This is a genomic window from Shewanella sp. (genome assembly GCF_013214165.1).
Classification (GTDB): Bacteria; Pseudomonadota; Gammaproteobacteria; order Enterobacterales; family Shewanellaceae; genus Shewanella.
In genome coordinates this window covers 1-57671 of sequence record NZ_JABSSM010000027.1, presented here as the reverse complement: position 1 = coordinate 57671, position 57671 = coordinate 1, and the positions used below count along the sequence as shown (strand labels likewise).

Genomic DNA, 57671 nt, shown 5'->3' with positions numbered 1-57671 from the left:
TGGATTATCATTTAACCACAGCCGTGGTAGGTTCCCTCGACGGACAGGGTGGAGGAGATAAAGACCTACTCTATGGTATTGAAATTCCATTTTTAATCACCGGCACCATGTCGGACCCACAATTTTCTTTAGACACAGAGGAGCTGTTTGACGCTAAATTGAAACAAGAGGTAGAGAAGGTGCAAGATAAACTCAAAGATAGTCTGTTAAAGAAACTAGGTGGTTTTTAATGAATAAATCATTCTTTGTTTCTCTTGGGATTATCGCCTTATCTGCTTGCTCTCAAGAAATATCGCAAGTGGTTGCACCAACTCAAGTTAAACAGCAAGCCGTTGTTCAAGTGGAGTCGGCTAGAATCGATGGCTCTTCATTAACGTCTTCTGAGTCATATACACTGGCTAAGGAGTCTGAAATAAAGGCGGCCAAGATGGATAAAGGATTATTATCCGGACAGTTACAAGTCTCATTGAAAACGGCTTTTACTGTGACACTCATCATCACCAACAATCAGAGTTTCGCCGTGCCGATTCAGTATCGCTCGGGCATGACGGCTGATCTTCACTTATTGGACCCGCAAGGAAATAAAATCTGGGCTTGGTCTGATACCATGATGTTTACTCAGGCAATACGTGATGTGGTGATAGCCGCAGGTAAAGTGATTCCAGTGAAATTTACTCTGCCTAAAGATGCGTTAACTCAAGTTAAGGGAAAAGGGTATAGCTTAGTGGCGGTTTACGCTGGACATGCAACAGAATCGACGACAGTGGCGATGGGGGAAGTGCGTTTGTCTCTAGATGAATACGTAAACTCATTGGCAATATAGTATTGGGAAAATGCCAAGTCTTGTTACAGACTTGGCATTTTTTTATCGGTTGATTGCTTAGTATCAGGCTCTGACGTTCGTCATATCGACATATAGCTTTAGTTTTTGGCCTGGCTGAATGTACTTGGTTTTTTCTAATGCATTCCAACGAACCAGATCATTGATGCTGACTTTAAATTTTGAAGCGATACGGGCCAGAGAATCTCCGCTGCGAACCGTATAATTCACCTTGCGAGTGACGGAAGATGCATTGTTACTGCCTGTCCATATCGCTAACTTTTGTCCAATTTTCAATGTGTCTTTTGGCGCCATATTGTTCCATCGGGCTAATTGCGCCGTTTGTACTTTATGCGCTTTTGCTATTTTCCAAAATGAATCACCTGACTTAACGGTGTAATCGATTTTTTCGCTACCACGACTGATATTTTGTTTTGACTTTACTCTTTGAGTTAGGCTAAGAGCGTATTGTTCAGGATCGTTTGCCGCAACGGGGATGAGCAGATGACGTCCTGCTATGATGGTATTGCCTTTAATGTCATTGACAGCACGAAGCGCCGCAGGTGTGGTGCGATAACGCTGGGCTATCAGGCCCAAACTATCACCCGATTTAATCTGGTAGCGTTCCCAGTTCAACCTGTCATCAGCATTTGTATCTGCCATAGCCAATTTGAAATTTGCCACCTTGTCTACAGGCAATACTAAATTGTGAGGGCCATTGGGCGCCGTTGCCCAACGATTATATCCAGGATTGAGCTTATGTAATGCGGATGTGGTCATATCGGCAAATCCGGCAGCGAGAGCAAGATCTATCTGACTCCCCACATCGATCACTTGGATATTGGCTTGATTGTCTATCGGGTAGAGTTCTATGCCATACTTGTCTGCGTGCTTGATGACATCGGCTAATGCGAGCAGTTGAGGGACATAACGCTGTGTTTCTGTCGGTAGCGCTAATGACCAAAAGTCGCTAGGCTTTCCGTTACGTTTATTGTTTTTAACGGCATTTATCACTCGCCCCTCACCCGTGTTGTATGCCGCGATGGCATAAAGCCAGTTACCATCCGTCTTCTTATACAAGTATTCGAGCATATCTAAGGCGGCAATGGTTGCTGCGGGTACGTCTCTGCGACCGTCATACCACCAATTCATCTGCAAACCGAAATGTCTCGCCATGGGGGAGGTGAACTGCCACAAGCCTGATGCGGCGCCATGTGAATAGGCGAAAGGATCGAAGGAACTCTCCACTATGGGAAGCAGGGCCAGTTCGATAGGCAGATCACGCTTCTCAATTTCTTCGACGATCAAATAGAGGAAAGGGGTCGCACGTTCCGATACTGTCTTGAGGTGTTGTGGGTGCTTGATGTACCAGTCACGATATTGCTTGACTAGCTTTTGGTCTGGCACATCGAATGATAAACCCTGGCGGATCCTTTGCCAAACATCGGTGACTTCTGCAACTTCAATTTTTTCTGCAATGACTTCTTTAGGTAAGCTCACTGGTAGAACGGGTATGGCTTGAGTATGGTGTTCTTCAGAGACTGACGGGCCGAATGACTGACAGCCTGAGAGCAGAAAAATACTCCCTGCTAGGACAATTTTTTGTATGCGCATCGAAAAATAATTCCTTAATTCTCTGTCCCTCTATGTTGAAAAACTCGAAAAGGGGACTTATTTAGCGCTGCATTGTAAGCTGTTTTTTAGAAATTGTCTTTCCATTGCCTTAGAAGGGCGAAGGTGTCCACAGGATTTGACACATTTTGCATGAAATGTTGATTAACTGAGGCCTTAATCGTATTGACATTGCAACGCAGAAAAGGGTTGATGTTACGTTCTGTGGCTATGCTGGTTGGAATTGTTGCTACTTGCCTACTGCGTTTGTTTTGACAAAGCTTATGGTATTGGATTAGCTCTGGGTTAGTCGGTTCAACCGAGAGAGCAAAATCCAGATTGGCTAAAGTATATTCATGGGCGCAATAGACTCGGGTCTCTGCTGGAAGCCGGGATAATGTCATTAAAGAGTCGTGCATCTGCGAAGGAGTACCTTCGAAGAGTCTGCCACAGCCGCCACTGAACAGGGTATCGCCACAAAAAAGCTCACCCGCCATCAAATAGCTTATATGGCCTAATGTATGTCCGGGCAAAGGAATAATATCTACCCTTAACTTGAATTGTTTGAGTGTGATATGGCGCTGAATCTGACTATTGGTGCTGATAGGATTATTGAGATTGGCAATGTTCTCACTATCGGGCCCATATACTTCAATCTGATGCCCTGCATATGCTAATAGTTTAGCGATGCCGCCAGTGTGATCATGGTGGTGATGTGTTATTAAGATCCCTGCCAGTTGTAATTGCTCTGTGTGCAGATAATCTATGACGACTTGGGCATCGCCTGGGTCGACCACGTACACTGACCGATCACCATCTTGGGCAATAATCCAGATATAATTATCATTGAATGCGGCTAATGGGGTGATTTTTAATTTTGAAGATTCAATTGCTTGCATATGTATCTCATCTTATCTGGTGTTAATTTACACACTGAGGGCATAGCTTCAGTTAACCAAGTAATTTATTGCGAAGTTTACAGATTCACGTTTTAATGGGGTATAGCATATAATTATACCACTGCCGTTTAGCCAGGTATATTAAGTCGCTGCATCAATTAAGGGAGTACTGCTTGTTTAATGACATGAAAGTATTGGTACCTCGAACGTGGTCGCAATTGCCTAATGGAGAAAAAATCAAGGCAAGTGTAGAGCGAGAGCTTGAATCATGGTGGCCAAGAGTGTTTGGCTATCATATGTTAAGCCTCGGTCCCTTAAGCGCCGAATTAAAAATGCCTGGTTTGCCTGTCGGTCGCCAGTTTTCTCTGTTCGATGGCGATGGTGCATCTTTGCGCGCGGAGTTTAGTGCGCTGCCCATACAGAACGGGGTCATCGATGCCGTCGTCATGAACATGTTGCTCGAGTTTGAACATGATCCTTATAAGCTACTGCGTGAAACAGACAGGGTACTAATATCCGGTGGATATCTGTTTATTGTGGGGTTTAATCCCTTGAGTCCGGCTTTTATTGGTAAAGTTTTGCCTAAGTACCAAGATAAACTCCCCTGGTGTGGTCGGTTCTTTACACCATCTAGGGTCAAAGATTGGCTGGGATTATTGGGTTACCAAGTGGTGGCCGATGAGCGCATCATTCACCATCACCTGCTGAGTGAAATACGCCAACAAAGCATCTGGCAAAACGCACTCAAGGCCTGGTTGCCCGGAACCGGTAGCGTTTATCTGATCGTCGCTCGTAAGTTAGAGACGCCATTGACACGGATACATGCAAGGCAGAAAGTCCGTCAGCCTAATTGGACCGCGGCGCCCACGGCGGGGAGAACCTCTTTAAAAAATGACACAGTTAAACAGAAGTAATAGAGTTTAAATGCGAATAACACTGAAGCAATTATCAATATTTGAAGCCGTCGCCCGCAGTGGTCAAGTTGCCCGAGCCGCCGATATGATGAACTTATCGGCCCCGGCAACCTCCATGGCCCTGTCGGAATTAGAGAAGCAACTCGATGCTAAATTGTTTGAGCGGGTCGGTAACCGATTAAGGTTGAACTCTCAGGGGAGCCTCTTGCTACCATTGGCTACCGAGGCGTTACAGAAGCTAGAACAGATAGAGCATCTGTTCTCCTCTGCGGAAGCCGAACTCAGTGGCACGCTAAATGTTAGCGCTAGCTCCACAATCGGTAATTACTTGATGGCAAAAAGTACGGTGGCCTTCTGCCAGCAACATACCAGCGCCTACATAAATCTCGATATTGATAATACTCAAGCCGTCATAAAGTCGGTGTTGGAGTGCAGAGTTGAAGTCGGTTTTATTGAGGGACAGTGCCTCGACAGCCGCATTAACGTCGAGGCTTGGCATAGGGATAACTTGCTCGTTTTCTGTCACCCGGCGCATCCTCTTGCGGGAAAGCGGGTTAACCCCATGGCATTACGCGGGCAACCTTGGGTGATGAGGGAAGAGGGCTCAGGTACCCGAGATTATTTTATCGGTGCGGCCAATGCACTGGATATGCAGCCCATAGAAAGATTCAGCTTCAGTACGCCCGATGCGATAAAGCAAGCGGTCAAGCAAGGAGCTGGCCTGGCCGTGCTGTCTGAATTGACCCTTGAAAAAGAGCTGAGTCGCAAGGAGCTGGCTGTTATCGAGGTTGAAGGACTCGAATTAACCAGACAGTTTTATCGTATCCATCATAAGAGCCGAAACTTTACCCCATTATGCGATGCGTTTATCGCCTTCTGTACCAATTTTAATAACTTGTCGGCTTAGCAATAAGGTCTGGCTTAAACTGGGTAACCTATGTCTTCTTGAGTCGGCTTGGCTTCGGCAGCCACTCTGGCTAAGGTGTCGCAGCGTTCATTTTCTACATGACCTGTATGACCCTTAACCCAGCGCCACTCTATCTCATGGGAGGCTGTGGCGACATCTAAACGTTTCCAGAGATCCACATTCTTTACCGGTTGTTTCGCGGCCGTTAGCCAGCCTTTTTTTTTCCAGCCGTGGATCCATTGAGTGATGCCTTGCCGCATGTATTGACTGTCACTGGTGAGCACGATTTTGCAGGGCACTTTCAAGGCTTCCAATGCGATGATAGGCGCCAGTAACTCCATTCTGTTGTTGGTGGTTAACAGGAAACCGTCGGAGAGTTCTTTGACTTGTGACTTGTACTTCATCACCACCCCATACCCTCCGGGGCCAGGATTTCCTAAACAGGATCCATCGGTAAATATAGAGAGCGGTTTTAACATCAAGTTGTTACCATAGACATATTATCGGGCGAGTATACCCAAAAACTTAGGAAGTGTTAGAAAATTTATGAACATAGTGTCTAGTGCAAAACGTCAGATCATTCTCGATACCGAAACCACAGGTATGAACCAGGGCGTGGGTGCTATTTTTCTAGGACATAGAATCATAGAAATTGGTTGCGTTGAAGTGATTGACCGGCGCTTGACCGGTCGCCATTATCATGAATACATCAATCCACAACAGCTCATCGATGAAGAAGCCATCGGAGTTCACGGTATTTCCAACGAATATGTGGCTAAAAAGCCAAAATTTGCCGAGATAGCACAGAGCTTTATCGAGTTTATTGATGGCGCCGAAGTCGTGGCCCATAACGCGTCGTTCGATATCAGCTTCATGGATCATGAGTTTGGCTTATTGCAGCCCAAAGGGCCTAAGACTGCCGATATCTGCGGCATCTTGGATACTTTAGCGATAGCGAAATATCTGCATCCGGGTCAGAAAAACAATCTCGATGCCTTGTGTAAGCGTTATGGCATAGATAACTCACGGCGTGAACTCCACGGCGCATTATTAGATGCGGAGATCTTAGCCGATGTCTATCTGCTGATGACAGGTGGGCAGACCAAGTTTAATCTTTCAGGCGACAGCGGGGCCGAAGGTGCCAGTGACATAATACGATTAAGTCAAGAACGCACAAAACTTAAAGTGATCGCGGCATCGGCCGATGAACTAGCTAAGCACGAAGCGCGACTCGATATCGTGGCTAAAGGCGGACTCTGTGCCTGGCGTGATTGAGTCACTGGCACTGTGTGATATCAAATAAGGGCGTTTTCTTATCGGCGCCCTATAAATAGCATCTAGAGCATAGTATCCGACACTGTATATTTCAATTGCTAACTTCTTCGACGAGGACAGACGTCATCTTTATGAGCGCTAAACATTTTGTTTCGAGCAAAAAATCATTCGCTGCGTTAGTCATTATGCTAAGCACTGTGTTTTCTACATGGGTATTGGCCGATGTTGTGCCTTCGAGTGAAGCCAGTGTATTGAAGAATCGCTTCAGGATCGATCATATGGTCGATAGTCTCACCCTTTTCATTCAACGTGAATATGGTAGTGCACCTGTGGTCATCGTCTTACCCGATGGCAGTAAATGGTATGCGAGTCGACATCCCAAAGAGGTGCAATGGGTCGATGGCTTGAGTGGTGATATCGTGACCATACATAAGCCTATGCCTGGTCCATGGCAGCTCATAGGCAGAGTCGTAGAAGGCTCTAAGATTCAAAAGTTCTCAAAACTGGGCATCAAGGTCGACGCATTACCCCAACCCTTATTTCAAGGCGAACGCTTAAAAGTGACGGCTCAGCTATTGGGAGATGAACAGCGTTTAAGAATGCCTGGGCTGGATTACTTAGTCGAATGGACCGCTCGTTTCATCAGTGAGCACCTGCCTAGTGATGAAAATTTCGCTGCGGGTTCTCTGGTCGTTGGCTCATATAAAGATCATGGCGAAGGTTTAGATGAACGGCCAGATGACGGTATTTTTACCGGGGAAATCAACTTAAATCAGCCGTGGGGCCACTATACCTTTCAAGTCGAGGTGAGGAACAATGTGTTTTCTCGTGAAAAACAGTTTAAGTTCATGTTATCGCCTATCCCGATTGAAATAGATGTGCTTGAACCCGAAGACCCTTTAGAAGGACGCTGGAAGCTATATGTAAGAGTCGATGAAACTGAGGTGCAGTTATCCGAGACACATTTAGATTTTGAATTAGTCGGTCCAGCTGGACTTCAATTACCCATTTCATTAAGCGGATTAGTAGCATCACAGAGTGAGATCATTCTTCCGGAAGTATCAGATTTTGGTAGCTATAGAATTAAAGGGATGGCTGCAACGACAACATTAGGCGGACGAGAGATCGTATTAGCCTTACCTGAACGCTTCTTTAATTTGATCGAGCCTCCTAAGCCACCACCAACAAAGGAAGAGTTAGCGGCCAGAGCGGCAAAGCAAGCGGCCATCGAAGAAACGAAGGCCAAAGATGAAGCTATTTTCTGGATCATAACGGTTAATGTCACGATATTGGTCTTAGGTACACTGGGATTACTGATCTGGCGTAAGAGACGTAACTTGCAAGAGGCGTTAGCCGTGACTCAAAAAAGACTTGATGAAGAGAAAGGTAAAGAGAAAGAGCCAGACTTGGGTTCGACATTAGATGAAATTGATCTGACCATGCCTGAAGACCCTGCAGAAGAGGGAAAAGGCTAGTGAGTCGTTTTTCTACGCAGAAAAGCAGTAATTGATGCTTAATCGCTGCTTTTTTAACTGATCGGTTTGTCTGTTTAAAATAACTATTGACGCGCCATGCTCGCCTAAGTATTATCACCGCAACTTGATGTGGAGCGGTAGTTCAGTTGGTTAGAATACCGGCCTGTCACGCCGGGGGTCGCGGGTTCGAGTCCCGTCCGCTCCGCCAATCAAGTGACTAAGTTTAGCTTAGTTGTTAGTGACATAGCAGCTCAGCATAGTAAGACAGAAGAGTTTAGGAGCGGTAGTTCAGTTGGTTAGAATACCGGCCTGTCACGCCGGGGGTCGCGGGTTCGAGTCCCGTCCGCTCCGCCAAACAACGAAGCCCTTGTCGAAAGACGAGGGCTTTTTTGTGCCTGATCGCTTAGAGACCTCCCCATTTTTTAATATTAAATAATACCAAAAAATGCACGCATGTGTTGTTGGTATGCTCAGTACAATTCTTGAGTGTCAGAATAGAGTCCCGTCCGCTTAGCATAGTTAGACAGAAAAATTTAGGAGCGGTAGTTCAGTTGGTTAGGACTATTTGTAAACATGGGCGGCCTGTCACGCCGGGGGTCGCGGGTTCGTCTCCTGGTAAGAGCTAGTCCGCTCCGCCAAACAACGAAGCCCTTGTCGAAAGACGAGGGCTTTTTTGTGCCTGATACTAAAATGACTTTGGCCATAAACAGAAAAGCAGAGCCTTGGTGCACTGGTGTCAATAATGTTCCAGACATTGTTTGGGCGTAATCCTTGTGGCTAAATCGAAGACATAAAGAAGGAGGCTCACGCCTCCTTCTGTTATTGGTTCAATCTAAATCTTGTGACGCTAGGCGGCCTTTTCATGGCTTTGTTTGCCTATTACCATGGCTTTCAATTCATCGGGATCGAAGTCATCAACATTGATGGATTTCATCCGGCCAATCTCGGCACGTTCAAGCAGGGCAACTTCTTCATCTGTGAGTACACCTAAGGCCTTCCCCTGTGCGGCGATTTTATCTAGCCACATAAATGGAATACGCTTACCCGCAGCCTTAGAGACTTTGGCATGCAGTGGTTCACAGGCGATAATATCGATGAAGGTCTGCTCTTGTACTCCAACAGGGTTATTTGCACATGGGGTCCAAAATTGACCTTTACCTAAGCGATCACGACTGGCGCAAGGTGTCTGCATGATCTGGGCAACCTTATGATCTAACACATCGCTAGGTCGCTTGAGTGGGCGACCGAATGGGAAGATTATGCCTCGAAGGATAAAGCCCAATCCCATAGGGAAGTTGTTGAGTAGATCGTCGAGTGAGTCCTGTAATTTATACAATGAATCTTCGACCGCCCACTGAACTAGCGGTAAATCTTCAGTCTGACGCCCCTCATCTTGATAACGCTTCAGGGTGGCAGAGGTGAGATAAAGCTGGCTGAGTAGGTCGCCTAATCTTGCCGATATGCGTTCCTTACGTTTCAGTTCACCGCCTAATGTCGCCATCGCCAGATCCGAGAGCAGGGCTAGGTTAGCGCTGAAGCGGTTCATCTGTTGATAATAACGTTTGGTTTTATCTGAATAGGGCGCATTGGAGAACCTTGAAGATGTCACTCCGAGCCAGAAACTGCGCACCAGATTACTGATGGCAAAACCGATATGACCAAACAAGGCTGAATCGAAGGTATTGAGGCCGCGGTTAGCATCGGTATCGAATGCTGATTCCATCTCGGTGATCACATAAGGGTGACAACGAATAGCCCCTTGACCATAGATGATCATAGAGCGGGTGAGAATGTTTGCCCCTTCCACCGTAATGGCGATAGGGGCTGCCTGATAGCCTCGACCTAGGTAGTTATTCGGGCCTAAACAAACCCCTTTACCGCCGTGGATGTCCATGGCATCAATCACACACTTCTGCATTCTGTCGGTCAGGTGGAATTTCACGATGGCAGAAATAACCGAGGGCTTTTCACCTAAGTCTATGCCCGTTGTGGTTAGACTGGTCACAGCATCCATCAGGTAGGCGTTACCGCCAATACGTGCCATGGGCTCTTCGATGCCTTCAAGCTTGCCGATAGGCAGTTTAAACTGACGACGAATACGCGCATAAGCGCCCGTTGCCACCGCCGCAGTCTTGATGCCCCCCGCTGAGTTAGAAGGCAAGGTGATGCCGCGTCCCACAGACAGACATTCGACTAACATGCGCCAGCCTTGTCCAGCCATTTCCGGGCCGCCTATGATAAAGCTCAGAGGCACAAAGATTTCATTGCCTCTGGTGGGACCATTTTGGAACATACAGTTAAGCGGGAAGTGGCGACGCCCGGTTTCTACACCTTCCATATCGGTAGGGATCAGGGCGCAGGTTATTCCTAGCTCAGCCTTGTCACCCAGTAGTTGATCCGGGTCGCGTAACTTAAATGCCAGACCCAGTACGGTTGCGACTGGGGCTAGCGTAATGTAGCGCTTGTTCCAGGTTAACTTCATCCCTAGAATTTCTTCGCCTTGCCACTGGCCTTTACACACGATGCCAAAGTCAGGGATGGCACCTGCATCACTACCGGCTTCGGGACTGGTCAGGGCAAAACAGGGGACTTCCAGACCTTGAGCGAGTCTGGGTAAATAATGGTCTTTCTGCTCTGTGGTGCCATAGTGTTGTAACAGCTCGCCCGGGCCTAAGGAGTTAGGCACGCCGACGGTTGAGGCCAGTTCACTGCTGAGACCGGCAAGCTTTTGTAGCACGCGTGATTGTGCATAGGCTGAATACTCGAGGCCGCCATATTTTTTCTTGATGATCATGGCGAAGAAGCCATTATCTTTCAGGTATTGCCAGATCTCGACGGGAAGATCACCCAGTTGGTGTGAGACCTGATGCTGATTGAGCATCTTACAGACTTCTTCAACGGGGCCGTCTAAGAAGGCTTGCTCATCGGCACTCAATCTGGCTACCGGGTAGTTGTGGAGTTTCTTCCAATCTGGATTTCCGGCAAATAGATCGGCTTCCCACCAAGTGGTTCCGGCTTCAATCGCTTCTTTTTCGGTAGAAGACATCTCAGGCATGATGCCACGATAGATCTTTAATAATGGTTTAGTGAGGAAGTTTTTACGAAATGCACTGATGTTCAGTGGCAAGGCGATGGCTAAGAAGATGATCCACGATAGGGGACTCACGACTTCAGTTGCTGAACCGACAGCCATAACGGCTGCGGCAATGATGCTAGATGTTAGCAATGAAACTCTTAGGTAGGCGAGTGTGCCTAACACAAAAAGAAACGCGAGGATCCATAGTAAGCTTGTCACTGTTATTCTCCTTAAGGTGCGACCTGAATTTTGAACTTAGGTCAGAATTTTCTCTGATCATTATCACAATTATAGGTTGTGGTCTGACCTGTGTCGCATAAAATTTAAACCTATGTGTAATTTAATACAAGGTTTTTTTCAAACAAACGTTTAAATAATTTGTGAAAGTCGAGATTCCACTTTCTACTTCAAATCGTTAGAATGCGTTAGAATTGAAATATTATAGCTGTATTAAAGGGTTGAATTAATGTGTGAACTCCTTGCCATGAGCGCTAATGTGCCGACGGATATTGTATTTAGCTTTACCGGCCTAGCTCAGAGAGGTGGTGTCACCGGTCCCCATGTGGATGGCTGGGGGATCACCTTCTATGAAGGAAAAGGTAGCCGTACCTTTAAAGATGCTCGTCCAAGTAGTGAGTCCCACATCGCCGAGCTCATTCAGAGCTATCCTATCAAGAGTGAAGTCGTTGTCAGTCATATTCGTCAGGCTAATCGGGGCTGTGTGTCGTTAGAGAACACCCATCCTTTCACCCGTGAGCTTTGGGGGCGCTATTGGACCTATGCTCATAATGGCCAATTGAGCGATTATCAGGACAAGTTTACTGTCTCAAGGTTTCAGCCTGTGGGTGATACAGACAGTGAATTGGCATTTTGCTGGCTGTTAGAGAAGGTGGTCGACAAATTTGGTGAGCAAGAGCCTGAAGATATCAGCCTAGTGTATCGATTTATCGCTCAGCTAGCCGATGAGATTCGTTGCTTGGGGGTATTTAATATGATCTTGACCGATGGCGCACACCTGATGAGCTATTGTAGCAATAACCTGTGTTATATCACCCGCAAAGCGCCTTTCGGTAAGGCTAAGCTTATCGATACCGATGTGGTCATAGACTTTGATAAAGAGACAACTGCTGACGACATAGTCACAGTGATCGCCACCCGGCCTCTGACTAAGAACGAAGAGTGGCATGTTTTAGCGCCTGGTGATTGGAAGTTATTTCGTCAAGGTGTATTGATTATTGATTATTGATGAGACTGCTAAGGCATGAAATAATGTATATCGTTTTTCGCCGCTTGTTTATGGCTTTAGCGTTAACTCAGTATCAAGCTCGTCTGGTTTGACGGTTTGCTCAGGATAAAAATAATAGCTGAGCAATTTGATATCTAACTGCTTACTGCCTTTTTCGAAGTGAGTTAGACGCACGGGCAGGTAGCCTAGATCTGGTGCCATCCAGAAGAAGGTCTGACGTTTCTTACTGTCCCTGACAACTTCAATCTTGATGGTTTCGTAGCTGCCACTCTCGATATTCATTCTCTCTTTACCTATGACTCGAAAGTTATACTCATCGATCTCTCCCTCTTTGACCATGGCATAGTGGAGCGTTTTCTTTCCTTGGGCCATGTCGAGTCGAAATTGCAGCTGAACCATGAGGGGATCGTACAAGATATCGGTATAATCTAGCTTAGATCTTTCATCTTTATAGCGAGTGTGAACGACTTCTTGCTCTCTGGCAAAGGCGGCTTGTTCTTGAAAGCTAGGGCCTGTGCCTTTCCTGTTATGGGTATATCGCATGGGGGTGAGCTGGTCGCCTTCGCGGATGAAATCACTGCGGACATGACGCCTATCTGATAACACCAGTAAGCTGACGTCGCTGTCAAAACGGTAGTGGTAGAGATTGCCTTCGGGTTTAGGGAGCTGAAAGCGGGCCTTTCCGAGTTCGATACTGCCATAATTCACTTGATATTCTGCGGTTTGTGGGGATAGCGGGCTCGGGGCCGCAGCCACGTAGAGGCTCAAGAGGAACAAATTTGTTGCTAACACGATACGCTGACCCATCGACAATGACGTCTCCTTAAATTTTTCTATGGTAAGTTTTTACCTGGCTTGCAGGGTCCTGGCCCTTTATAGCGATTTCTTACTGGTTGTGACCTAGCCTTAAACTTTGCTGATTGTCCCGATGATCGTTTTTTCGTTAAAACGGCAGCTGTAACACCAAGGTCGCCATATCCGGTCGCCACTCAAATTTGGTTAAAGATATTCTCCCTCGGTTTACCTCTATGCCCTCTAACCTGAGTAACTGCATTTGAGTGCGGAATGCTTCAGTATCTGGTTTGAAAGAGATTTTTTCCATGGGGGATTTAGCCGCAGCGCAGGGCGTCGAAAAAGCGTCTGGTTTAGGAGGAAGTCCTGTCATATTAGCTCATGTCATCACTTACCATATACTGCATCATATCCTCTTCGTCCTTAACTCGCCAGTTCAAAGCGGGCTAAACCGAGATCTTGATTTGTGACTGCAATGTCTAAGCTTAATTTGTCATGGTTTATTTAACTCGCTGTAATCATTTGTTAAATAATTATAATGAGAGGTTATTCTTAATGACATTTTAGGTTTGCCAGAGGTGAGGTTTCTATAAGAGGCTTAGGATTTCAATCATAAAAAATCCCATAACACATGAATGAATTATGGGCTTTTTTGCTTACCATTATGTGGCCATTAACCAAGTGATAGGCGGGTTAAGCCACCTCGGCTTCACTCGTCAAAGGCTTATTCTCTGGCTGTATCATGACGCCAAACTTGTGGAACAAGACAAGACCTAGGGCTGTGATTAACCCGAAGGCACCTATGATGTACCACATCAGATCCGGTCTCTGTGCTTGTTTTGCCACTTCCGAATAGAGATAGCCTGACAAGGGACCCGCCAGTAAAAACCCAATGGCTGATGAGACGAAGTAGTAACCCATAAACATGGCTTTCTTGTCGTGTGGGGCAAAGCTGGCAACATATTCTTGACTCTTAGGTGAGGCGACCATCTCTCCAATAGAGAATACCAAGATAGATGTCAGCACCATGACGCCACCCATGATGGCGCCGTGGGCCACACCGCCTAACGCTGTGCCGAAGGCGATGATCACCGTTCCGGCGACCAGCACGGGTAAAGCCTGGAATTTCTCTGCAACACGGCTGACTAATAACTGCAAGACAACAATAGAGAGAAAGTTAAGGCCTATCATGTATTCAGGGTTTATCTGACGATACTCTGCTGACCAAGCATTAGCATAGCCTTCGGCTTGAGCAGGATCTGCTGCTATCGCATTTAACCCTAAGCTAATTTCAGACACAGGCACCATGACTTTATAATGAACCAGATCGAAGTAAGCAGCCTGAGCCGTGAGGTCCTGGTTAGCCAAGGCGGCAGACAGTCTGGTGAGCTCAGTTTGTAAGCTAGAAATATCGACCGGGGCCAGGAAGCTGAGAAGACCTGGATAAGATGCCATCATGGCGATAAGATCTGAGGTATCGACAAAATCACGGATATAGATAGGTAGCGTGATGAATATTTGCTGATAGACCATCCAAAAACCAGACAAGATCAACAGATAGATCACGAAAGGTTTATTGCCGATAGTGATTTTTTGCTTGTACCAGGGCGCGGTGAGATCGGACTTGCCTTGTAAGTTCCACAGGTAGTGTCCTAAGAACCAGGCTAGATAGACCAAGAGTGTAGTTTGTCCCGACAGCCACTTAGCACCATAAGACATGAGGATGATCAGCGTTCCGAAGAACAGCAGCGCGAAACGTAAGTTACCCAACACCTCCTGTATATCGGCGAAGACGGCCTTGAGTGGTTTGCCTTTCTGCGCTGTTTGATCTGTGGGCTCTTTATAGAATAACAGGGCCGGAATAAAATTAACCGCAATCCAGAATGACGACATGATAAACACCCAGTCCCAGCTTATTGCTCGGACATAGCCAGCGATGAAGGGGCCGAGAAAACCACCTATGTTGACCATCATGTAGAAAATGCCGAAACCTAGGCCGCGATTGGTATCATCGGTCGTTCGGGCGACAGTGCCTGTCACTACAGGTTTGAAACAGGCTGCACCGAGCGCCACACCCATGAAAGCAATGAAGAAACCTGCAAAAGAGTCCACTTGTCCCAGAATGAAGTAACTGGGACACATGATGGCATAGGATATCAGAAACATCTTACGGTAACCGTATCGGTCAGCCAATGCGCCTGTGATAACAGGAAATAAGTAGAGGAAGAAAGGGATCATGCCTTGGAGTAAGCCACGCTCCTGATCGCTGAACCCTAAGCCACCTTGCTGAGAAGGCGAGGTCATGTAGAGGGATGACAGGGTAAAAAAACCATACCAGGCAAGGCGTTCGAAGATCTCCATGGTGTTGGCAACGAAGAAAGTCTTGGGCAAGGGGGTTCGAGTCACTTGTGTCATACTGCTTCCTGTATATTTTATACGATTCGCCCATGCTATCCACATATATGCAGGAATTCAAGTTATGTGACAATAAGGTTAAAAATGAAAAGGTGACTGATGCAATTTTGACCTTTATTGAGTTGCCTTTAGCATTGATTGGGTCATAATGGCGCCAAATTTTTACTTTATGTGATTTCTCTATGGCCGTACTCGATATTTTAACCATTCCCGATGAACGTCTTAAACGCAAAGCCCGCGTAGTTGAAGATATAGACTCGGTTCAAGGCTTTATAGATGATCTGCTCGAGACCATGTATGACGCCGAAGATGGTATAGGACTGGCGGCGACACAAGTGGGTAGTCAGCACGCGATCTTAGTCATAGACCTGTCAGAGGAAAGAGATCAGCCACAGGTGTTGATCAATCCGGAAATTGTGGCGACTCAGGGTGACTTTATAGGCGAGGAGGGCTGTTTATCGATTCCCGGCTATCGAGCTAAGGTGGCCAGAAGTGAGCAGGTAACAGTTAAAGCGCTGGATCGTACCGGTAAACCCTTTGAAATCGAGACTGATACATTCTTGGCCATAGTACTACAGCACGAAATGGATCATCTACAAGGCATAGTATTTACCGACCACCTGTCGAAACTTAAACAACAAATAGCGCTAAAAAAAGTGAAAAAATACGGCTAAGCTGCTTTCATGGGGGGCAATGGTAAGCTAAAGCTGATACATAGCCCACCTCTAAGATGGTTTCTGGCACTCACTTCCCCTCCCAGCAATTTAAGGCTCTGTTTAACGATTGCGAGTCCCAGTCCGTATCCCCCCTGACTCGAGTGCCTGGCCTCATCCATTCGGGTGAAAGGGTTGAAGAGATTTTCTAATTTATCTTCCGGGATCCCTGGACCGTCGTCTTCGATATTAATGACCAGATTGCCGCCATCGATATGTGAACTAATGATGATGTTACAGTGTTCACCCGCATATTTAAGCGCATTTCTCAGCACATTATCCATGGCGCGAATGAGATAATTGGCGTCAGTCTGGATAATCAGGTCGTGGGTAAACTCAGTCCAGGTGATGGTTTGAGTGTCTTGTGCTTCAAATTGGATATCGGACAAGACTCTCGAACGGATATGGCTTAGGGCAACTGCAGCATAGGTCAATTCCACATAGGCATTATTGAGTCGACTGTAATTTAAGATGCTATTGATAAGTGATGCCATCTGCTGATTTTCTTGGCCTAAGCGTTGGATAAACTTATGTTGCTCTTTACTGGCCTTCTTTGCCAACAGGTGTAGTGCGAGCTCCTGCCTGGCTAGGGGAGTCCTGAGTTCATGGGACACATCCCTCAATAAGCGCTTCTGATTTTGCATCGATTGCTGTACTTGCTCCGCCATATGATCGAATTCTGTGGCGAGGTGGTAAAATTCAGGTTCTTTAACGGAGAAATGCTGGGCGATTCTGGTGTCTAATTTACCACTGGCCAGGGCTTGTGTGCCTAATTTCAAGTGCTTAAGCGGCGTGATTAAGTATCGGCTTAAAATGGAAGTGAATACCAGTAATACAGATATACCTACCAGCACGCGAATAATCCACAGGCTTTGGCTGAGCCTTTGAGCCGGGTGGAGCTCGGACTTTAATTGCACCACTAAGGTTAATGGGCCATTGATATAGTGGGCATTAGGCAGAGGAATACCTATCAGAGGTTTTCTGACACTGTTACCCATGGGGAGATGCAGTTGGCGCATGTATTGTAACTTGAAGATGAAATGGGGATGCAATTGTGCTTGTGTGATGGACTTTAGGTCTTTGTCTAACACATAAACACGGAATGCCTGATTCTGTTCCCATCTTGCCAACGCTGTTAGCGCCTCTTGGTTAATTAATTCACTCGCCTGATTTGCCAGGTGATTAATCTGATCCTGAGTAGATTGAGGTAGAGTTAATAATCGGTTGATCACCACCCTTTCAATCCCTGTAGCGATAAGTAAAATAGCCAATAAAGACAAGGCAAAATAACTGAAAAGTTTAATTTGCAGACCTGAAAATAGACCCGTTTTTGGTATGGACATATGAACCGCGGCTTATGGTGTGGGAATGAGAATCGTTATCGACGAATGTTATCCCACAGCGGGCTTTTTACCAAGCAGAAAATGGCTGACTTGTCTGGTTAAATGAAAACTTTGGATGAATGACGCTTATGTCTATTTCTTTGCATAAATAAGAGTTTAATAAGAGAGTAAACAGAGATGAAGCTGGTGTTGTTAACCCATGAACGAGAAGTATTGCGCCCGACCAATACCGGCGCGCTTGCTTTACACGCATTTCCACAGTGGTGCCGGAGGATCGTCTGGTCTAGGGTAAAACCGGATCCAGACCTGCTAGCATTAATTAGCAGCCATAAGGCCGCAGTGCTGTTTCCTAGGCTCATGGAGCCATCTGGCTCCGATAACGCGTGTGACTCTGATGCCGGCAAGGAGCTAGATGAAAACCATGAGCTGGCTGGTTTGAACAATCACCTTGAGCACATCTATCTCGAGTGTCTGCCTGAGACGCTCATTATATTAGATGCGACCTGGCAAGAGGCCCGAAAGATGATGCGGCAGAGCCCTTACCTCAAGGCTGCTGATAAGTTTGCCTTCACTGAGCAGGCGGATTCAGGTTTTACGCTCAGACGTAATCAAATAGAGGGGGGCTTATGCACCTTAGAGTGCATTATCGGTTTACTCGAGTTAAAGAATCGTCATCAAGAGGCCGAGCTGTTAACACACGCCTTCATTGATTTTCAAGCCGGCTGACAATCTAGATAAATTTAAATCCTTGGGCTTATATCAGGGTTAAATATACACAGAGGAAGTGACTTACCGCACCGGCGAGCACAAATAAATGCCATATCGCGTGGTTAAAGGGAATGCGTTTACCGACATAAAATATCACCCCGAAGGTGTAAAACAACCCGCCCAAAATCAATAACTGAAAACCTAGCGCTGTCATCGAATCGATCAGTTCACTCATCACGGTAGCGCATAGCCAGCCCATCACTAGATATAGGGTAAGACTCAGCTTCTTGAATCGATTAATGAACAGGGTTTCGAATAATACTCCACCGAATGCCAGCGACCAGATGGCGATGAGAATAATATTAGCCTTGCTACCTTCCAGGGCGATGAGCATCAGAGGAGTATAGGTGCCAGCAATTAAAAAATAGATGGCGCAATGATCGGCAATCTTGAGTCTGTGCTTCCAAACTGGAGAGGAGATCGAATGATATAAGGTCGAGCAGGAGAAGAGTAAGATGATGCTGGCACAGTAGATAACCAGCCCGAATAATTGCACGCTATCGAGTGTTTGCTGGCCCTTTCCCAGAGAGAGTACCAGCCCGAAAATCCCCGCCACTATACCCAGACCATGGCTTATGCTGTTTGCCATCTCTTCTTTAGGGCTATAGCCACTGCTATCGACTGAGGCAATCGATGCTTGCTGGCCTAATGATTCTTCTAGTGGCATAATTTTCTCTTAAATCGTTTCGGTGGAGTCTAACAGTAAATTCAGCATAAAACCATACTTGAGCGTACACGTGTAAGCTAGGTTTTGACGCATCAAAATGAACTTTCTACCGCATTGATAATCAGAGTTTTATCGGTATGAGTTTCAGGCTGATATCTTGGTACTGGCTCAGTCACCGCACATGAAGTGATGAGAACTGAACTGACTATGATAAACCACAGGGATGATGTTATTGAAAGCGTTTCGCGTAGAGGAAGTTCTACTTAGTGAAAACAAGGAAGAACTGAAGGGGATAAAGGCGGATAGGTGTGCCGTTTATCTCGATATTCAGTTTGATACCTCCTTCGAGCGGCAAGAGCTGAACCATGAGCTTAGACCCTTTCTCTCATCTGCTCATGAGCATGTTAAGCCTGCTGCCAATAAGCGCAGAATCTCTTGGCTATTGGTGAGCGCTCTGGCTATTAGTTGTCATCTGGCCCTGGTGTTTACCTTAGATATCCTCTGGAGCTCCGCTCCCTTGTTATACCCGCAAGCTAAGAACGATGGCGCGAAATCTGAAGCCCCTCCAATAAAAGGCCCTCAATTAAAAGCCTATATGTATTATCAAGCCCCCGTGATAGAGAAAGGTAAGTCTGAATTAATCGACAATCTAGGGCTGGAGCCTAAGCTTACAGCGGCTGATTTGACTGAGAGTGACGTGTCTAAAGTTTTGCTTAAGCCGAAATAAAAGCAGGAGCTCCTTCTAGATCCCGTGGTAATAGAAGCTAAACAATCTCTGGCTAAGCAAGAAGATTTTTCCAAGTCAAAGAACGCTTCATCTATGAGTCAATCTTCCTATTTCTTCTCCCCAGAACAAGAGAACAATGACGGGAGCGACAGGCTTAATATGTCAAATTTCAGTGCCTCAACCCAAAAATACCTTTCCCGTCAGAGAGAGGCGGCTCTGGGTGAGCTTTTTGTCGCACAAGCTAATTAATACACCCGAACTAAAACGCTCATGGCGACTCAGTTGCGGCGGCGTTAACGCGAGCGATAGCAAAAGAGTGCGTAAAAGACCCATTAAGTCATAACACTTATGATGAAATAATTTAATGGTAAATAAGGTTAGTTCTATTTTTGTTATGTTTAATTTATCATTTCAGCTCTTATTCAATGGCTTATGGTTTTCCGTCCTGTGATATTTTTTGATTTTATATCTTTACAAAAGCCTTGTTAACTTTGATGTTTTAAGATTATACTGCTCGCATCTTGTCGGAGTGCCTAATTGGCTGAGACCGTTTATTCGGGATCCGTTGAACCTGATCAGGTTAAAACCTGCGAAGGAAACAAGCATGATAATGTTCATAAATCGTGTGAATTTCTGTATTCGTTGAATCATGATATCTTGATTTAATGATGGATAATTATTTTAGTGTCTGCGCCTCAAGTTGTTGCGCCGAAGACCTAGAGTGTTAGTCCGAATATATTCATTTATCGTCATTATCTGTGACATCGAGACGTGTTCTCGTGTCTGCTATTCAACTCTCCAGGCAAGCAACTTCATTTCAATTAAAGTGAGATTGCTTATGTCAAACCGCCGCGAAACCCGAGCTAAAGCTCAAGAGTTCATCGATACCCTCAAGCCGCTACAGCACCCTAATTCTGAGAAAATCTATCTAACCGGTAGTCGCGAAGATCTTCGTGTGGGTATGCGCCAAATTCTGCTGTCTGGTACCATGGTGGGTGGAACAGAAAAGGACCCCATCTTGGAGCCCAATGCGCCGCTAAGAGTCTATGACTGCGCCGGCCCCTATTCAGATCCCGACGCCGACATCAATGTCCGCAGGGGCCTGGATAAATTCAGAAACAATTGGATTGTAGAGCGCGATGATACCGAGCAACTTATCGGTGCCAGTTCAGGTTTTACCCAGAAAAGACTCGCCGATGATGGCTTAGATCACCTGAGGTTCGATTCTTTGCTTCCTCCCAGAAAGGCGAAGCCAGGTAAGTGTGTTACTCAGTTACATTATGCCAGACAAGGGATTATTACTCCTGAAATGGAATATATCGCCATTCGCGAGAACATGGCCCAGTCTGAGATCACCGACGAGGTATTGACCCGCAAGGCCGCGGGTGAAAGCTTCGGTGCCTCGATTTCAGAGCCTATCACCCCAGAGTTTGTCAGGAGTGAAATTGCTCGAGGCCGTGCGATTATTCCGTTGAATATCAACCATCCAGAAGCCGAGCCCATGATCATAGGCCGTAATTTTTTGGTCAAGGTCAATGCCAACATCGGTAATTCGGCGGTGACTTCATCTATCGAAGAGGAAGTCGAAAAGCTGGTCTGGTCTACTCGTTGGGGCGCGGATACCGTGATGGACTTGTCCACCGGCCGTTATATTCATGAAACCCGCGAGTGGATCATTCGTAACTCTCCGGTGCCTATCGGAACTGTGCCTATCTATCAGGCCTTAGAGAAGGTGAACGGTGTCGCCGAAGATCTGACCTGGGATGTGTTTAAGGATACCTTGATTGAACAGGCTGAGCAGGGCGTCGACTACTTCACCATTCATGCCGGGGTATTACTGCGTTACGTGCCAATGACGGCAAATCGTCTGACGGGGATCGTCTCTCGTGGCGGCGCCATCATGGCAAAGTGGTGTCTGTCCCATCATCAAGAAAATTTCCTCTATGAGCACTTCAGAGATATTTGTCAGCTTTGCGCCGCCTATGATGTGTCACTCTCTCTGGGTGACGGTATGCGTCCAGGTTCTATCGCCGATGCCAACGATGAGGCCCAGTTCGCCGAGCTCGAAACCTTGGGCGAGCTGGTCAAGATAGCCTGGGAGTACGATGTGCAGACCATCATCGAAGGTCCTGGTCACATTCCCATGAATCTTATCAAAGAGAACATGGAAAAACAGTTAGCCGTGTGTGATGAAGCCCCTTTCTATACCTTAGGCCCACAAACGACAGATATTGCACCTGGATATGATCACTTTACCTCAGGCATAGGCGCGGCGATGATCGCCTGGTTTGGTTGCTCCATGCTCTGTTATGTGACGCCTAAAGAGCACCTTGGATTGCCAAACAAGGAAGATGTGAAGCAAGGATTAATCGCCTATAAAATTGCGGCTCATGCCGGTGATGTGGCTAAAGGACATCCGACGGCGCAAATTCGCGATAATGCCTTATCCAAGGCGCGTTTCGAGTTCCGCTGGGAAGATCAATATAACCTGGGACTGGATCCACAAACCGCCAAAGCCTACCACGATGAATCTCTGCCGCAGGAATCGGCCAAGGTGGCGCATTTCTGCTCCATGTGTGGCCCCAAGTTCTGTTCGATGAAGATCAGTCAGGAGGTGCGAGAGTATGCCGCGGCCCAGAAGCTTGAAATGCAGACCAATGATGAGTTTAAGGCGAGAAGTACGGCAGATTTAAGCTCAAATGTGGACAGAGAGAAGGGGATGGCCATGATGTCGGCTGAGTTTAAGGCTAAGGGCGCCGCCCTCTATCATGTAGCCGGTGCGGCGAAACCTGTTCTCGATGAAGTTGAGGGCTGATCAAATGGCAAATGTAGAGCCGACTTTGTCGGCTTTAAAGCCTGTTGTTTGGTCAATAGCAGGCTCTGACAGCGGCGGCGGTGCAGGCATTCAGGCGGATCTCGCCACCATGAATGATCTCACCTGTCATGCTTGCACTGTGATAACTACGTTAACGGCTCAGAGCTCAGCTGCAGTCAATCTGGTTGAGCCGGTATCCGATGAGATGCTGCTGGCTCAATTGGGTACCTTGCTGCAAGACTTGCCACCCAAGGCGATAAAAATAGGTTTGTTGGCAAATCAGCAACAGATAGATATTCTGAGTCGCTGGCTTGCCCAGGACCTTGATGAACACCAGCAGCGCTGTGGTACTGAGGTCGCGGTTATCTTAGATCCTGTCATGATAGCCAGTTGCGGTGACAGGTTAGGTGGACTGGGAAATCGGCTCGATTTCACGCCATTTAAAGGTTTGCTCACCCTGATCACCCCCAATGCCCTTGAGCTGGGTGAGCTGGTGGGTCAACGCTTAGCTGACATGTCCCAGTATCATCTTGCGGCCCAAGACTTGGCGCAATCACTCGACACCAATGTACTGGCTACAGGCGGGGATGAAGGTCCTGCCTGGCACATGGACTCGGCCCAAGATATCTTCGTCTGTACTCACGCCGACGCTTGCTCTGAAATGCATCAAGGACGTAGTTTCTTATTATCGAGCCCGCGCATCGCATCAAATAATAATCATGGCAGCGGCTGCACCTTAAGCTCAGCCATCGCCAGTGTGATGGCCACAGGTTTTGTGCTCCATGATGCTATTGTCGTGGCTAAGGCCTATGTGTCTGCCGGAATTAAACACAGTTATCGTGTGGGTGAGGGACCCGGACCTTTGGCGCGCACCGCATGGCCTAGAGAACTGAGTCATTTTCCGACGATCAGTAGCTTAGACGAGGGGCCCTCTCTTCCCGTTGGCATCAAGTTTAAGACCATAGATGAGAGGTTAGGCCTCTATCCTGTGGTGTCTGACTTACCCCTGTTAGCCAGCTTACTCAGAGCCGGCGCGAAAACGATTCAACTTAGGATAAAGGACGAGAATGATCCTCAGCTTGAGGATAAAATAGCCCAGGCCATCGCCCTAGGCCGGGATTATCAGGCTAAGGTATTTATCAATGATTATTGGCAATTGGCAATCAAACATGATGCCTATGGCGTGCATCTAGGTCAGGAAGATCTCTATGATGCCGATCTTAACCGCATTGCTGACGCACAACTTGCCCTTGGCATATCGAGCCACAGCTATTTTGAGCTCCTACTCGCATCACAAATCACGCCTTCCTATATCGCACTGGGTCATATCTTTCCAACAACCACTAAGGTGATGCCGTCGGCGCCCCAGGGCCTGATGAAATTGCAACACTATGTGGACTTGTTTAAGGGGCATTATCCCTTGCTGGCCATTGGTGGCATAGATGCCAGCCGTATCGAAACTGTTAAGCGAACCGGGGTAGATGATGTTGCCATCGTCAGAGCCGTGACCGAATCACAGCACCCAGACGTCGCCTACCTAGCCTTATCCTCTGCCTGGGAGCAAGCCAATGTCGCTGAATAATGCCGATTTTTTGCGTTACTCCCGGCAAATTTTATTAGCCGATGTGGGTGAAGCAGGGCAGATTAGCTTGTCACAGGCCTGTGTGGCCATTGTCGGTGTTGGCGGTCTGGGGAATCTGCTCGCTCAATATCTGGCGGCTGGTGGTGTGGGCAAGCTAACACTGATAGATGATGACAAGGTGGAATTATCAAACTTGCCCAGGCAGCTGCTTTTTAGTGATAAGGATATAGGCGAGTATAAATCAGCGACTGCGGTCCATAAGCTCTCGAACGCTTACCCTGACTGTAACTTACAAGCCGTTACCGATAAATTAGCCGAGCACAATAGTCAGACATTACTGGCACACATGGATCTTGTGTTCGATTGCACCGATGATTTTTCCACGCGTCACTTGATTAACCTAACTTGTCTGCAAGTCAAGCTGCCATTAATAACGGCCGCGGTGGCTAATTTTAGTGGGCAGCTTTTTATGGTCGACATGGAGTCCGCTCCCGAATCGGGCTGTTATGCATGCCTGTTTCCTCAAGACTCTCATCTCAGTCAGACCTGCCAGAGTGTTGGGGTTTTAGGACCTATGGTTGGCGTGATGGCATCCATGCAGGCCCTGCTTGGGATGAATTTACTCTTGGGACTCCCGGTGCCGACGGGGACGTTACTCAGGTTCGATGGCCGAGCGATGCGGTGGCGTGAGGCGAGCTTGAGTCGCGATCTTGAATGTCATGTGTGTGGTGGACGAGTGGAGCCGCTCAGGAATCAATCCCGGCGCCCTGATCCAAGCTTACTGAGGGAAGGAGGTTATCAATGAACCACAAAATATCCGTGAGTAATACCAGCGAAACGTCAATCAAAGCCACGCTCAACGATGAGCAGATTTTCTTATCGAGTGGCTCGAACGTAGCTCAATTACTCCAGCTGCAAGATATTGCCGCCAGTTCTGTTGCACTGGTACGTAACGGGCAAGTATTGCCTAAGTCACGCTGGAAAGAGACCTTGTGCCGTGATGGCGATCAATTTGAAGTATTTGCCCTAGTGGCGGGAGGCTAAGATGTTAACCATTGCTGAGCATCAATTTTCATCTCGACTGTTTACCGGTACGGGAAAATTTTCAACATCTGCCCTCATGTTAGAGGCGATCACGTGCTCGGGCTCTGAACTTGTGACCCTAGCAATGAAGCGACTGGATCTTAAAACAGGCAGCGATGATATCTTGCAGCCCTTGTTAAGCAGTGGAGTTAAACTCCTGCCCAATACATCCGGGGCCAGAAATGCAAAGGAGGCGGTGTTTGCGGCCGAGCTCGCCAGAGAACTTTTGGCTACGAGCTGGATAAAACTTGAGATCCACCCCGATCCTAAGTATCTGATGCCGGATCCTATCGAAACCTTGGCAGCGGCTAAGATCCTCTGTGATAAAGGCTTCATTGTCTTGCCCTATGTCCATGCCGATCCGGTTTTGTGCCGTCGACTCGAAGAGGTGGGCTGCGCCGCTGTGATGCCATTAGCTAGCCCTATCGGCTCTAATCAAGGCTTAGTGACGGAGGCTTTTCTGAAAATGATCATCGAGCAAGCCAGGGTGCCGGTGATCGTGGATGCCGGAATAGGTGCGCCTTCTCAGGCGACACGAGCCATGGAGCTGGGCGCCGATGCTGTACTGGTCAATACTGCCATCGCCAGTAGCCGGGATCCTGTCGCCATGGGCCGATGTTTCGCCGCGGCGGTACGGACAGGCAGAAAGGCTTATCTCGCCGGCTTAGGTCATGTGAACTCGGTCGCGAGTGAAACCAGTCCATTGACGGGGTTTCTCAATGACACCATGTGAATTTATCGGGGGATGCCCATGAGTTTCCTATCCTATCTTCAGGGGCTCTCCCGGGAAAAATTGAAATTAGCCCTCTATTCGGCCACCAGTAGTGATGTCGAACGTGCGCTCAATTCGGCCGAGGGGGATCTCAATGGGCTACTCGCACTGTTATCGCCCGCCGCAGAACCTTATATCGAACAGATGGCTCAGCAGTCGGTTCGGCTGACAAGGCAGAGATTCGGGGCCAATATCGGCATGTTTTTACCCCTGTATCTATCCAATTTATGTGCCAATGAGTGTGATTACTGTGGTTTTAGCATGAGTAATAAGCTGAAACGCAAGACATTAAATCGCCCGGAACTCGAAGCCGAGATGGCGGTGATTAAAAAGCTGGGTTATGACTCCATCTTGTTAGTCTCGGGAGAACATGAGACCAAGGTCGGCATCGATTACTTTAAACAGGTATTGCCCCAGGTCAAGGAGCAGTTCAGTTATTTGGCCATGGAAGTGCAGCCATTGGCCGAGCATGAGTACAGTGAGCTGGTGGGTCTGGGTCTCGATGCCGTGATGATATATCAAGAGACTTATAATCCGCAGACCTATGCCAAGCACCACACCCGAGGTAAGAAAAAGGATTTTGCCTATCGCTTAGACACGCCTGAGCGTGTTGCCAAAGCCGGGGTGGATAAGGTTGGACTCGGGGTGTTGTTAGGCCTGGATGACTGGCGCTTGGATGCACTCTTGTTAGGCCACCACCTTGCTTATCTTGAGTCTAAGTACTGGCGTACCCGTTACAGTGTCTCATTGCCTAGATTGAGGCCTTGTACCGGTGGGATAACCCCTAAGGTTGAGCTGACCGATAAGGGCTTAGTGCAACTTATCTGTGCGTTCAGGCTGTTTAATCAGCAGCTGGACATTAGTTTGTCGACCCGCGAAGCGCCGCAACTCAGAGATAATCTGTTTTCACTGGGGATCACCAACTTAAGTGCCGGTAGCTCGACTCAACCCGGCGGTTATGTCAATCCTGATACCCAGTTAGATCAGTTTGAGATCAGTGATGATAGAAGCCCGGCTCAGGTGAGCCATGCAATGAAGCAAAGGGGATTAAATCCGGTGTGGAAAGATTGGGAGTCGGCCTGGATCGCGGATTAGAGATACCTTTAACTGTACTTTCATCTGATGCTGATTGATAATCGAGCTAACACCAAGTGAATGTTGGAGCTACAGATATGCAAATTCCTCCAAGTAATGTATCGGGTCTGAGCGGTTTACAAAGCGCTCAGTCCGGACTGACTCAAGCGACTATCGATGTCGCTACGCCTGCCACTGCAGATGTTAACACAGTCGACACTAGGCCTGTTGAAGCCGTCGAGCAAACACAAGCCCTAATCTCAGCTATAGAAGCAGAGCTGCAAGGCGAAGCCGCCGTGGAAGTGATAGAAACCTCATCGGAGACCTTAGGGACTATTATCAACCTAGAGGTGTAGTTGGCAGCGAGGGGGAGGTTTTCACCTGATGCAGCTGTCGCAGCGAGCCACGTCGATATCCCCATCGGTGAACTTGGCTGACGCAGGTGCCAATTCAAGCCATTGGATACTCCTGTTACCAAGGCACAGCTCGCAGATGTGTTTACTGTGCCCCCCTGTGTTGAAGATGTGTATCGATGATGATTTTCTCTAACAGTTCAGCAGCCGGGCCCTGAACATCTCGGTTAGGTATAACCAGACTCATCATCACTCTTTTGTGACTATTACCCTTTAAACTTAGCTGGCACAGCAGCCCTTGAGACAGCAAGGAATCGACTAAGTGTCTGGGGATCCAGCAAAAACCTATATTTCTATTTAAAATGACTAATGCTTCGTGAAATATGCATTGAATTAACGATGGCCTGAGTGTATTCAGGCCATGGGCCATGGTCATCACTTCTTAACCGATACTTGCTTGGGCATATACTTCTTGGTGGCCTTGAGCTCCGTAAAATATGGCCCTTTATGCAGCTTCTGTGGCCAATTAAGTAGCATCATGGCCAAGACATTTCTGTGCTCACCGAGCGCTAAATCAGGGTTGCCCATGGGTGAACGAATAAACTGCACACTTTCATCGAAGGCGCTGACAATATGAGCCTGAGTCTTGGCAACAACCGGATTATCAGACAGTCCCGCCAGGTGAAAGCTTATGCCCACTTCGGCAATGATATCGTCGGTGGCATCTGCTAATATTCGCTCGATATTGTCTGCAAAATAATCCAAAATCCAGGCGAATTCTTTAGGTGAGACATCGTGCTGGTAGTATTCACTCGCTGCAAAGATGAAGTGCGTCAGGCCATATAACTTGTTCTGATACTGTTTCTTATCGAGTTCACTGTCTTTGTCGTTTGGATACACGTCAATGAAGGCCTGTTTGTATTCATCGACATAGTCTCCAACTCCTAACTGTTTAGCCCAGTAGGCGTAATTGATTAATTGCGCCGCCCAGGACGTGATCATGGCCTTATCGGTTAGCCCAGTCTTTAAGTCGGTCTTCTTCAGCGCCGTGATCAATTTATCATGACAGGGGCCCGTTAAACCAAACTCATCGATACGGCTCGAAAATCTGAGTAATACATCGGTGTAAAATAGAAACTCAGGAAAGGGTTCTAAGGCCTTCTTTCTGGCCTTAGCCCTAGGACCTTTACCTAGCACAGAAATGGCTTTTTCAGCCTCAGTGGTGATAAATCCCGGTTTTTCGAGAGAGCAGGCATAGAAGGCTTGCGATTCGGTGACGGCGTAGAGGTCGACGAGTGCGGCATTGGCATACTTTTCATCACCCGTCATGCGGTAGAGACGGATGCCATAATGGCCCTGTACGCGAGGAGGCAGTTGGTACAGGTGCAGTTCGAGATTATTTTTTATGCCTTGATACACCTTGTCATTTGGTGTCTGGCTTGGCTCAATGACTGTGCTAGCCGCAGTTAGGCTAAATAGGGCAAGTGAAAGTGTACTGATCTTGAGGAGATTTTTCTGGAAAAGAAAAGCCATCTTGTATCCTTTTAATGAGAGATAGTGCATCGACAGGTTCACCGAGTAATATTCTTAGCCTTTGATTTATTGTTTTGGAATCTTCATTGACCACCAGGGTATTGTACACACTGGCTTGATTTTCACAGTGTTTTGTAAATTGGTAGAGGTATTGAGATAACGAGGCTTGCCAAAGCTTCTGATAGTACAGAGGACCGGAAGTGGCGATAGCGTAAAAATTATATGGATAATCTTCAGGGCGTGCCCATTCACCTGTGAATGACTCGATAAATTCAAGGTCGAGTCTCTGATAGGGTTTTAGGCTAGCATGGGAATAAAAATTTAACGCGACTTTAGCCCTGAACACCTTTAGCTGTCGGGCGAAGCGGGAAACGGTACTTTCGCGGCTTAGTGCGGTATAAGCTTCGATGATCCCTTCACCTAGATATAAGGCTAACCAAAGCTCACCAATATTACTGCTATCGAGCGTCTCACCTTTGGTGTTGACCAGGTAGTAATGACTGCTGGGGGACAGAGCCGCAAGGGCTGAGGCGTATGCCTTAACTAGGCCTTGCTGGTCTCTGATGCGACTCAGATCTTGCTTGATTGACAGTTGAACTTGACCAAACTGACGTCCTAGTACCGGCGATCTTAAGATATGTACCTTGCTTCGCTTGGCGGGTTCCATAAATATATCCCCTAGCAATCGACCTTGATACCAGACTCGCTGGATATTTTCAGTCACTGTCTCGACACTAAAACCTAATGTTTCGGCTCTTACCTGTATTTTCTCCATCAGCTCTGCGACTGCTATGTTTGCCGTGTGCATGCTTTTAGATTGGGACAAATGCTGACCTAGACCCCAGGGCGTAGTGGGGGCAAGTTCAGTTTGGCTGTCTAAAAATGTTTTGACTAATTCAGGTGTGGCAAGAAACTGCTTCGACACAGAGAAACGGGCATAGTCAGTAAATCCTTTATCATGTGCCTGCTGGGTCTTTAGTTGCAAAATGCGCTCGAGAGCCTGCTGGTTTTTCTGTTTTGCCCGTCCTTGGTAGGCTTGCCAAACACGCTGTTGACAGACAGGATCATCCTGTTTGATTAAATAGGCCGCAATGCTGAGGTTAAAAGCATTGCTCGATTGGCGATGCGCCCAATGAGTATTTTCACTATGACTGGTAACGTCATTTGTCAGCCCAGACTCGTTGTGAACTGGGTGTAATTGACAATCTGGCTGGATAAATTGCAATGTCAGTTGCTGGGTTCTTAATCCCTTTTTAATGCTGGCTTGAGCCGTGTGTAGCTGAGATTTCTGTGCCAGAGACAGGTAATTTCCCTCCAGTGCATCGAGTCTGTTTAACAGTTGGCTGAGCTCCTGATTATAGGCCACTCCTGCTAACTGCTTGGTCATTTGTGTCAACCAGGGTGAGTTGAGCGTTTGAGCCATCATATCGGCCAAGTGCAACTGACATTGCAGCAGACTTTCCTGATAGAGGGGAGGTTGCGGCACGCTACGATAATATTGCAACCTGTCTTTGATGTTAAACAGGCTTAGTAGCGAGGCTTCGAGGGCGTGACTCTGCTGGATAAGCGCTTCATCGGGTTGGCTTATTGTGGCTCGATTGATGTGTGAGAACTGTGAGTGTGAGAACTGCGAATCACCTGTAAACGAATCACCAGCGAACGAAGCGCTAGGCGACTGCAGTTGCAAGCATCGCTCTACGAGTAAAGGCAGAGGAGAAACGGCGGCCTTGGCCGCCGTAGTGACGATAAGACTAGAGCTGAGCGCTATGACAAAAATGCTTCTTAGCATATTCAACTCGTTCATCTACTGTCATATTATGCTTACCGAGTTTGTCCACATTATCCAAATAGGGCAAGATCCCGCGGTTATTGGCTATTTGTATGGCGAGACCTGGACGGGCATTGAGCTCAAGCAGCAAGGGTCCCTTGTCTCTATCGAGTACCATATCTGTGCCTAAATAGCCCATCTCACTCATCTCATAAGTTTTAGAAGCCGTGTGCAGCAAGAAGTCCCAATGAGGTACCTTGATATCGATAAGTTTCTTATTAGTATCGGGATGAAAATCGATGGGCTTATCAAACTGTACCGCATGCAGTCCCTTACCCGTGCCGATATCGACGCCAACTCCTACCGCTCCCTGATGCAAGTTCGCCTTGCCATCGGATGCCGCAGTCGACAGGCGCAACATGCCCATCACGGGGAAGCCTTTGTAAACGATGAGGCGAATGTCCGGCACCCCTTCATAGGAGTAGCCATCGAAAACCGGATCGAATTGGATAAGTCCTTCTACTATGGCCACATCGGGATTGCCGCCAAGAGAAAACAGGCCACTGAGTACATTCGATACATGGCGGTATACTTCAGAAGGCGTGACCTCGTGTCCGTTAGGTTTATAGTAACGACCCGCTTCTACCTTAGTGATCACTAAGATCCCTTTACCACCTGAGCCTTTCGACGGCTTGATAACGAAGCCATCTTCTGCGGCAACCATGGCCGGGATATCTTCAATCTCATGTTGCTCCCGCACCACGCCGATAAGGGAAGGCACGGCGATGTTATTGGCCAATGCCAGTTGCTTGGTGGTGAGTTTATCATCGACTCGTTTGTAGAATTTACGTGGATTACAGCGACCAATATAGTCGATGTTACGCTTATTCATGCCCAAGACACCCTTGTTATGTAACGCTGATGGCCAGGCTAATGAGAACTTCATGGTTATTCTCCAGCCAAGGGTTTAAAGCGTCTAAGTTCGAGTAGACGGTAACCGGTATACTGTCCCATAACGAGCACGATAGCCAAGATGACGAGATGTATGCCCAAGAAGTTAAATACCCAATGTTGTATCCAAGGTGCGCTCATGGCTAGGTACGCCAGAGTGGCGACAAACAGGCTGCCACCGCCTTGTATAAATACTTCCTTAGGGCCTTCCTCTTCCCATAGAATAGACATTCTTTCTATGGTCCAAGCAAGAATGATCATCGGGAAGAAGGTGATGGTCAATCCTTCACTGAGGCCAAACTTATATGACAATAAGGTAAACACGCCTATGATACCGATCACCACGATGATCACCGCCGATATTCGGGAGATAAGCAGCAAGTTCAGTTGTGACAGATAGGAGCGGATCATTAGGCCACAAGCGACAATCAGTATGAATCCAATCAGACCGGTTAACAATGTCGTTTGAATGAATGCCAATGCAATCAAGACTGGCATAAATGTGCCTGAAGTCTTAAGGCCCACAAGGACACGAAGGAAGACTACCATTAACACGCCGATGGGGATCAATAAGATGCCTTTAAACAGGCTCTGTTCTTCTAACGGCAGTTGATATAGGGAGAAATCTAGGGTGCCTTTATTGTTCATCATATCCAGAGAGGTGGCCAGTGCCGAGCGGGTATCCTGCAGCATTGAAAAATTCACTTGGGAATTGATGCCACCGATCACGTCCAGGGTCGATTTGCCCGATCTATCCCATAGGAGTAGATTATCAGGGCGCCCTTGGGTGCCATCCTTAGGATTGAAAAGGTGCCACTCGCCATCATTATAGACTTCTACGAAGCTGGCTAGCTGTTGTCTGCGTCGCTGATCTTCAAGATTCAAGCCGCTGACAACTTGAGCCGGGATCCCCTTGCTATTGAGCATGTGTACAAAAAGCTTGCTCGGGGAGTTGCTACTCAAGAGTAACTCGATATTTTGGCTGCGTTCTTCGGCGTTGAAGGCTTTATTGAGCTGCTGAGCGAAAGAGAGGTTGGTTGCACTCTTGGCCCAGACCTCTTCGATCGCTTGCTCTGCTGCGACTCTCTGTGTCGCCGGCCAGATAAATGTATTGGCAACATCTGGGGTACCAATTGCCTTGATCGTGGTGATCCCTGTGGGGATAAGGGTGACTTTATAATAAAGATCTTGTCGGCCTGTAGCCGAACGAATCGACCAGATGGCCCGCTTGTTTTGCGGGTCATCTGTGATTGATAATCCAAAGCCAGGAGAGCTGGCATTCTCAACTAAGATCTCGAATGCGGGATCGTTTGGCAGTGAAAATGACACTTCTGCGGGTTGCCCCGTACCTTGGAAGCTGACTTTTGCCTCCACTCCCCAACTTTGAACTTGTTGTCCGGGTAAGAAAGGCACCTTGTGTTCTATGCCTCGAAAAATACTGCTCGCTATGCCAGTAATGAATAGCAGGGCAACCAGTATGTAAAAGGGTTTCTTAGAATGCATTAACTCTATTCCTATCGATTAACGGCTGAATGAGGCAGTTTTTTGCCATGGATAAATGTCTGCCCCACATCGACGATGGCAATGTCTTGCATAAATTTACGCCCCAATAAGAGCGGGAAGTCGAGATGGCTACGATCGACTAAGTTAAGATCGGTCTCAGCCTTATATTTCCCAATCTGTAAATGTGCATGGATCACTGGGCGACGGTCACTTTTTTCAGCAGATTCTTGCTTGATACGTACAAAACGTTCGACTCTCGATTCAAACGTCTCTGCCGGGGCATCGCTGCCCTGAGTCAATACATCGAAACGAACCCATTGCTTACCATCACGTTCGAACAGGATGATATTGCGGGCATCGAGCGAAGAAGATTCGGCTCCGGTGTCGATACGTGTCTTAAAACTCGCTTTAATTTCATCGACATAGACATTTTCAGTCGCGCCAAGTAGGAACTTGTCACCTAAGGGCGAGGGAGGACATTCCAGCGCAATCGGAGCTTTGGTCTCTTTGGGATCAAGCTTGAGCTGAGCTATCTGTGTTTCTAGGGCTATCAGTTGTGTCGATAACAGGGCATAACTTGCTGCTTGTGCCTGAGTATTTTCATCTATAACAGCAACGAGATCGGTTTGTTGTTTCGCTAAGCTGGTTTCTAATGCTGCAGCATCAATCGGTTGTGGCAATTTTTTGATTTGATTTGTCGACGCGCAACCTGCCAAGGTTGTAATTGCAGCGATACAGAACATCTGCTTTAACATAATGCTTCCCATTACTATTGTTTAGTCCGGTGGATCATTTTCAAGCTGTTATCGCTTGAACTTAGAAATAGACCTAGGTTAAATTAAATCTTTATTAGGCTGGTTTTTTGTGGCGATAAATGTAGCACGTTTAGGCGCAGGGTGACCCTCTATCGTCAGATCGATATTGGTCGGGTCCAGGTAATCAACTAAAGATTCATTGGGCATCCAGTCGGTACTTCTCTGCTCGGCTAACGAGGTCACATCGATGTCGACACATCTCACATTGATAAAGTCGGCTTTCTTAAGCCAAGCTTCTAAAGCGGCAGCAGAAGGCAGGAACCATACATTATTCATCTTGCCATATCTATCACCAGGCACGAGAACTGTGTTTTCATCCCCATCTATGACTAATGTCTCTAAAACCAGTTCACCCCCAGTTCGCAGTTGATCTCTAAGTTGTAACAAATGATCGATTGGTGAGCGGCGATGATAGAGTACTCCCATAGAAAACACAGTATCGAAAGCGTCTAAGGGAGGGAGTTCCTCTATGCCTAGGGGCAATAAGTGAATAGGATGCTGTGGACCTGCCAATCGCTTGATGGCTTCGAATTGGCACAAGAAGAGGCTGGCCGGATCGATACCCACGACATGTTTGGCTCCTTCACCTAGCATACGCCACATATGATAACCACTGCCACAGCCCACATCGAGTATGGTTCGATTGTTTAAAGGCGATAGGTGAGGCAGCACGCGTTGCCACTTCCAGTCGGAGCGCCATTCGGTATCTATCTCTATGCCATGGACAGAGAAGGGACCCTTGCGCCAAGGCTGAAAAATACGTAATAAATTTTCGAGTTTCTCTTGTTCACCCGAGCTGAGTTGGTTACCTGAGCCAATGGTGACACTCTTTTTTAGATCTAAGCTGTCGGGCGCCGGATAGTGGAGCTTATTGAGGACCTTTTCCCATTTAGGTAAGGTGCCGTGGTTATGCTCTCTCTGCCATTGGCCTAATATTGCTGGCAATGTCTCTAACCAAGGCTGCAGGCTTGAATCTGCGATCTGTTTGTAGAAGGAGCTGAAACTAATCACTTGCTTATCACCTTTTGAAACTGCTGAGTTGAAATTATAAACGAAATATGTCGTTATTCTTGGCTTCTAAGACTTAATGGCGATCATAGAGGCGAAATTGAAGCATTGAAACCATATATTGAAATGCGTGAAACCCTGTTTTGTAAGTCTGTGCTCGTGTTGTGACAAGGTATCTGGCTTCATCACATTTTCCAGAGAACTGCGTTTTTGACTTATTTCCAGTTCGCTGTAGCCATTGGCTCGTTTAAAGTCCAGGTGAAGATCATATAAGAGTGTCTGTATCGCATCATCTGCAAAATTTAATTTTTCTGAAAGGATCAAGATACCACCCGGATTGAGTCCTAGATAGATCTTACTCAACAGCTGGTCTCTGTCTGCTGGGGCCAGAAACTGCATGGTGAAATTAAGCACCACCATGGAGGCATTTTCAATCTTGATATCTCTGATGTCGCCACAGACGAGATCGACAGGCGTGCTACTCACGTAAGCCGTTAAGTTCTCACTACAACGCTCAATCATAGACTGGCTATTGTCGACGGCTATGATACGACAATTTCGATTGTCGATCTGGCGTCTGATACTTAAGGTGGCGGCGCCAAGCGAGCAGCCTAGGTCATAGATATTGCTTTTTGGGGTGGCGAATTTTTGTGCGAAAGCGCCTAGGGTATTAATTATCTGGCTGTACCCAGGTACAGAACGTTTAATCATGTCGTTAAACACGCCCGCCACTTTTTCATCGAACTGAAAGTCACTTACGTTTTCGCATGCTTGAGCATATATATTATCTTGAGATGATGTCATTAGCTTTTAGTGTGTAAATTCAACATTTCATTCTATCGAAATAACACCATATGCGGCAAGCCTAGTACTGGATATTTCTGGTAAAATTTTGTCTAATGGCGGGTGTATAACAAGAATTTTACACTCGTTTAGCTTTTTGGATATGACACTTGAAATATTTAACCTTAGTTTTTGTCGTTTTTTTTCTGGTTTTATCGTCGGTTTCCCTTCGGGCTGACGAAGCTAAACCGCTTATTTTAGTCATGGGGGAAGACAGCTATCCATACCAATTCGTCGATGAGCAAGGTGAGCCCAGTGGTGTACTGGTGGACATGTGGAAGGAGTGGTCAACACAAACGGCAACGCCTGTCATCTTCGTTTCTCGTCATTGGACCGATACACTCGATCAATTAACTTATGGTGATGCTGACGTGCATATCGGTATGGCGGAGACTCAGAGCCGCAGTGAAACGTTTGCCTTTGCCAAAGCGCTCACTCATGTCAGCACTTACCTTTATATGCATAAAGATTTACCTCAGAGATTGACGTTTGAGGCGCTAGGGCCATATCAAGTCGGTATCGTCTCTGGGTCTTCACATGAGGCTGCACTGCTTAAACTGAGCTCGAAGATACGGTTTAAGCGTTATAAGAGCCGACAAGAGCTACTCGAGGGCGTGTTACACGGGGAGATAAAAGTATTCGCGGGAATGCAGGGGTATCTCAGAGATAAAAAAATTAACAAACAGGTCATCAGTTTATTTCCCCTTTCAGGTCGAATATTAATCCAACAAGTTCCCCTGAGACCTGCACTGAATAAGTCTGATACCCAGCTAATGGAACAAGTTAATGCCGGGTTTGCCGCAATCGATAAGGGACGCTTCGACGCTATCGAAGAGCAATGGATTGGCATAAAACGTCAACAAGATGGCTTAACCATAGCGACGGCGATAAATCTCGAGCCATTTATATCCCTTGGAGGAGATGGCATGCCCCATGGATTGTATGTCGACATCTGGCGTCTCTGGTCAGATAAAACCGGCATCCCTATCTCCTTCATTACATCCGATATGAATCAATCCCTGGATCAGGTTAAATCAGGTCAAGCAGACGTGCATATCGGTTACCCGGAGAGTGATAAATTTAACAGCGGATTATTGAGGAGTCAGCGGCTCTATCGGGTGAAAAGCAGGTTGCACAGCTATGGGAAACCGATAGATTCACTGCAGAGTCTGCAAGGGAGCAGAGTCGGCGCCGTGCCTACGGCACCTTATCTTGCACAGCTCAAGCAAGCACTGCCCGATGTCGAACTTAAACTGTATGATTCGGTGGCGGCCATGATCCAAGCAGCGAAACAGGGCCATATTGGTAGTTTTGTTGCCTCTTCCTCCTGGACACATCATTACCTAGTGTTACAGGGCGCATGGTCAGAGTTTTATCCGTTTCCTGAGCTGGAGTTCGTCACCGACATCTTTGTGTTAACCGCTCGCCACAATGTCGGTTTATCGAACCGGATAAAGGCGGGGTTTGAACTCATTGAAACTCAGGAACTGGCCGAAATTGAACGTAAATGGATCTTGGATAGCCAAGACCGCATGTTTAAATCTCGTCTTGAACCGCTACAATTATCGGGTCAACAGCTGCGGTATCTACAAGATTTGAAGTCGATAAGAGTGGGCTATCTCAAAGACTGGAAGCCGATGGAATTTACCGATGGAGATGACATTTTTTCCGGGATTAATCGAGGCGTTGTCGATGTGATCACCAAGCAACTTGGCGTCAGCGTCGAAGCCGTTGCCTTCGATGAGTGGCAATCTCTTATCAAGGCCCTTATGGAAGGGGATGTAGATATCGCAGGAAGTGTTGCTGCCAGCGACGATAGGAAAAAAGCCTTATTATTTAGCGATCCCTATTGGCCATCTCCATGGTCACTGGCGACGCCCATCGAAAGAGACGCTATCTTCAATGTCCAGCAACTTGCGGGGCAAAGGCTAGCGATAGTCGAAGGCTATCAACTGGTTAATCAATTGATGGGGGCCGATTACGGCATCGAACTTGTGTTAGTCGCCGATCCCCATAGCGGATTGACAGCGGTGAAGGAAGGCAAGGCCGATGCATTTGTCGATAAGGCAATCAATTTGGCATCTACACTCAAGCATGGCGACTATGGTCAGTTAAAAATGTCGGTGTTAGCCGATTTTTCCGAGCAACACAGTCATTTCGGTATTCATCCTTCTTTGGCACAATTTGTTCCGCTAATGAATCAAGCCATCAAGAATCTGGATCACACCAAGCGTCAAGCTATCTATCAGCATTGGATTCAACCTGTGGCGGTTGCCCCTCGAGGAGCTGACATCGTTAAATGGTGTGTGAGCGTCATGATTGCCTTGTCGATACTGATTACGATCATCTTAATATGTAGATCATTACTCGCAAAAGAGCGTCTGAAACGAACCCAGCTTGAGAGGCTGTTGCGTAAAATGACCCATTATGACCAGATGACAGGCTTGGCTAATCGCAGCCTGTTAGATGACAGATTGAAACAGGCGGTGTTATTACACAGTCGGGAGCAGGCTAGATTCTGCGTGCTTTTTATCGACGTTGGAGGATTGAAATCCGTCAATAAACAGATGGGTCATGATGTCGGTGATAAGTTACTCAAATTAGTGGCTCAAGAGATCAGCACTTGTATACGTCGCTCCGATACCTTAGCCCGATTTGGCAGTAATGAATTTGTGGTGGTATTGAATAAAACCAAAGATCTCGATCTCGTCTGTCAGGTCGCAGACACGATTATCACTAATTTGTCGAAATCTTTTGACTGTGATAACACAAAATTGAATGTTAGGACGAGTATTGGCATTGCAATGTTTCCGGCAGACGGCGACAATGTGGTGGAGTTACTCAAGTCTGCCGTTAAATTAATGTATCGAGCGAAACAAAGTGGTGGCAATTGCTACAAATCATCATGATAATGTTTTTCACTCGAGATGAAATCGCAGATTTCAGCAAAAGATGATTGATCCTTAGCCGACTAGAGGCTAAGTGGTTTTGTAAGCGGCAATATTTTACTATAATGCCGCTTTTGTGTTGATTAGAATATTCCTCAGCCTTAGGTTTGCGGATTAAAGGAAAGAGTTAGATGCGCAGTCAATATTGTGGGGACGTTAACAAGTCTCACGTTGGACAAGAAGTGACCCTAGTGGGTTGGGTAAATCGTAGTCGTGATCTTGGTGGAGTGGTTTTTCTCGACTTAAGAGACAGAGAAGGGATCGTACAGGTTGTTTATGATCCGGATTTACCTGAAGTGTTCGACGTTGCCAGTAGCCTGCGCAGTGAGTTCTGTGTCCAAATAAAAGGCGTGGTCTGTGCTCGTCCCGATAGTCAGATCAATGATCAGATGCGTACCGGTGAGATTGAGATCTTGGGCAAAGGGCTAACTATCTTAAATAGCTCGGCACCTCTGCCTATCAATATGGATAAGAATCAGCACAACACGGAAGAGCAGCGACTCAAGTATCGTTATCTTGATCTGCGTCGTCCTGAGATGGCCGAACGTATTATTTTTCGCGCTAAAGTCACCAGCGCCGTGCGTCGTTTCCTCGATGGCAATGGTTTCCTCGATATCGAAACGCCTATCTTGACCAAGGCGACGCCGGAAGGTGCACGAGATTATTTAGTGCCTAGCCGTACTTATAAGGGGCAATTCTTCGCGCTGCCTCAGTCTCCACAGCTGTTTAAGCAGTTATTAATGATGTCGGGGTTCGATCGCTACTATCAAATCGTTAAGTGTTTCCGTGATGAAGACTTACGTGCCGATCGTCAGCCTGAATTCACCCAAATCGATATCGAAACCTCGTTTATGTCTTCTGCGCAGGTCATGGATAAAACCGAAGAGATGATGCGTGGTCTCTTCAAAGAGTTACTCGATGTTGATCTCGGTGAGTTTCCTAAGATGACATTTGCCGAAGCCATGCGCCGCTTCGGTTCCGATAAGCCAGATCTGCGTAACCCGCTGGAACTTATCGATGTGGCCGATCTTCTTACCGACGTCGATTTTAAGGTGTTCCAGGGACCAGCCACGGATCCTGAGGGGCGTGTGGCGGTACTTTGTGTGCCAGGTGGTGCCAAGTTATCGCGCAAGCAATTAGACCAATATGCTAAGTATGTCACCATCTATGGGGCTAAAGGCTTAGCATGGATGAAGGTCAACGAGCTGGATAAAGGGCTCGAAGGCATTCAATCTCCGGTACTTAAGTTCCTTAATGAAGATGTTGTTAAGGCACTGCTTGAGCGTACCAAGGCAGAGTCTGGCGATCTGATTTTATTTGGCGCAGATAAAGCAAACATCGTTGCCGAAGCCATGGGCGCATTGCGCATAAAAGCGGGAGAAGACTTCGACCTGCTAAAGGGCGATTGGAAACCACTATGGGTCGTCGACTTCCCTATGTTCGAGCCTACTTCAGACGGTGGATTGCATGCCATGCATCATCCATTTACCGCGCCGAGCGGGATGACACCGGAGCAACTCGAAGCCGACCCGACTTCGGCTATCTCAGATGCCTATGATATGGTGTTAAATGGCTGTGAGCTTGGCGGTGGTTCAGTGCGTATTCATAACAGTGAGATGCAAACCGCCGTGTTCCGTATTCTGGGTATCGAAGAAGAAGAGGCCAATGAGAAGTTTGGCTTCCTACTAGAAGCATTGCGTTACGGTACACCACCTCATGCAGGTTTGGCTTTCGGCTTAGATAGAATCATCATGTTAATGACCGGGACATCCTCTATTCGTGATGTGATGGCATTCCCTAAAACCACTACAGCGGCTTGTCCTCTGACCAATGCACCTGGGTTTGCCAATCCTGAACAACTCGTCGAGTTAGGCATCGGCGTCATCGAAACCGAAACAGAAAAAGAAACACCTGAGTAATCGATAAGCAGCCGGGGCGACTCGGCTTTTTTATTCTAATCTTATTCGAGCCTCATTTAGCGTTAACATATTACACTTTCATCTTCTTCGCGAAAATTTCCCTCTTCGAAATCAAGGAGCGTTCACATGGCAGGTCACAGTAAATGGGACAACATCAAGCATCGTAAGGCGGCGCAAGATGCCAAACGTGGAAAGCTATTTACCAAGTTTATTCGTGAATTAACCGTCGCTGCCCGTGAAGGCGGCTCGGATGCCGATTCTAACCCCAGATTACGCGCTGCTATCGATAAGTCGCTGTCGAATAATATGACTCGCGATACTATCGAACGCGCCGTTAAGCGCGGGGCTGGTGAGCTAGATGGTCAGATACTAGAGACCATCATGTATGAAGGTTATGGACCCGGTGGCACGGCCGTCATGGTCGAAACCATGACGGATAATAAGAACCGTACGGTATCTGGCGTGCGTAATGCGTTCAGCAAGTCCGGCGGTAACTTAGGCACCGACGGTTCGGTGTCATATCTGTTCGATAAGAAAGGCATCATCTCTTATGGCGAAGGAACGGATGAAGATATCGTCATGGATGCGGCCTTAGAAGCGGGCGCCGATGATGTGGTCAGCCATGAAGATGGCGCCATCGATGTCTTTACTAGCCCGGAAGATTTTGGCGCAGTCAAAGATGCCTTGGATGCTGCGGGTCTTAGCTCTATCAACGCCGAGGTGACTATGGTGCCCTCGACTAAAGCCTGTCTCGATGCTAGCACAGCGGCTAAATTCCTGCGCTTGATTGATAATCTTGAAGATCATGATGATGTCCAAGAGGTGTATCATAACGCCGAGATCTCAGATGAAGTGATGGAGACACTAGAATAACCTATGTCAATAATTCTCGGGATCGATCCCGGCTCTCGGATCACCGGTTATGGAGTGATCAAACGAAATGGTAGGCACCCTATATACTTGGGAAGTGGCTGTATACGTACTAGTTCAGAAGATTTCCCTTATCGCCTTAAACAAATTTTCGATGGTGTTTCCGAAATAATACGCCAGTACCAACCCACTGAATTTGCCATAGAGCGCGTTTTTATGGCTAAAAATGCCGACTCGGCGCTTAAATTAGGCCAGGCCAGAGGCGCTGCCATCGTTGCCGCGACCAATGCCGATCTTCCTGTGGGTGAATATTCAGCGACCCAGATAAAAAGTGCCGTGGTCGGCACGGGTAAGGCGCAGAAATCACAAGTTCAGCACATGGTACAGCAAATTCTTAAATTGTCGGCTTGCCCACAAGCCGATGCTGCCGATGCATTAGGTGTCGCAATTTGTCATTTTCATACCAGCCAAAGCTTGTTGGCTTTAGGTGGAGTGGCAAGCAAAAGAACATATGGACGATATAGATGATAGGTCGACTGCGAGGTTTACTGCTTGAGAAACAAGCCCCCGAGATTTTGATAGAAGTGAGTGGCCTGGGTTACGAAGTCCAGATGCCCCTCACCAGTTTCTATGCACTCCCTGAGCTCAATCAAGAAGCGATAGTCTACACCCACTTTGTGGTTCGTGAAGATGCTCAGCTTCTCTATGGATTTATGACTAAGCAGGAACGGGCCCTGTTTCGTTTATTGATTAAAACCAATGGTGTCGGGCCTAAGCTGGCATTAACTATTCTGTCTGGTATGACATCGGCCGAGTTTGTTGCCTGCGTCGAACGGGACGATATTGCCACCCTAGTCAAGTTGCCTGGGGTCGGCAAGAAGACGGCCGAACGACTACTGGTAGAGATGCGTGATAAGCTCAAGAGTCTGATGGAAGCCTCGGCGGGATCCGAGCGAGAATTTATGCTCAAGAGCAACTATAGGCCGGCAAAGATAGTCAATACCGCCGAAGATGATGCGATTGCCGCTCTGTTGGCCTTAGGCTATAAACCTGCACAGGCGAGTAAGTCGGTGTCGGCGGCTTACCAGGACGGAATGAGTTCTCAAGAGCTGATAAAGTCCTCACTCAAGTCGATGTTGTAACATGCAAGATGTAATCTAAAGAGAGATAAATGATAGAAGCCGATCGTATTATTCATGCAGAGCCTCAAGGCGTTGAGCTGTATGAAGAGCAGGTAGATAGAGCCATGCGCCCTAAGTTACTCGATGAGTATACGGGACAGGATGCGACTCGCGCTCAACTCAAGGTATTTATTCAGGCGGCGCAGAATCGCGGCGAAGCACTGGATCATATGCTCATCTATGGCCCGCCTGGTTTAGGTAAAACGACCTTGGCTCTCATCGTAGCCAATGAAATGGGCGTCAATATCAAGTCGACCTCGGGCCCAGTGCTGGAAAAAGCGGGTGATTTAGCGGCGCTACTGACCAACCTTGAATCTGGTGACGTGCTCTTTATCGATGAGATCCACAGGCTGAGTCCTGTGGTCGAAGAGATCCTTTATCCCGCGATGGAAGACTATCAGCTGGATATCATGATAGGTGAGGGGCCTGCAGCTCGGTCAATTAAACTCGATTTGCCCCCCTTTACCCTGATTGGCGCGACAACCCGAGCGGGAGCGTTAACGTCTCCCTTACGGGCTAGATTTGGTATTCCCCTGAGGCTTGAGTTTTACAATGTTAAAGATCTCAGCACCATAGTGACCCGTTCGGCCAAAGTACTCGAGCTGCCTATCGACGATGAAGGTTCGCTGGAAATTGCGCGACGCTCTCGCGGCACGCCTCGAATCGCTAACCGTTTATTGCGACGTGTCAGAGATTACGCCGAGGTTAAACATGACGGTGAGATCGATAAGCGCGTTGCCGATCTCGCCTTAGACTTGCTGGATGTCGATGTCGAAGGTTTCGATTATATGGACAGAAAGCTCTTGCTGGCCATCATAGATAAATTTATGGGTGGGCCTGTGGGTCTGGATAATTTGGCTGCTGCGATTGGAGAGGAGCGGGAAACCATAGAGGATGTACTGGAGCCTTTCCTTATTCAACAAGGCTTTATTCAGCGAACGCCTCGTGGACGTATTGCCACTGGGCGTGCCTATCAGCACTTTAATATGATCCAGCCAGAAAAAAGCTAACAGGTTAGCTTGTGCCCGTTAGGACTATTGGAGGGCGATGATGCTTATCATTGCTCTTCAATCGTTAAGGTATATTGTGGGTATTTTTGTCCCGCAGTACTTTTTTTCCCCGCCACCACTTTAGCCCCTATGTCTAGATACTCGCCGTTGAGCCCAGGATTGTCTAAACCAGACACGGGCAAGCCCTTATAGGTCTTATTCTTGTATCTCACTCTGAGGGTTTTTAAATTGATCTTAGTTTCATTCGCGAGTTGAAAAAAATTTATGGTGATAGGTGCATTCGTATCTGAGGTCACCAGATAGCGTCCTTGGTGGTAATCATTATCGAGCAGAGTCGCATTGGTAGAATTACCTAATTTCCCCTTCCAATTGACCATTACCGTGGTACTTCTCGTCAGATTTTTGATCACAGCTGGGTATTTCAACGGCTGTATTTCTGTGATTGTGATGCTGGCGCTTACCGGCAAAGACAGCAAGATAAGACACATCATCGCTATGTGCTTCATTAGCTGAATTGATGGCTTGGTTAAATGACCACCTAGGTGTGTTTTCAACCTCTTTTTGATGTTGGGCATTGCTAATCTCTTTATTTTTGACAGCGATCAATGAGGCTGCGTTAGTGAAGAGTCTTGGTTCCTGACTGTAACTTATATTCACACACAAAAAGTAAGTGAATATATCTCTTTTAATCAATACGTTAGGTTCACACTCTCCCACGACCCCCTAATTGTGTCAAGCTTGTGTTAAAAGTGTTTCAAATGTAAATAAAGTGTTGCTAAATATTTCGTGTTTGATAACCTAATAACCAGGCGCTACTCAAAGTGCCTTTTAAACATCGACTTATGTGACTCACTCACTAGAAAAACACCTTGGGAAACCATTATGAAAAATCAAATACTCCTCTCGACCCTGATAGCCTCAACATTACTACTGTCTAGCCAAGCTGACGCCACCCAAACAACCGGCACCGCTAATTTTAATTTGGTTTACCCAATTACAGTGACAGAAGCCACTGCAATGGAATTTGGTGATATTGATATATCTGTCGATGGCACCTGTGCCCTCGATTATGCCAATGCCACAACGGGTGCAAGCTGTATCGCTGGCGGTGCAACTGCGGCCTCTGGTGACTTCACCATCACAGCGGCTAACGGGATCGTGAACATCACACTTTCTGGCCCCGATACTTCGGTAGCGGGTGTGACCTTTACCCCTACGGTTGCCAGCCCAACGGTGACAGTTGCAGCTAACACTGCAAGCTTAAAAGTCGGCGGTACACTTGCAGTCGTTGCTGCGTCTGCCAGTGCTGGTGCACATGCTTTAAGCTACACGGTAGATGTGATCTACTAAGATTGACTGCCCTTATTCAAACTCTCCTGATTGTGATCTTTACTGGATAGGGATGAGGGCAGCATTTTTGCTCGTAGTAAGCTAACCAAAAATCATGGGTAAGTGTTGCATATAATCTAGCTGGGCGATGTTATGAACAAAATTTCTATTGGCTGTATCGCAGCCTTATTTTGCAGTTTTAATCTAGATGCAAATCTGCTTGTCACACCAACCCGTGCAGAACTCGATGATGTCAGTCAACGTAGTAGCGTATTTTCTCTGGTGAACAAGGGCACGAGTACGGCTCGCTATAACATCTACTTTGAGGATAAGGTGCAACTCGCCGAAGGCGGTTATCGTGCTGTTGATGACAGCAAAGCCGTATTATCTCAGTTTGTTCGATATTCGCCAAGGCGAGTGACTCTCGAACCTGAGCAGGGGACGCGGGTAAGAATGGCGGTTAGAATACCTAAAAACACGCCGATCGCCGAGTATCGTAGCTATATCGTTTTTCATGAAATCCCGCTTACGCCCGTAATTTTGAATGAAACCAGTGATGATAATACTGACACATTTAGTCTCTCGGTTACGGCTTATATGCGGATCTCAATTCCTGTCATCTTAAGAGTCGGCGACCTCAATGGAGAGGTGACGATAGATGCAGTGACTGATGAGAAGGTCCAAACTAGCCTTAATGTCACTATCATGCGCCAGGGTCAACGCAGTACTTATGGGGATATTGAATTATTTGTCGAAAAAAATGCACACGGCATGATTCAACTTGAAAGTGTGGGAAGTGTAAAAAATGCGGCAATATACACTGAACTTGATAAGAGAAGCTTCTCGGTAACCTTATCCAGAGCGCTTAAGAAGGGCACCGAAGTTATCGTTCGCTATACGGAAAGTAAGACCCTTAAGGATGCAAAAATCGTCGAAAAACGTATCGTTATTTAATGTCGATAAATACGTCTCGATATGCATCAGCCAAGCCGAAGTCAACATAAACAGAAAAAACATGGTGTGTTCAGGACGATGTTATTGTCGTTTTCTATCTTGCTATTACTGGGTTGTCTGTTGTTGACAGAGCTTAGATCCAGTCTTGTCGATGATGTCACTAGTCACCAGCTTGCCTTCGATGAAACTGCAGCCAGTATGGCCTCGAACCTGACTAAGGCATCGTTAACACCAGATAGATATTTAGCCGCAAATAATAGATATTTAGCGGCAAATAATAGATATTTAGCGGCAAATAAGCCTAGCAGGCATGTTGACACAAGCGTTAGCAGTAACAAGGCAAAGCAAATGAGTGTTGTTGAGCACGATGTCCGAGCTGCTCGGTTCATCCCGCACCAAGCCGCTCTGCCTCCTTGGCAGAAACAGCCAACATTTATCCCAGAGCTAGACACAGTTCAAAGCAGAGTCATTCAAGGAGAAGTCATTGTTAAATCAGTGCCGACGCAAAAAAGTGTTATCCATGGAAATAAAAGACAGATAGAACAGGAGGACTTTCAAGAAGCCTCCCGTGACTCTATGCAGCAGAGAGTAGCAACTTGGGCTGGTCACTCGATACGCTGTGGTCGCCCCCTGTCTATTCCATATCAAGATGCCCCCGCCTCACAAGACCTCTTCATTATCAGTCAGCTTAAATATGGTAAGTTGCTCTTGAGTGATGAGCTATTTGCTTATCAAGAAGAAGGTAAGCAATACCTTCCTATGCAACTTCTTGCCGAATTACTCATGCTGCCCATTCAATTCGACGCTAACACCAGCAGTCTTAGTGGCTGGTATCTCTCTCCCGAAAAAACTATCGATGTTAGCAATAACTTGATGATATTTTGGGGAAATGGAACGAACTGTAATATAGAAAAAACCAGAGTGTTTTATGATGACTGGGATCTCTATGTCGAGCGCAGAGTCATCGAACTGATGTTTGGTATAGAGATAGTCTTTGAACCCTCTAGGCAAGGTTTCTCTATCGCTGAATCTGCCACTATCCCTCTGTCACAGATACAAGAGAGAAAGAGAAGGTATGAGCTTTTTACCGCTCAGCAGGATCTAAATAATAAGCTAAAGGTTAAAGAAATTAAAAGAGAAGATGCCATGATAGGGGATCTTGCTATGGGTTTAGATCTCGGTATTGTTTCCCAAAAAACACTCGATATACACAAAACACAGGTGGAAGGATTTATTCAAGCCCGCAGTGATATCGCTGGGCATAATGTATATGCAGGTTATTCCTGGTCTGAAACTGATGAAGTGATCAATGCCTATATAGAGAAGACGTTAGCCAATTCTTGGGTTAAACATTATCGTATCGGTAGCATAGAATCTCATTCCATGCCCTTGATATCCGAATCGAGTGAAGGCGTCGGCATCAGAGTCACCGCGGGTGAAGGCTTTACCGAGGATTTTCGTTATATCACGGTCGAGGGAGAGGTAGAGCCTGATTGGGACGTAGAGCTTTACCGCAACAATAGTTTGATATCAATACAGAGAGTCGGTTCAAATGCGCATTATCGATTTACTCAGGTTCCTTACTATATGGGTCTCAATCAATACCAATTACGATTCTTCGGCCCTAATGGTGAGACGAGAAGTGAATCTTTTAGCAAGATGTTGGATCATTCCGTATTAGACAAGGGCAGCCTAGGTGTTAGCTACGGAGCCATGCTGAGAGAGCAAGATGACTTGCAGCAACATTATGTCAATGTAAATTGGGCCGCAACGGATAGCCTGACGACAGGCGTCTCGATTGTTAAGCAGGAGATTGCAGCAGATGACTGGCTAATTATTCCTAAAATAAGTGTTAATTTTTTAGGTGAAAAAAATCTTATCCAGGTCAATTATGCCGATACTGGTGATGGTTTTGCCACCGGAGTCATAGTTCAGGGAAGTGGCGAAGATATTGACTGGTTAGCCGACTGGGAGTTCTTCGAAGATTTTTTGAGTTGGGAGAACCCGGATGACAGGCTTAACCAACAGGCACAGCTCAATTTAAGCGGTAGCTTTGCTGTGTCAGATCTTAGCTGGGCATTATCCGGTAATTGGAAAGATCATGGGGTGGCCAGTGATTTTCTGCAATTTAATGCCAGGGTCTCTGGCCAATATCACAGGTTCTCCTATAGCAATGAGTTCAGATGGCAATCTTCTCTGCATAAAAATAGAATTTATAATCGAATCGCGGCGTCGGGAAAAGTGCAAAATTGGTATTTAAGAAGTTATCTTGACCTGGCAGTTGCGCCAGAGCTCGAAGTCAATCAGTGGGTCTTGAATGCAAATTCATCGATAAGTGACAGGCTTAATTATCAGGTAGAATTGAATTATCACCCGCAAAGTGATGTTGCATTTAGCGTACGTAACTCCCTTGCTTATCTATTTGATCATAGTGCATTACGTCTGGTGGTAGACACGCATTCCGATGGCGACTGGCTCGCGCAGTTAAGGTGGAACAGTTCGCTGCTATGGCAGCCGGAGACGAATCTTTGGCTGCTGGACAGGATAAGCTATCTCAACACTGGCGCCGTAAAAATCATCGCATTTCAAGATGATAATGCGGACGGCGTGTTCAATGATAATGAACATGCGGTGAGTGGCTTGAGTTTTTCTGGCCATAGTCAGTCCGACAAGACGACAGATCATAATGGTGAGTTGTTGATAACCCATCTACAAACGACAAGGCCTCAACGTCTGTTACTCAAAGAGCTGAGCCTTGCGGATCCTTTTCTTGTCCCGGTGGCGATTGCTATCACAGTGAATGCACACCCAGGAAATATTCAAGAGATCTTGTATCCCGTCTTATACACTGCAGAACTCGAGGGTAACGTGATGAGACTCAATGCCGGTAAGCTCCAACCGGCAACGGGCATGTTAATCACAATAAGTAACCAGGCATTGAATCGCGAATACAAGACCCGAGTAGAATATGATGGTGTGTTTATATTTGACCGTGTGATCCCGGGGCGATATCAAATCTTTATCGAAGATAAACTAACGGCTGATCTAGTTCTCAAACCCGGTGATTATCTCGAGCTAGATACCATCACGCTAGAACACTAGCCATAGGCTGACTTTCTGAGTGCTTTACTGAAGTATCTTGGTATTTTTGAGCGGTTTCACCGCGGTATAAACATTTACTCCCTATAATCAAACCAGACTTAACCTAGCTGGTTTTATATGTTAACGACTTATCTTCTCGCATCAGCCATTGGTCAGGCAAGCTTTAGCCTAGTTGTGCCACTGCAGATAGCCGAAACACAAGGTATTAATTTTGGTGATATTGCTAACCTAGAGTCGGCGCGATGCCGAGTGGTTGCTAATCTAAGAACCGGTGACGCCTGTGTGGAGTCCGAATGGGCCACTGGCGTGATCCGTGTTTCTGGCGCTGCAGATGAGAGAGTAATGATAAACTTATTACCAGTGTTCGCTGATGATATCAGTTTCATCCCATTACTATCTAACGGCACTCAGTCTGATATGTATCTTGTACAAGATGGCGGGGTAGATATTACTATAGGTGGAGAATTAAGCTTGCATAAGCCTTTACCACTCGGACAATACCAAATCAGTTATATGGTCGAAGTCATTTATCAATAACGTAAATAAATATAACAAATAACGTGTTAAGCGTGGGTTTTAATATACTCGTATCAATCACCTCTTGGTGATATTAATAAAAATGTAACTCGCTAACCGATCGCGTCGATAAATATCTTCAATTGCACATACCATTGTGACAAGTTGTTGCCAGCTGTATCTTATTGTAATTACCCCCTGTGTTAATAATATTTTAAATGTTATTTAATACACGAAAGCATCCCTGAACCTAAGCTGACAAATAAGATAAACATACGTAACTATGATTGACCTTAGTCAAAAAAACATCATGGAATGGCGTGTTATATAATGCCATTCAGCAAGGAATGTGATCTAGATCACACTTTTGGTTATTTGATAGGTTGTAAAACTGTTAACTAATCGCTAGGTGTATTCTCTGCCTAATTGGCATTATTTAAGTTTATCATGCTGTTTGATAACGTCTCCCTGCTCTTTAGTTTTATAAATACATCGATTCAACACTAGCTAGCATCTTTAGCTTAACCTTTTCGTATCAGTAGTTAATTAAATTGGTGATTGACTCATTTATGGTGAAACTATAGTTTCAATTTCAACGCCATCAATATCGATTAACAAAGCCGTACACATTGGTAATAAATAAAGGTAGTTGGCGCAATATAAAAACAAATAGTGAGCAAATAATAAGTTAGGGAGTACATCTTAATGATAAGAACATCGCTGCATTCAAGTAGTAAGTTATCGCAAGCTATCAAGCTTGGGTTAATCGCATCGGTTTCAACGGCTACATTCACAGTATCAAACACGGCATACGCACAAGAAGAAACAGCTAAAGTAGAGCGGATTTCAGTAACGGGCTCCCGCATTCAACGTCAAGACATGGAAACGGCTTCACCGGTTACCATTATCGATGCGGCAACCATTAAAGCAGAAGGTTTTACGTCTGTAGACCAAATGCTACAAGCACAGACTTCAATGGCAGGTGCTGCTGTTGGCTCAAGCACCAACAATGGTGCTGACGGTGTTGCTCAGGTTGACCTTAGGGGGATGGGCTCTCAACGTACTCTGGTATTGCTCAATGGTCGTCGCATGGTGAATTCAGGTTCTGGTGCTAACAGCTCTGTGGATCTCAACTCTATCCCTATCGCCATGATTGCACGTGTTGAAATTCTAAAAGATGGTGCATCGGCTGTATATGGCTCAGATGCCATCGCCGGTGTCATTAACATCATCACTAAGCAAGACTTTGAAGGCTTCCAGATTGATGTGACTGGCGGTATGACCGATAAGAGCGACGGTGAAAACGGCGAAATCAGTGCACTTTACGGTTTTAACACAGATACCGGTAACTATACGTTCGGTGCAGCTTACTCAGAACGTCGCGGCGTGATTCAGTCGGATCGTGATTGGACAGATCCAGGTGCTAGCGCAACTATTCCTACTGGCTCACTTGATGGCATGGTTAAAGATGAAAATGGTAATTGGGTGGACCGTACAGAAGGTTACGATTATACCCAAGACAGTTTTTATCAGACGCCAAGTAAGCGCTACAGCTTGTTCGCCAACATGACCCAAGAGCTTGGCAGCGATATCGTGCTAACGGGTGATATTATTTACACCAAGCGTAAGTCACACCAGCAGATGGCAGCTCAGCCAGCTGACCTGGATCTGGATGTTTGTGCAGCCGGTGACGATCCAGGTACCTGTGTAGAACTTGACCAAGATATGCTCGATGCAGGCATAATGCCAAACGACAAAGGTCAAGTTAATTACAGAAAACGTATGAATGACGTGGGTCCACGTATTTATACTCAGGACACAGATACATTGCGCGTCTCTGCTGCTCTAGCAGGTTCAATCGATGTTAATACCGGTATGGACTGGGATATTTCCTACACTTACGGTAAAAACAAAGCTAAAACCGCGGTAGAAAACTCGATCAATGCATCAATCATGACGGATGCAATCTATGCAGATCAAGATGCTTGGTTTACTGGTCAGCCGATGACAGACCAAGACTTGCTCAATAGTGTCGCTTACACTGAAGAAGCTGATGGTGGTAACGAGCAGCATATTTTCTCTGCTGGTTTAACCGGTGAGCTATTTGACCTTGATGCAGGTGCTGTCGCCTATGCTATTGGTGCAGAATACCGCTATGAAAGTGGTTTCTACAATCCGGATCCAATTGTTGTCGCTGGTGAGAGCACGGCTGCTCAGCAAGACCCTACCGATGGTAGCTACAGCGTAGTTTCTGTGTTCCAGGAAGTTAGCGTTCCATTTACTGATAAGCTAACCGGTGAATTCGCACTTCGTTTCGACGATTATTCGACGTTCGGTAATGCATCTACATGGAAAATTGGTTTAACATATGCGGCGACAGATGACTTGATGATCCGTACCGTTGCAGCAACAGGCTTCCGTGCTCCTAGCGTTAGCGAGCTATACGCTGGAAACTCAGGTTCATACGATTTCCTGGACGATCCTTGGGGAAATGAGCAAGACAAACAGATCTTAGTTAATCGTACTTCGGATGATGATCTTAAACCTGAAGAGTCTGAGTCTTACACTGCTGGCCTAGTGTATTCGCCTAGCTATATCGAGGGTATGTCACTGACATTGGATTGGTGGCGCTTTAAAGTCACCAATGCGATTGCTCGCATGGATACGCAAAATGGCCTAAACAACTGTCATGCGGGTGATCAAGCAGCATGTGAAGCGTTTAACATCGGTCCAAATGGTGATCTAGATAACCTAACAAGCACATTGATGAACGTTGGTTACCAAGATACTAGCGGTATCGATTTTAACTTAGTGTATAGCTTTGAAGCGTTAAGCCTAGATTGGACCATCAGCAATGACACCACTTACTTGCTGAACTTTGAGCAAGATGGCGTCGATTACACTAACACCATCGATGGTAACTTCGGTGCCTATGCTCAAGTACGTAACAACTTCAGCATCAAAGCTGGCCAAGGCGACTGGAGTGTAATGTACTTCAACCGTTATATCGGCGAAATGGATGATCACTATAAAGATAGTGACGGTGTCGCTCAAATTGGTACTGCTGAATCAATGCTTTACCACAACATCTCTGCTAGCTACTTTATCAATGATACTTGGATGTTGAGTGCCGGTGTTAAGAACTTGACTGACGAAGAGCCATCAAGGGTTTCTAACGGCAGTGACGGTGGTACGGTACCAGAAGTTTATGACACCGTTGGTCGTCAGTATTATGCTGGTGTGACGGTGAAGTTCTAATCTTTAGTGTTTAATGCTTAAAATGTTTAATGCTAAAAAAAGCGCCTCGGGGCGCTTTTTTTATGCCAATAGAATGACCCTAAAAATATTAACCTAGGCCCTTAGATGCTGAACTCATCTGGATGAGTTCTATCTTGTAGCCATCAGGATCTTCTACAAAAGCTATCTCTGTCGTGCCTCCAGCCACGGGACCCGGCGCTCTGACTATGTTTCCCCCTGCGGCTGCTATCGCCTGACAACGGCCATAGATGTCTTGTTCACCTATGGCTAAGTGACCAAAGGCATTACCCATCTCATAGCTATCGTTATCCCAGTTGTGAGTCAGTTCTATAACGCCGGCACCGGCAGATTCGTCATCGAAGCCGACGAAGGCGAGGGTATATCTATATTCGGTATTCTCAGACGTTCGCAGTAGTTTCATACCCATAATTTGAGTGTAAAAGTGAATACTTTTTTCGAGATCGACGACACGGATCATGGTGTGTAAAAATTGAGACATTAAAACCTCGCTAGTGTTTAATTTATTAAAAAATGCAGCCTGCTTGTTAAAGATTATAACCCATTGGTTCTAAAATCTTCGGCACATTTATTTCATAACGTGTGTAGGAAATTAACCTAGGTGTAGATCACACTCTGATGCTTTTATGGTGTGAAATTCAGTTTTTTCTTACGATAATGCGTCATCTAGTTGATTGATACTGACATTGAATAGGAAAATGAATGAATACTGAATTAAAAATGGCATTGGGTTTGAGTGCGATCATTGGCGTATGTTTATCTATCTTCTTTTGGAGTATGTTTTAACGCTTATCCTCAAGTGTCATTTAGCTTAAAAAGCCACCGAGCGGCTTTTTAAGCGTTTGTAATACACGGGTTTAATCCTCTGGATAGACCTTGTCTTTAAACTCACATAAGTCTTCTATCAAGCAACTCCCACATCGCGGTTTTCTGGCTAGGCAAGTGTATCTGCCGTGAAGAATAAACCAATGGTGAACATCGACCATAAACTCTGACGGCACGACCTTTAACATCTTTTGCTCGACCTGATCGACATTTTTCCCCATGGCAAACTTGGTTCTGTTCGCGACTCTGAATATATGGGTGTCTATGGCGATGGTAGGCCAACCGAAGGCAGTATTGAGTACCACGTTAGCCGTTTTTCGTCCAACACCAGCAAGAGACTCCAAGGCCTCACGATCTTCAGGGACTTGCCCCTGATATTTCTCGATTAAGATCCCACAGGCTTTAATGACATTGACAGCCTTAGTATTATATAAACCAATGGTCTTGATAAAAGTCTTCAAGCCATCTACACCTAAGGCATAGATGGCCTCTGGGGTATTGGCGACAGGAAAAAGCTTATCGGTTGCCTTGTTAACGCTGACATCGGTAGCCTGCGCCGAAAGGGTAACCGCCACCAGTAATTCGAACGGGCTAGAGAAGTTTAGCTCAGTCTCTGGATGGGGATTATTTTCTCTGAGGATCTCTAATATCCGCTGACGTTTATCTTTATTCATATTTTTTCTTATACTTGCATCTAATGAGGTTCAAGATTTCCTGCATAGTGGGTAGAATTAGCTGACTTTAGTAATTCTTGCTCTCGTTACCGGCCCTTGTACCGCCACATCTGGCTGCTGGTCTGCGATTTTTTTATCGATTACATTTTTCAAGGCGATCAAGAATCCCATGCCGATGAAAGCGCCAGGTGGGAGCATAGCCAAGAGAAAACTGGTCTCAAAATGCCAGAGATGTATCGTGAGTCCTGCCGCCCAATCACCGAGTAACAGGTCGGCGCCATCAAACAAGGTCCCTTGTCCAAGGATTTCTCTGCAGGCGCCTAAGATGGCTAAGACAACTAAGAAGCCTAACCCCATCATAAAGCCATCGAACGCAGACCTTAGCACAGAATTACGCGATGCAAATGCTTCGGCGCGGCCAATAATCACGCAGTTGGTCACAATCAAGGGCAGGAAGATCCCCAAAGACAAATAGAGTCCATAAGCGTAGGCATTGATAAGCAGTTGCACACTCGTCACCAAGGCGGCGATGATCATCACAAACACAGGAATACGGATCTCTTTTGGTACATAATCTTTGACTAAAGAGACTAAAATATTAGAGCAAATCAACACCAACATGGTGGCTAAACCTAAGCCTAACGCATTGGTTAACGTGGCTGTCACTGCGAGTAAGGGGCACAGTCCTAAGAGTTGTACCAGGCCTGGATTGTTCTTCCATAAGCCTTGGAAGGCAATCTCTTTATATGCACTCATAGCACTGGGTTTTGCCTCTGCGGCTATATCCTGTACGGGCTCATCGACGGCTTCGCTATTAGATCCATTCATCGGTAATCAACCTCACAGTTTGCAGGGCGCTTGAGTAAAATATCACTGTTTTTATTGAAATAACTCAATGCGTTATGTACGGCTTTGACATAGGCCCTAGGGGTGATTGTTGCGCCGGTAAATTGGTCGAAGTCACCGCCATCTTTCTTAACCTTCCAGCGTTTATCTGTATCAGATTGAAGCATCTTCTGGTTGAAGCTCAGAACCCAATCAGATTTTCTCAGGTCTATTTTATCGCCGAGCCCAGGAGTTTCTGCATGGGAAAGCGTCCTGACTCCGAGCACTGTTCCGCTGCTGTCGATGCCAATGATCAACTTTATATTGCCATTATACCCATCCGGGGCAATGGCTTCCATGGCGATGGCGACGGGAATAGACTGACTCGTGGCGATATATGCGGGCAGCGGCATATCGATACCCATAGCATCTTCATCGTGGATCAAGATACAGTATTCGCTTAGTTCATTGTCATGCATGGCGTCGGGAATTAGCTGATGCAAGGTACGTTTTAATTGCAGCTGTTGTTGCTGTTTAATTTTATCGACAGTTTGATCGTTGACCACGGCCACAAAAGCGGTGCATAACAGAGCGAATAGTCCCAGCAATAAGCCGTTTTTTAAGATTGATTTCTTCATATGTAATTCTCTGTATTAGCTTCTGGATCTGTGACCATAAGTTCTGGGCTTCATATAATGATCGATAAAAGGTGCACACAGGTTGGCGAGTAAAATGGCAAAGGCATAAGCATCCGGGTAACCACCATAAGTACGTATGATATAGACTAAGACTCCGATCAGTGCGCCGAACAGCAATCGTCCTCTGACACTGGTCGCTGCGGTGACCGGATCGGTAGCAATGAAAAAAGCAGCCAGCATGGTTGCACCAGAGAACAGGTGAAATAGAGGACCCGCTTGGGTATCCGGATTGAGAATAAACCCTATGCTTGCACAGATGTAGAGCGCTCCTAGGAGTCCCGTACTGATATGCCAGCGGATTAACTTCATCTTTATCATGGCAAGTCCACCGGCGAGATAAGCCATATTGACCCAAAACCAGCCGACGCCATAGCCATCACTAAAAATAGATTTAGTCAGGCTTTCTGTACTGGTGAATCCCATGGCAAGATCCGTTTTTAAGGTATCTAGTGGGGTGGCCATAGCAATACCGTCGAAGCCCATCTTGTAAGCACTGATCTCCAGTGGGCTGCCGCCAATAAATATCATCTGCAAACTGGCTAATATATCCAGTGGTTGGTCTGCAATAACACTCGGCGCGACCCAGCTGGTCATCTGAACCGGGAAGGAGATCAGTAGCATGACGTACGCCGCCATTGCCGGGTTAAATATGTTATGCCCAAGTCCACCATAGAGATGTTTAACTATGATGATCGCAAACATGGCACCGATGAGGGTTAACCACCAAGGCGCAAGTGGAGGCACGGCTATGCCGATAAAGAGGGCTGTCAGTAAGGCGCTATTATCTTTTAGTGTGGCTAATACGGGTCTTTTTCTTAATGTTAACACGCTAGCTTCACAAAACAGCGCGACGCAGATGGCAAGCAGCAGTTGAATGATGGTGCCCCAACCAAAAAAATAGCATTGCACAGCTACGCCAGGTAAGGCGCACAGTAGCACTCTTTGCATCAAGGTACTGGTTTGGAATCGACGGCTCAAATGAGGCGAAGAGGCAATCTTAAATGCCATCAATTAATCCTTATCATGTTCTGTGTTGTTGCTGATTTTCAGGGCAGCCTTCTTGGCTTTAGCCTTGGCAACGGCGGCGGCAATTCTGGCCTTCTTGTCGTCGACAGGCGCATTTAGGGTATCAGTGTCCTCAGCGCTAATGCCAGTTGAAGAGTCTGCAGCGTCTTGTTTCACGCCTGCTTTCTTGGCTTTAGCTCTCGCGACAGCCGCTGCTATTTTTGCCTGCCTCTCGTCTGCAGGAGCGCTCGTTTCTGGCATTGAACTTGTTATGTTACTTGCGGTAACGTCTTGGGCTGCGGCGGATTTTTGTGCCGCTTTCTTAGCTTTGGCACGGGCCACCGCGGCGGAAATATCTTGGCGTTTATGGTCTGACCCAGTCTCAGTCTCAGTCTCAGTCTCAGCCCCAGCTCTTGTGCTTGTGGTACTTGTAGAGTCTGCTTGTGCGTTCGCGGCTGCTTTCTTTGCTTTAATTCTTGCCATGGCGAGGGCGACGGCATCTTTATCCGATGAGGACATGTTTGACTTGCGCCTCTGTGCAGATGCTTTTTGTTTCGCTTCCCTTGCCCGTTTTTCATCTTCTAGGCGTTGGGTACGAAGATCGAATCTTTGTTTTGCCAGTTCTGCCTGTTTTTTCTCTTCGGCTTCGGCTTTTATCGCAGCTTTAGCGATACGATAGTATTCAACTAAAGGGATTTCACTGGGACAAACGTAAGTACAGCAACCACATTCGATGCAGTCGGCCAAGTTAAAGCTAGTGGCTTTATCGTATTCTTGAGCCTTTGCATGCC

The 57671-nt window shown here is 46.6% G+C and carries 51 protein-coding genes, 2 tRNA genes, 1 pseudogene and 1 riboswitch (1 of these 55 running past the window's edge); of the genes and pseudogenes, 31 read left to right on the top strand and 23 right to left on the bottom strand.

The window, feature by feature from the left end; genetic code table 11:
• Positions 1-230: the end of an AsmA family protein gene (locus HRU42_RS10010; RefSeq protein WP_295030752.1), read on the top strand. 1597 nt of this gene lie to the left of the window's left edge; 230 of the gene's 1827 nt are visible here — the last part of the coding sequence; its start codon lies off the left edge, out of view; it ends in the stop codon at positions 228-230.
• On the top strand, positions 230-823 hold the full coding sequence (locus tag HRU42_RS10005; protein WP_295030750.1) for a BsuPI-related putative proteinase inhibitor: 594 nt from the start codon (positions 230-232) through the stop codon (positions 821-823). The genes HRU42_RS10010 and HRU42_RS10005 overlap by 1 nt, the downstream gene beginning before the upstream one ends.
• Before the next feature lie 63 nt (positions 824-886).
• Here HRU42_RS10005 and HRU42_RS10000 read toward each other — a convergent pair whose 3' ends face one another.
• Positions 887-2434, bottom strand: a complete 1548-nt coding sequence (locus HRU42_RS10000; RefSeq protein WP_295030748.1) for a LysM peptidoglycan-binding domain-containing protein — start codon at positions 2432-2434, stop codon at positions 887-889.
• An 86-nt stretch (positions 2435-2520) separates the two neighbouring features.
• Entirely contained in the window at positions 2521-3330 is an 810-nt protein-coding gene (gloB, locus tag HRU42_RS09995) for a hydroxyacylglutathione hydrolase (protein WP_295030746.1), read from the bottom strand.
• Between the two features lie 185 nt (positions 3331-3515).
• On the opposite strand from gloB, the gene HRU42_RS09990 reads away from it, so the two are divergent.
• Positions 3516-4244, top strand: coding sequence for a methyltransferase domain-containing protein (locus HRU42_RS09990; protein WP_295030760.1), 729 nt, complete (start codon positions 3516-3518; stop codon positions 4242-4244).
• Between the two features lie 10 nt (positions 4245-4254).
• Positions 4255-5151 (top strand): LysR substrate-binding domain-containing protein, encoded by an 897-nt coding sequence (locus tag HRU42_RS09985; RefSeq protein ID WP_295030744.1) that lies wholly within the window; start codon positions 4255-4257, stop codon positions 5149-5151.
• Positions 5152-5165: 14 nt separating this feature from the next.
• Here the strand turns inward: HRU42_RS09985 and rnhA are convergent, their stop codons facing one another.
• Complete coding sequence (gene rnhA / locus HRU42_RS09980) at positions 5166-5630, bottom strand: ribonuclease HI (RefSeq protein ID WP_295030742.1); 465 nt, start codon at positions 5628-5630, stop codon at positions 5166-5168.
• A 67-nt stretch (positions 5631-5697) separates the two neighbouring features.
• On the opposite strand from rnhA, the gene dnaQ reads away from it, so the two are divergent.
• From dnaQ to HRU42_RS09960, 4 genes are all read left to right on the top strand, one after another.
• A complete protein-coding gene (dnaQ, locus tag HRU42_RS09975) occupies positions 5698-6426 on the top strand; it encodes a DNA polymerase III subunit epsilon (RefSeq protein ID WP_295030740.1) in 729 nt (242 codons plus the stop codon).
• A gap of 131 nt (positions 6427-6557) precedes the next feature.
• Positions 6558-7901, top strand: coding sequence for a TIGR03503 family protein (locus tag HRU42_RS09970; protein WP_295030738.1), 1344 nt, complete (start codon positions 6558-6560; stop codon positions 7899-7901).
• Between the two features lie 131 nt (positions 7902-8032).
• Positions 8033-8109, top strand: a tRNA-Asp gene (locus HRU42_RS09965).
• Positions 8110-8178: 69 nt separating this feature from the next.
• Positions 8179-8255 (top strand) — tRNA-Asp (locus tag HRU42_RS09960).
• Between the two features lie 493 nt (positions 8256-8748).
• Here the strand turns inward: HRU42_RS09960 and fadE are convergent.
• A complete protein-coding gene (gene fadE / locus HRU42_RS09955) occupies positions 8749-11196 on the bottom strand; it encodes an acyl-CoA dehydrogenase FadE (protein ID WP_295030736.1) in 2448 nt (815 codons plus the stop codon).
• 247 nt (positions 11197-11443) lie between these two features.
• Between fadE and HRU42_RS09950 the strand changes: the two genes are divergently transcribed.
• Positions 11444-12223 (top strand): class II glutamine amidotransferase, encoded by a 780-nt coding sequence (locus HRU42_RS09950; protein WP_295030734.1) that lies wholly within the window; start codon positions 11444-11446, stop codon positions 12221-12223.
• A gap of 48 nt (positions 12224-12271) precedes the next feature.
• Here the strand turns inward: HRU42_RS09950 and HRU42_RS09945 are convergent, their stop codons facing one another.
• The 3 genes from HRU42_RS09945 to HRU42_RS09935 form a co-directional block, all read right to left on the bottom strand.
• A complete protein-coding gene (locus HRU42_RS09945; protein WP_295030758.1) occupies positions 12272-13030 on the bottom strand; it encodes a DUF3108 domain-containing protein in 759 nt (252 codons plus the stop codon).
• 136 nt (positions 13031-13166) lie between these two features.
• Positions 13167-13388 carry a hypothetical protein gene (locus HRU42_RS09940; protein ID WP_295030732.1) on the bottom strand — a complete coding sequence of 74 codons (222 nt, stop codon included), beginning with the start codon at positions 13386-13388 and terminating at the stop codon, positions 13167-13169.
• A gap of 320 nt (positions 13389-13708) precedes the next feature.
• The gene (locus tag HRU42_RS09935) at positions 13709-15430 is read right to left on the bottom strand and encodes an MFS transporter (RefSeq protein WP_295030730.1); all 1722 of its coding nucleotides are present in this window, start codon (positions 15428-15430) and stop codon (positions 13709-13711) included.
• 182 nt (positions 15431-15612) lie between these two features.
• Between HRU42_RS09935 and def the strand changes: the two genes are divergently transcribed.
• The gene (def, locus tag HRU42_RS09930; RefSeq protein ID WP_295030728.1) at positions 15613-16104 is read left to right on the top strand and encodes a peptide deformylase; all 492 of its coding nucleotides are present in this window, start codon (positions 15613-15615) and stop codon (positions 16102-16104) included.
• Here def and HRU42_RS09925 read toward each other — a convergent pair.
• Positions 16101-17486, bottom strand: coding sequence for a sensor histidine kinase (locus HRU42_RS09925; RefSeq protein ID WP_295030727.1), 1386 nt, complete (start codon positions 17484-17486; stop codon positions 16101-16103). The genes def and HRU42_RS09925 overlap by 4 nt on opposite strands.
• Before the next feature lie 177 nt (positions 17487-17663).
• Here HRU42_RS09925 and HRU42_RS09920 point away from each other — a divergent pair, with 177 nt between their 5' ends.
• Positions 17664-18212 carry a DTW domain-containing protein gene (locus HRU42_RS09920; RefSeq protein WP_295030725.1) on the top strand — a complete coding sequence of 183 codons (549 nt, stop codon included), beginning with the start codon at positions 17664-17666 and terminating at the stop codon, positions 18210-18212.
• A 28-nt stretch (positions 18213-18240) separates the two neighbouring features.
• Here HRU42_RS09920 and HRU42_RS09915 read toward each other — a convergent pair whose 3' ends face one another.
• On the bottom strand, positions 18241-18921 hold the full coding sequence (locus tag HRU42_RS09915; protein WP_295030723.1) for a hemolysin III family protein: 681 nt from the start codon (positions 18919-18921) through the stop codon (positions 18241-18243).
• A 232-nt stretch (positions 18922-19153) separates the two neighbouring features.
• Between HRU42_RS09915 and HRU42_RS09910 the strand changes: the two genes are divergently transcribed.
• The 9 genes from HRU42_RS09910 to HRU42_RS09870 all read left to right on the top strand — a co-directional run bounded on the left by HRU42_RS09910 (position 19154) and on the right by HRU42_RS09870 (position 27330).
• On the top strand, positions 19154-19648 hold the full coding sequence (locus HRU42_RS09910; RefSeq protein WP_295030721.1) for a hypothetical protein: 495 nt from the start codon (positions 19154-19156) through the stop codon (positions 19646-19648).
• A gap of 93 nt (positions 19649-19741) precedes the next feature.
• Entirely contained in the window at positions 19742-19897 is a 156-nt protein-coding gene (locus tag HRU42_RS09905) for a hypothetical protein (protein ID WP_295030720.1), read from the top strand.
• Positions 19898-20163: 266 nt separating this feature from the next.
• A riboswitch (TPP riboswitch) is annotated at positions 20164-20263 on the top strand.
• 223 nt (positions 20264-20486) lie between these two features.
• The gene (thiC, locus tag HRU42_RS09900) at positions 20487-22463 is read left to right on the top strand and encodes a phosphomethylpyrimidine synthase ThiC (RefSeq protein WP_295030718.1); all 1977 of its coding nucleotides are present in this window, start codon (positions 20487-20489) and stop codon (positions 22461-22463) included.
• A gap of 4 nt (positions 22464-22467) precedes the next feature.
• Positions 22468-24045: a thiamine phosphate synthase gene (thiE, locus tag HRU42_RS09895; protein WP_295030716.1), complete on the top strand. Its 1578-nt coding sequence runs from the start codon at positions 22468-22470 to the stop codon at positions 24043-24045.
• A complete protein-coding gene (locus HRU42_RS09890; protein ID WP_295030714.1) occupies positions 24032-24850 on the top strand; it encodes a HesA/MoeB/ThiF family protein in 819 nt (272 codons plus the stop codon). The genes thiE and HRU42_RS09890 overlap by 14 nt, the downstream gene beginning before the upstream one ends.
• Positions 24847-25089, top strand: a complete 243-nt coding sequence (gene thiS / locus HRU42_RS09885) for a sulfur carrier protein ThiS (protein WP_295030712.1) — start codon at positions 24847-24849, stop codon at positions 25087-25089. The genes HRU42_RS09890 and thiS overlap by 4 nt, the downstream gene beginning before the upstream one ends.
• 1 nt (position 25090) lies before the next feature.
• On the top strand, positions 25091-25861 hold the full coding sequence (locus HRU42_RS09880; RefSeq protein ID WP_295030710.1) for a thiazole synthase: 771 nt from the start codon (positions 25091-25093) through the stop codon (positions 25859-25861).
• An 18-nt stretch (positions 25862-25879) separates the two neighbouring features.
• Positions 25880-26995 (top strand): 2-iminoacetate synthase ThiH, encoded by a 1116-nt coding sequence (gene thiH / locus HRU42_RS09875; RefSeq protein WP_295030709.1) that lies wholly within the window; start codon positions 25880-25882, stop codon positions 26993-26995.
• A gap of 77 nt (positions 26996-27072) precedes the next feature.
• Entirely contained in the window at positions 27073-27330 is a 258-nt protein-coding gene (locus tag HRU42_RS09870) for a chemotaxis protein (protein ID WP_295030707.1), read from the top strand.
• A gap of 432 nt (positions 27331-27762) precedes the next feature.
• On the opposite strand, the gene HRU42_RS09865 is transcribed toward HRU42_RS09870, so the two are convergent.
• From HRU42_RS09865 to cmoA, 7 genes are all read right to left on the bottom strand, one after another.
• Positions 27763-28860: a DUF3541 domain-containing protein gene (locus HRU42_RS09865; RefSeq protein ID WP_295030705.1), complete on the bottom strand. Its 1098-nt coding sequence runs from the start codon at positions 28858-28860 to the stop codon at positions 27763-27765.
• A complete protein-coding gene (locus tag HRU42_RS09860) occupies positions 28799-30649 on the bottom strand; it encodes a M3 family metallopeptidase (RefSeq protein ID WP_295030703.1) in 1851 nt (616 codons plus the stop codon). The genes HRU42_RS09865 and HRU42_RS09860 overlap by 62 nt, the downstream gene beginning before the upstream one ends.
• Positions 30612-31574, bottom strand: a complete 963-nt coding sequence (locus HRU42_RS09855; protein ID WP_295030701.1) for an alpha-L-glutamate ligase-like protein — start codon at positions 31572-31574, stop codon at positions 30612-30614. Before HRU42_RS09855 ends, HRU42_RS09860 begins: the two co-directional genes overlap by 38 nt.
• A gap of 2 nt (positions 31575-31576) precedes the next feature.
• The gene (locus HRU42_RS09850) at positions 31577-33082 is read right to left on the bottom strand and encodes a UUP1 family membrane protein (protein WP_295030699.1); all 1506 of its coding nucleotides are present in this window, start codon (positions 33080-33082) and stop codon (positions 31577-31579) included.
• An 11-nt stretch (positions 33083-33093) separates the two neighbouring features.
• Complete coding sequence (locus HRU42_RS09845) at positions 33094-33837, bottom strand: ATP-dependent zinc protease (RefSeq protein ID WP_295030697.1); 744 nt, start codon at positions 33835-33837, stop codon at positions 33094-33096.
• A gap of 78 nt (positions 33838-33915) precedes the next feature.
• Positions 33916-34908 carry a tRNA 5-methoxyuridine(34)/uridine 5-oxyacetic acid(34) synthase CmoB gene (cmoB, locus tag HRU42_RS09840; RefSeq protein WP_295030696.1) on the bottom strand — a complete coding sequence of 331 codons (993 nt, stop codon included), beginning with the start codon at positions 34906-34908 and terminating at the stop codon, positions 33916-33918.
• Positions 34909-34974: 66 nt separating this feature from the next.
• The gene (gene cmoA / locus HRU42_RS09835) at positions 34975-35709 is read right to left on the bottom strand and encodes a carboxy-S-adenosyl-L-methionine synthase CmoA (RefSeq protein WP_295030694.1); all 735 of its coding nucleotides are present in this window, start codon (positions 35707-35709) and stop codon (positions 34975-34977) included.
• 149 nt (positions 35710-35858) lie between these two features.
• Here cmoA and HRU42_RS09830 point away from each other — a divergent pair, with 149 nt between their 5' ends.
• The 6 genes from HRU42_RS09830 to ruvB all read left to right on the top strand — a co-directional run bounded on the left by HRU42_RS09830 (position 35859) and on the right by ruvB (position 43676).
• Positions 35859-38657 (top strand): transporter substrate-binding domain-containing protein, encoded by a 2799-nt coding sequence (locus HRU42_RS09830; protein ID WP_295030692.1) that lies wholly within the window; start codon positions 35859-35861, stop codon positions 38655-38657.
• A 170-nt stretch (positions 38658-38827) separates the two neighbouring features.
• Positions 38828-40615, top strand: a complete 1788-nt coding sequence (aspS, locus tag HRU42_RS09825) for an aspartate--tRNA ligase (RefSeq protein WP_295030690.1) — start codon at positions 38828-38830, stop codon at positions 40613-40615.
• Positions 40616-40741: 126 nt separating this feature from the next.
• The gene (locus HRU42_RS09820; RefSeq protein WP_295030687.1) at positions 40742-41488 is read left to right on the top strand and encodes a YebC/PmpR family DNA-binding transcriptional regulator; all 747 of its coding nucleotides are present in this window, start codon (positions 40742-40744) and stop codon (positions 41486-41488) included.
• A gap of 3 nt (positions 41489-41491) precedes the next feature.
• Positions 41492-42013 carry a crossover junction endodeoxyribonuclease RuvC gene (gene ruvC, locus HRU42_RS09815; RefSeq protein WP_295030685.1) on the top strand — a complete coding sequence of 174 codons (522 nt, stop codon included), beginning with the start codon at positions 41492-41494 and terminating at the stop codon, positions 42011-42013.
• Positions 42010-42627 carry a Holliday junction branch migration protein RuvA gene (gene ruvA / locus HRU42_RS09810; protein WP_295030684.1) on the top strand — a complete coding sequence of 206 codons (618 nt, stop codon included), beginning with the start codon at positions 42010-42012 and terminating at the stop codon, positions 42625-42627. Before ruvC ends, ruvA begins: the two co-directional genes overlap by 4 nt.
• A gap of 29 nt (positions 42628-42656) precedes the next feature.
• Complete coding sequence (gene ruvB / locus HRU42_RS09805) at positions 42657-43676, top strand: Holliday junction branch migration DNA helicase RuvB (protein WP_295030683.1); 1020 nt, start codon at positions 42657-42659, stop codon at positions 43674-43676.
• 47 nt (positions 43677-43723) lie between these two features.
• Here the strand turns inward: ruvB and HRU42_RS09800 are convergent, their stop codons facing one another.
• A complete protein-coding gene (locus HRU42_RS09800; RefSeq protein WP_295030681.1) occupies positions 43724-44251 on the bottom strand; it encodes a hypothetical protein in 528 nt (175 codons plus the stop codon).
• A gap of 307 nt (positions 44252-44558) precedes the next feature.
• Between HRU42_RS09800 and HRU42_RS09795 the strand changes: the two genes are divergently transcribed.
• From HRU42_RS09795 to HRU42_RS09775, 5 genes are all read left to right on the top strand, one after another.
• The gene (locus HRU42_RS09795) at positions 44559-45026 is read left to right on the top strand and encodes a hypothetical protein (RefSeq protein WP_295030679.1); all 468 of its coding nucleotides are present in this window, start codon (positions 44559-44561) and stop codon (positions 45024-45026) included.
• A 132-nt stretch (positions 45027-45158) separates the two neighbouring features.
• Positions 45159-45959, top strand: coding sequence for a hypothetical protein (locus tag HRU42_RS09790; RefSeq protein WP_295030678.1), 801 nt, complete (start codon positions 45159-45161; stop codon positions 45957-45959).
• 78 nt (positions 45960-46037) lie between these two features.
• Positions 46038-49061 carry a carboxypeptidase regulatory-like domain-containing protein gene (locus HRU42_RS09785; RefSeq protein ID WP_295030676.1) on the top strand — a complete coding sequence of 1008 codons (3024 nt, stop codon included), beginning with the start codon at positions 46038-46040 and terminating at the stop codon, positions 49059-49061.
• A gap of 117 nt (positions 49062-49178) precedes the next feature.
• On the top strand, positions 49179-49598 hold the full coding sequence (locus tag HRU42_RS09780) for a hypothetical protein (protein WP_295030673.1): 420 nt from the start codon (positions 49179-49181) through the stop codon (positions 49596-49598).
• A 684-nt stretch (positions 49599-50282) separates the two neighbouring features.
• Positions 50283-52835: a TonB-dependent receptor gene (locus tag HRU42_RS09775; protein WP_295030671.1), complete on the top strand. Its 2553-nt coding sequence runs from the start codon at positions 50283-50285 to the stop codon at positions 52833-52835.
• 88 nt (positions 52836-52923) lie between these two features.
• On the opposite strand, the gene gloA is transcribed toward HRU42_RS09775, so the two are convergent.
• From gloA to HRU42_RS09745, 6 genes and pseudogenes are all read right to left on the bottom strand, one after another.
• Positions 52924-53334 carry a lactoylglutathione lyase gene (gene gloA / locus HRU42_RS09770; RefSeq protein ID WP_295030670.1) on the bottom strand — a complete coding sequence of 137 codons (411 nt, stop codon included), beginning with the start codon at positions 53332-53334 and terminating at the stop codon, positions 52924-52926.
• 376 nt (positions 53335-53710) lie between these two features.
• Entirely contained in the window at positions 53711-54352 is a 642-nt protein-coding gene (gene nth / locus HRU42_RS09765) for an endonuclease III (RefSeq protein ID WP_295030668.1), read from the bottom strand.
• 57 nt (positions 54353-54409) lie between these two features.
• Positions 54410-55108: an electron transport complex subunit E gene (locus HRU42_RS09760; protein ID WP_295030757.1), complete on the bottom strand. Its 699-nt coding sequence runs from the start codon at positions 55106-55108 to the stop codon at positions 54410-54412.
• Between the two features lie 68 nt (positions 55109-55176).
• The gene (rsxG, locus tag HRU42_RS09755) at positions 55177-55815 is read right to left on the bottom strand and encodes an electron transport complex subunit RsxG (RefSeq protein WP_295030666.1); all 639 of its coding nucleotides are present in this window, start codon (positions 55813-55815) and stop codon (positions 55177-55179) included.
• 15 nt (positions 55816-55830) lie between these two features.
• On the bottom strand, positions 55831-56883 hold the full coding sequence (rsxD, locus tag HRU42_RS09750; protein ID WP_295030665.1) for an electron transport complex subunit RsxD: 1053 nt from the start codon (positions 56881-56883) through the stop codon (positions 55831-55833).
• 3 nt (positions 56884-56886) lie between these two features.
• Positions 56887-57671 (bottom strand): annotated as a pseudogene (locus HRU42_RS09745) (electron transport complex subunit RsxC); the annotation flags it as partial.

Bases quoted from the DNA above. Each gene is read 5' to 3' on its own strand.
- HRU42_RS10005 (WP_295030750.1), top strand. From the start codon at position 230: ATGAATAAATCATTCTTTGTTTCTCTTGGGATTATCGCCTTATCTGCT.
- HRU42_RS10000 (WP_295030748.1), bottom strand. From the start codon at position 2,434: ATGCGCATACAAAAAATTGTCCTAGCAGGGAGTATTTTTCTGCTCTCA.
- gloB (WP_295030746.1), bottom strand. From the start codon at position 3,330: ATGCAAGCAATTGAATCTTCAAAATTAAAAATCACCCCATTAGCCGCA.
- HRU42_RS09990 (WP_295030760.1), top strand. From the start codon at position 3,516: ATGAAAGTATTGGTACCTCGAACGTGGTCGCAATTGCCTAATGGAGAA.
- HRU42_RS09985 (WP_295030744.1), top strand. From the start codon at position 4,255: ATGCGAATAACACTGAAGCAATTATCAATATTTGAAGCCGTCGCCCGC.
- rnhA (WP_295030742.1), bottom strand. From the start codon at position 5,630: ATGTTAAAACCGCTCTCTATATTTACCGATGGATCCTGTTTAGGAAAT.
- dnaQ (WP_295030740.1), top strand. From the start codon at position 5,698: ATGAACATAGTGTCTAGTGCAAAACGTCAGATCATTCTCGATACCGAA.
- HRU42_RS09970 (WP_295030738.1), top strand. From the start codon at position 6,558: ATGAGCGCTAAACATTTTGTTTCGAGCAAAAAATCATTCGCTGCGTTA.
- HRU42_RS09950 (WP_295030734.1), top strand. From the start codon at position 11,444: ATGTGTGAACTCCTTGCCATGAGCGCTAATGTGCCGACGGATATTGTA.
- HRU42_RS09945 (WP_295030758.1), bottom strand. From the start codon at position 13,030: ATGGGTCAGCGTATCGTGTTAGCAACAAATTTGTTCCTCTTGAGCCTC.
- HRU42_RS09940 (WP_295030732.1), bottom strand. From the start codon at position 13,388: ATGACAGGACTTCCTCCTAAACCAGACGCTTTTTCGACGCCCTGCGCT.
- HRU42_RS09935 (WP_295030730.1), bottom strand. From the start codon at position 15,430: ATGACACAAGTGACTCGAACCCCCTTGCCCAAGACTTTCTTCGTTGCC.
- def (WP_295030728.1), top strand. From the start codon at position 15,613: ATGGCCGTACTCGATATTTTAACCATTCCCGATGAACGTCTTAAACGC.
- HRU42_RS09925 (WP_295030727.1), bottom strand. From the start codon at position 17,486: ATGTCCATACCAAAAACGGGTCTATTTTCAGGTCTGCAAATTAAACTT.
- HRU42_RS09920 (WP_295030725.1), top strand. From the start codon at position 17,664: ATGAAGCTGGTGTTGTTAACCCATGAACGAGAAGTATTGCGCCCGACC.
- HRU42_RS09915 (WP_295030723.1), bottom strand. From the start codon at position 18,921: ATGCCACTAGAAGAATCATTAGGCCAGCAAGCATCGATTGCCTCAGTC.
- HRU42_RS09905 (WP_295030720.1), top strand. From the start codon at position 19,742: ATGAGTCAATCTTCCTATTTCTTCTCCCCAGAACAAGAGAACAATGAC.
- thiC (WP_295030718.1), top strand. From the start codon at position 20,487: ATGTCAAACCGCCGCGAAACCCGAGCTAAAGCTCAAGAGTTCATCGAT.
- thiE (WP_295030716.1), top strand. From the start codon at position 22,468: ATGGCAAATGTAGAGCCGACTTTGTCGGCTTTAAAGCCTGTTGTTTGG.
- HRU42_RS09890 (WP_295030714.1), top strand. From the start codon at position 24,032: ATGTCGCTGAATAATGCCGATTTTTTGCGTTACTCCCGGCAAATTTTA.
- thiS (WP_295030712.1), top strand. From the start codon at position 24,847: ATGAACCACAAAATATCCGTGAGTAATACCAGCGAAACGTCAATCAAA.
- HRU42_RS09880 (WP_295030710.1), top strand. From the start codon at position 25,091: ATGTTAACCATTGCTGAGCATCAATTTTCATCTCGACTGTTTACCGGT.
- thiH (WP_295030709.1), top strand. From the start codon at position 25,880: ATGAGTTTCCTATCCTATCTTCAGGGGCTCTCCCGGGAAAAATTGAAA.
- HRU42_RS09870 (WP_295030707.1), top strand. From the start codon at position 27,073: ATGCAAATTCCTCCAAGTAATGTATCGGGTCTGAGCGGTTTACAAAGC.
- HRU42_RS09865 (WP_295030705.1), bottom strand. From the start codon at position 28,860: ATGGCTTTTCTTTTCCAGAAAAATCTCCTCAAGATCAGTACACTTTCA.
- HRU42_RS09860 (WP_295030703.1), bottom strand. From the start codon at position 30,649: ATGCTAAGAAGCATTTTTGTCATAGCGCTCAGCTCTAGTCTTATCGTC.
- HRU42_RS09855 (WP_295030701.1), bottom strand. From the start codon at position 31,574: ATGAAGTTCTCATTAGCCTGGCCATCAGCGTTACATAACAAGGGTGTC.
- HRU42_RS09850 (WP_295030699.1), bottom strand. From the start codon at position 33,082: ATGCATTCTAAGAAACCCTTTTACATACTGGTTGCCCTGCTATTCATT.
- HRU42_RS09845 (WP_295030697.1), bottom strand. From the start codon at position 33,837: ATGTTAAAGCAGATGTTCTGTATCGCTGCAATTACAACCTTGGCAGGT.
- cmoA (WP_295030694.1), bottom strand. From the start codon at position 35,709: ATGACATCATCTCAAGATAATATATATGCTCAAGCATGCGAAAACGTA.
- aspS (WP_295030690.1), top strand. From the start codon at position 38,828: ATGCGCAGTCAATATTGTGGGGACGTTAACAAGTCTCACGTTGGACAA.
- HRU42_RS09820 (WP_295030687.1), top strand. From the start codon at position 40,742: ATGGCAGGTCACAGTAAATGGGACAACATCAAGCATCGTAAGGCGGCG.
- ruvC (WP_295030685.1), top strand. From the start codon at position 41,492: ATGTCAATAATTCTCGGGATCGATCCCGGCTCTCGGATCACCGGTTAT.
- ruvA (WP_295030684.1), top strand. From the start codon at position 42,010: ATGATAGGTCGACTGCGAGGTTTACTGCTTGAGAAACAAGCCCCCGAG.
- ruvB (WP_295030683.1), top strand. From the start codon at position 42,657: ATGATAGAAGCCGATCGTATTATTCATGCAGAGCCTCAAGGCGTTGAG.
- HRU42_RS09800 (WP_295030681.1), bottom strand. From the start codon at position 44,251: ATGCCCAACATCAAAAAGAGGTTGAAAACACACCTAGGTGGTCATTTA.
- HRU42_RS09795 (WP_295030679.1), top strand. From the start codon at position 44,559: ATGAAAAATCAAATACTCCTCTCGACCCTGATAGCCTCAACATTACTA.
- HRU42_RS09790 (WP_295030678.1), top strand. From the start codon at position 45,159: ATGAACAAAATTTCTATTGGCTGTATCGCAGCCTTATTTTGCAGTTTT.
- HRU42_RS09785 (WP_295030676.1), top strand. From the start codon at position 46,038: ATGTTATTGTCGTTTTCTATCTTGCTATTACTGGGTTGTCTGTTGTTG.
- HRU42_RS09780 (WP_295030673.1), top strand. From the start codon at position 49,179: ATGTTAACGACTTATCTTCTCGCATCAGCCATTGGTCAGGCAAGCTTT.
- HRU42_RS09775 (WP_295030671.1), top strand. From the start codon at position 50,283: ATGATAAGAACATCGCTGCATTCAAGTAGTAAGTTATCGCAAGCTATC.
- gloA (WP_295030670.1), bottom strand. From the start codon at position 53,334: ATGTCTCAATTTTTACACACCATGATCCGTGTCGTCGATCTCGAAAAA.
- nth (WP_295030668.1), bottom strand. From the start codon at position 54,352: ATGAATAAAGATAAACGTCAGCGGATATTAGAGATCCTCAGAGAAAAT.
- HRU42_RS09760 (WP_295030757.1), bottom strand. From the start codon at position 55,108: ATGAGTGCATATAAAGAGATTGCCTTCCAAGGCTTATGGAAGAACAAT.
- rsxG (WP_295030666.1), bottom strand. From the start codon at position 55,815: ATGAAGAAATCAATCTTAAAAAACGGCTTATTGCTGGGACTATTCGCT.
- rsxD (WP_295030665.1), bottom strand. From the start codon at position 56,883: ATGGCATTTAAGATTGCCTCTTCGCCTCATTTGAGCCGTCGATTCCAA.